At 72.5% G+C, this 57671-nt stretch carries 47 protein-coding genes and 3 tRNA genes (2 of these 50 only partly in view); 26 read left to right on the top strand and 24 right to left on the bottom strand.

What is annotated here, in order from left to right; genetic code table 11:
- The 5 genes from ABT296_RS16605 to ABT296_RS16585 all read right to left on the bottom strand — a co-directional run.
- On the bottom strand, nucleotides 1-1343 hold the 5' end (the start) of the coding sequence (locus tag ABT296_RS16605) for a non-ribosomal peptide synthetase/type I polyketide synthase (protein ID WP_351927757.1). It extends 9151 nt beyond the left edge of the window; 1343 of the gene's 10494 nt are visible here — the first part of the coding sequence; its start codon is at nucleotides 1341-1343; the stop codon falls past the left edge of the window.
- A complete protein-coding gene (locus tag ABT296_RS16600) occupies nucleotides 1303-2634 on the bottom strand; it encodes an MFS transporter (RefSeq protein WP_351927755.1) in 1332 nt (443 codons plus the stop codon). The genes ABT296_RS16605 and ABT296_RS16600 overlap by 41 nt, the downstream gene beginning before the upstream one ends.
- Nucleotides 2635-2748: 114 nt before the next feature.
- Nucleotides 2749-2822, bottom strand: a tRNA-Ile gene (locus tag ABT296_RS16595).
- Nucleotides 2823-3003: 181 nt separating this feature from the next.
- Nucleotides 3004-3076: transfer RNA gene (locus ABT296_RS16590), tRNA-Asn, on the bottom strand.
- 6 nt (nucleotides 3077-3082) lie between these two features.
- Nucleotides 3083-3155: transfer RNA gene (locus ABT296_RS16585), tRNA-Asn, on the bottom strand.
- Nucleotides 3156-3285: 130 nt separating this feature from the next.
- Between ABT296_RS16585 and ABT296_RS16580 the strand changes: the two genes are divergently transcribed.
- The 4 genes from ABT296_RS16580 to ABT296_RS16565 all read left to right on the top strand — a co-directional run bounded on the left by ABT296_RS16580 (nucleotide 3286) and on the right by ABT296_RS16565 (nucleotide 8948).
- On the top strand, nucleotides 3286-3591 hold the full coding sequence (locus ABT296_RS16580) for a YtxH domain-containing protein (protein ID WP_351927753.1): 306 nt from the start codon (nucleotides 3286-3288) through the stop codon (nucleotides 3589-3591).
- Nucleotides 3592-3652: 61 nt separating this feature from the next.
- On the top strand, nucleotides 3653-5092 hold the full coding sequence (locus tag ABT296_RS16575; protein WP_351927752.1) for a xylulokinase: 1440 nt from the start codon (nucleotides 3653-3655) through the stop codon (nucleotides 5090-5092).
- Between the two features lie 194 nt (nucleotides 5093-5286).
- Nucleotides 5287-7020, top strand: coding sequence for an ABC transporter ATP-binding protein (locus ABT296_RS16570; RefSeq protein WP_351927750.1), 1734 nt, complete (start codon nucleotides 5287-5289; stop codon nucleotides 7018-7020).
- Nucleotides 7020-8948, top strand: a complete 1929-nt coding sequence (locus ABT296_RS16565) for an ABC transporter ATP-binding protein (RefSeq protein WP_351927748.1) — start codon at nucleotides 7020-7022, stop codon at nucleotides 8946-8948. The genes ABT296_RS16570 and ABT296_RS16565 overlap by 1 nt, the downstream gene beginning before the upstream one ends.
- 327 nt (nucleotides 8949-9275) lie before the next feature.
- On the opposite strand, the gene ABT296_RS16560 is transcribed toward ABT296_RS16565, so the two are convergent.
- The 5 genes from ABT296_RS16560 to ABT296_RS16540 all read right to left on the bottom strand — a co-directional run bounded on the left by ABT296_RS16560 (nucleotide 9276) and on the right by ABT296_RS16540 (nucleotide 16539).
- Nucleotides 9276-10535, bottom strand: a complete 1260-nt coding sequence (locus ABT296_RS16560) for an RNA polymerase sigma factor (protein WP_351927746.1) — start codon at nucleotides 10533-10535, stop codon at nucleotides 9276-9278.
- A gap of 104 nt (nucleotides 10536-10639) precedes the next feature.
- On the bottom strand, nucleotides 10640-12541 hold the full coding sequence (dnaG, locus tag ABT296_RS16555; protein ID WP_351927744.1) for a DNA primase: 1902 nt from the start codon (nucleotides 12539-12541) through the stop codon (nucleotides 10640-10642).
- A gap of 70 nt (nucleotides 12542-12611) precedes the next feature.
- Nucleotides 12612-13877 carry an NAD(P)/FAD-dependent oxidoreductase gene (locus ABT296_RS16550; RefSeq protein ID WP_351927742.1) on the bottom strand — a complete coding sequence of 422 codons (1266 nt, stop codon included), beginning with the start codon at nucleotides 13875-13877 and terminating at the stop codon, nucleotides 12612-12614.
- Between the two features lie 146 nt (nucleotides 13878-14023).
- Nucleotides 14024-15304 carry a deoxyguanosinetriphosphate triphosphohydrolase gene (locus ABT296_RS16545; protein ID WP_351927740.1) on the bottom strand — a complete coding sequence of 427 codons (1281 nt, stop codon included), beginning with the start codon at nucleotides 15302-15304 and terminating at the stop codon, nucleotides 14024-14026.
- Nucleotides 15305-15705: 401 nt separating this feature from the next.
- The gene (locus tag ABT296_RS16540) at nucleotides 15706-16539 is read right to left on the bottom strand and encodes a sirohydrochlorin chelatase (RefSeq protein ID WP_351927738.1); all 834 of its coding nucleotides are present in this window, start codon (nucleotides 16537-16539) and stop codon (nucleotides 15706-15708) included.
- Nucleotides 16540-16680: 141 nt separating this feature from the next.
- On the opposite strand from ABT296_RS16540, the gene ABT296_RS16535 reads away from it, so the two are divergent.
- Entirely contained in the window at nucleotides 16681-17358 is a 678-nt protein-coding gene (locus ABT296_RS16535) for a SanA/YdcF family protein (RefSeq protein WP_502977261.1), read from the top strand.
- Nucleotides 17359-17474: 116 nt separating this feature from the next.
- Entirely contained in the window at nucleotides 17475-19613 is a 2139-nt protein-coding gene (locus ABT296_RS16530; protein WP_351927736.1) for a molybdopterin oxidoreductase family protein, read from the top strand.
- Here ABT296_RS16530 and ABT296_RS16525 read toward each other — a convergent pair.
- On the bottom strand, nucleotides 19602-20009 hold the full coding sequence (locus ABT296_RS16525) for a gamma-glutamylcyclotransferase family protein (RefSeq protein ID WP_351927734.1): 408 nt from the start codon (nucleotides 20007-20009) through the stop codon (nucleotides 19602-19604). The genes ABT296_RS16530 and ABT296_RS16525 overlap by 12 nt on opposite strands.
- Before the next feature lie 134 nt (nucleotides 20010-20143).
- Between ABT296_RS16525 and ABT296_RS16520 the strand changes: the two genes are divergently transcribed.
- On the top strand, nucleotides 20144-21766 hold the full coding sequence (locus tag ABT296_RS16520) for a M4 family metallopeptidase (protein ID WP_351927732.1): 1623 nt from the start codon (nucleotides 20144-20146) through the stop codon (nucleotides 21764-21766).
- Nucleotides 21767-21803: 37 nt separating this feature from the next.
- Here the strand turns inward: ABT296_RS16520 and ABT296_RS16515 are convergent, their stop codons facing one another.
- Nucleotides 21804-22679, bottom strand: a complete 876-nt coding sequence (locus tag ABT296_RS16515; protein WP_351927730.1) for a Rossmann-fold NAD(P)-binding domain-containing protein — start codon at nucleotides 22677-22679, stop codon at nucleotides 21804-21806.
- Between the two features lie 82 nt (nucleotides 22680-22761).
- Here ABT296_RS16515 and ABT296_RS16510 point away from each other — a divergent pair, with 82 nt between their 5' ends.
- Nucleotides 22762-23169, top strand: coding sequence for a winged helix-turn-helix transcriptional regulator (locus tag ABT296_RS16510; RefSeq protein WP_351927728.1), 408 nt, complete (start codon nucleotides 22762-22764; stop codon nucleotides 23167-23169).
- A gap of 82 nt (nucleotides 23170-23251) precedes the next feature.
- Here the strand turns inward: ABT296_RS16510 and ABT296_RS16505 are convergent, their stop codons facing one another.
- Nucleotides 23252-23842 (bottom strand): NADPH-dependent FMN reductase, encoded by a 591-nt coding sequence (locus ABT296_RS16505; protein ID WP_351927726.1) that lies wholly within the window; start codon nucleotides 23840-23842, stop codon nucleotides 23252-23254.
- Between the two features lie 281 nt (nucleotides 23843-24123).
- Here ABT296_RS16505 and ABT296_RS16500 point away from each other — a divergent pair, with 281 nt between their 5' ends.
- Together ABT296_RS16500 and ABT296_RS16495 are read left to right on the top strand one after the other, a co-directional pair.
- Nucleotides 24124-24645 carry a GVDTG sorting domain-containing protein gene (locus tag ABT296_RS16500; protein WP_351927724.1) on the top strand — a complete coding sequence of 174 codons (522 nt, stop codon included), beginning with the start codon at nucleotides 24124-24126 and terminating at the stop codon, nucleotides 24643-24645.
- A 108-nt stretch (nucleotides 24646-24753) separates the two neighbouring features.
- Nucleotides 24754-25377 (top strand): class F sortase, encoded by a 624-nt coding sequence (locus ABT296_RS16495; RefSeq protein ID WP_351927722.1) that lies wholly within the window; start codon nucleotides 24754-24756, stop codon nucleotides 25375-25377.
- A gap of 411 nt (nucleotides 25378-25788) precedes the next feature.
- Here ABT296_RS16495 and ABT296_RS16490 read toward each other — a convergent pair whose 3' ends face one another.
- The gene (locus ABT296_RS16490; RefSeq protein WP_351927720.1) at nucleotides 25789-26571 is read right to left on the bottom strand and encodes a sulfite exporter TauE/SafE family protein; all 783 of its coding nucleotides are present in this window, start codon (nucleotides 26569-26571) and stop codon (nucleotides 25789-25791) included.
- 210 nt (nucleotides 26572-26781) lie between these two features.
- Between ABT296_RS16490 and ABT296_RS16485 the strand changes: the two genes are divergently transcribed.
- The 6 genes from ABT296_RS16485 to ABT296_RS16460 all read left to right on the top strand — a co-directional run bounded on the left by ABT296_RS16485 (nucleotide 26782) and on the right by ABT296_RS16460 (nucleotide 33844).
- Nucleotides 26782-28056, top strand: a complete 1275-nt coding sequence (locus ABT296_RS16485) for an NAD(P)/FAD-dependent oxidoreductase (protein WP_351927718.1) — start codon at nucleotides 26782-26784, stop codon at nucleotides 28054-28056.
- Nucleotides 28056-30677, top strand: coding sequence for a nitrite reductase large subunit NirB (gene nirB / locus ABT296_RS16480; protein ID WP_351927716.1), 2622 nt, complete (start codon nucleotides 28056-28058; stop codon nucleotides 30675-30677). Before ABT296_RS16485 ends, nirB begins: the two co-directional genes overlap by 1 nt.
- Entirely contained in the window at nucleotides 30674-31024 is a 351-nt protein-coding gene (nirD, locus tag ABT296_RS16475; protein ID WP_351927714.1) for a nitrite reductase small subunit NirD, read from the top strand. Before nirB ends, nirD begins: the two co-directional genes overlap by 4 nt.
- 120 nt (nucleotides 31025-31144) lie before the next feature.
- Nucleotides 31145-31789, top strand: a complete 645-nt coding sequence (locus tag ABT296_RS16470) for a LysE family translocator (RefSeq protein WP_351927712.1) — start codon at nucleotides 31145-31147, stop codon at nucleotides 31787-31789.
- 261 nt (nucleotides 31790-32050) lie between these two features.
- The gene (locus tag ABT296_RS16465; RefSeq protein WP_351927711.1) at nucleotides 32051-33208 is read left to right on the top strand and encodes an alkaline phosphatase PhoX; all 1158 of its coding nucleotides are present in this window, start codon (nucleotides 32051-32053) and stop codon (nucleotides 33206-33208) included.
- Nucleotides 33209-33430: 222 nt separating this feature from the next.
- Entirely contained in the window at nucleotides 33431-33844 is a 414-nt protein-coding gene (locus ABT296_RS16460; RefSeq protein WP_351927709.1) for an LAETG motif-containing sortase-dependent surface protein, read from the top strand.
- Between the two features lie 162 nt (nucleotides 33845-34006).
- Here ABT296_RS16460 and ppdK read toward each other — a convergent pair whose 3' ends face one another.
- Both ppdK and ABT296_RS16450 read right to left on the bottom strand, forming a co-directional pair.
- Complete coding sequence (gene ppdK / locus ABT296_RS16455) at nucleotides 34007-36712, bottom strand: pyruvate, phosphate dikinase (protein WP_351927707.1); 2706 nt, start codon at nucleotides 36710-36712, stop codon at nucleotides 34007-34009.
- 406 nt (nucleotides 36713-37118) lie between these two features.
- Nucleotides 37119-38315, bottom strand: coding sequence for an ROK family protein (locus ABT296_RS16450; protein WP_351927705.1), 1197 nt, complete (start codon nucleotides 38313-38315; stop codon nucleotides 37119-37121).
- Between the two features lie 120 nt (nucleotides 38316-38435).
- On the opposite strand from ABT296_RS16450, the gene ABT296_RS16445 reads away from it, so the two are divergent.
- The 3 genes from ABT296_RS16445 (at nucleotide 38436) to ABT296_RS16435 (ending at nucleotide 44333) form a co-directional block, all read left to right on the top strand.
- A complete protein-coding gene (locus ABT296_RS16445) occupies nucleotides 38436-39869 on the top strand; it encodes an MGH1-like glycoside hydrolase domain-containing protein (RefSeq protein WP_351927703.1) in 1434 nt (477 codons plus the stop codon).
- Nucleotides 39866-41806, top strand: coding sequence for an amylo-alpha-1,6-glucosidase (locus ABT296_RS16440; RefSeq protein WP_351927701.1), 1941 nt, complete (start codon nucleotides 39866-39868; stop codon nucleotides 41804-41806). The genes ABT296_RS16445 and ABT296_RS16440 overlap by 4 nt, the downstream gene beginning before the upstream one ends.
- 787 nt (nucleotides 41807-42593) lie before the next feature.
- Nucleotides 42594-44333, top strand: coding sequence for an alkaline phosphatase family protein (locus tag ABT296_RS16435; RefSeq protein ID WP_502977265.1), 1740 nt, complete (start codon nucleotides 42594-42596; stop codon nucleotides 44331-44333).
- A gap of 177 nt (nucleotides 44334-44510) precedes the next feature.
- Here the strand turns inward: ABT296_RS16435 and dusB are convergent, their stop codons facing one another.
- On the bottom strand, nucleotides 44511-45650 hold the full coding sequence (gene dusB / locus ABT296_RS16430; RefSeq protein WP_351927699.1) for a tRNA dihydrouridine synthase DusB: 1140 nt from the start codon (nucleotides 45648-45650) through the stop codon (nucleotides 44511-44513).
- 100 nt (nucleotides 45651-45750) lie between these two features.
- On the opposite strand from dusB, the gene ABT296_RS16425 reads away from it, so the two are divergent.
- From ABT296_RS16425 to ABT296_RS16415, 3 genes are all read left to right on the top strand, one after another.
- On the top strand, nucleotides 45751-47199 hold the full coding sequence (locus ABT296_RS16425) for an MFS transporter (protein ID WP_351927697.1): 1449 nt from the start codon (nucleotides 45751-45753) through the stop codon (nucleotides 47197-47199).
- 100 nt (nucleotides 47200-47299) lie between these two features.
- Nucleotides 47300-47506 carry a hypothetical protein gene (locus ABT296_RS16420; protein ID WP_351927695.1) on the top strand — a complete coding sequence of 69 codons (207 nt, stop codon included), beginning with the start codon at nucleotides 47300-47302 and terminating at the stop codon, nucleotides 47504-47506.
- A gap of 73 nt (nucleotides 47507-47579) precedes the next feature.
- On the top strand, nucleotides 47580-48203 hold the full coding sequence (locus tag ABT296_RS16415; protein WP_351927693.1) for a GNAT family N-acetyltransferase: 624 nt from the start codon (nucleotides 47580-47582) through the stop codon (nucleotides 48201-48203).
- Between the two features lie 17 nt (nucleotides 48204-48220).
- Here ABT296_RS16415 and ABT296_RS16410 read toward each other — a convergent pair whose 3' ends face one another.
- From ABT296_RS16410 to ABT296_RS16395, 4 genes are all read right to left on the bottom strand, one after another.
- Nucleotides 48221-48811, bottom strand: a complete 591-nt coding sequence (locus tag ABT296_RS16410) for a TetR/AcrR family transcriptional regulator (RefSeq protein WP_351927691.1) — start codon at nucleotides 48809-48811, stop codon at nucleotides 48221-48223.
- 32 nt (nucleotides 48812-48843) lie between these two features.
- On the bottom strand, nucleotides 48844-49851 hold the full coding sequence (locus tag ABT296_RS16405) for an aldo/keto reductase (RefSeq protein ID WP_351927689.1): 1008 nt from the start codon (nucleotides 49849-49851) through the stop codon (nucleotides 48844-48846).
- Nucleotides 49852-49960: 109 nt separating this feature from the next.
- A complete protein-coding gene (locus ABT296_RS16400; RefSeq protein WP_351927687.1) occupies nucleotides 49961-50575 on the bottom strand; it encodes a LysE family translocator in 615 nt (204 codons plus the stop codon).
- Nucleotides 50576-50766: 191 nt separating this feature from the next.
- Entirely contained in the window at nucleotides 50767-52149 is a 1383-nt protein-coding gene (locus ABT296_RS16395; protein ID WP_351927685.1) for a glycine--tRNA ligase, read from the bottom strand.
- Nucleotides 52150-52280: 131 nt separating this feature from the next.
- Between ABT296_RS16395 and ABT296_RS16390 the strand changes: the two genes are divergently transcribed.
- Genes ABT296_RS16390 through ABT296_RS16375 form a run of 4 tightly spaced genes read left to right on the top strand, consistent with a single transcriptional unit; the run spans nucleotide 52281 to nucleotide 55405 of the window.
- Nucleotides 52281-53249, top strand: coding sequence for a metal ABC transporter substrate-binding protein (locus ABT296_RS16390; RefSeq protein ID WP_351927682.1), 969 nt, complete (start codon nucleotides 52281-52283; stop codon nucleotides 53247-53249).
- A 17-nt stretch (nucleotides 53250-53266) separates the two neighbouring features.
- A complete protein-coding gene (locus tag ABT296_RS16385) occupies nucleotides 53267-54034 on the top strand; it encodes a metal ABC transporter ATP-binding protein (RefSeq protein WP_351927680.1) in 768 nt (255 codons plus the stop codon).
- Entirely contained in the window at nucleotides 54034-54936 is a 903-nt protein-coding gene (locus ABT296_RS16380) for a metal ABC transporter permease (RefSeq protein WP_351927678.1), read from the top strand. The genes ABT296_RS16385 and ABT296_RS16380 overlap by 1 nt, the downstream gene beginning before the upstream one ends.
- 58 nt (nucleotides 54937-54994) lie before the next feature.
- Nucleotides 54995-55405: a Fur family transcriptional regulator gene (locus tag ABT296_RS16375; protein ID WP_351927676.1), complete on the top strand. Its 411-nt coding sequence runs from the start codon at nucleotides 54995-54997 to the stop codon at nucleotides 55403-55405.
- A 186-nt stretch (nucleotides 55406-55591) separates the two neighbouring features.
- Here ABT296_RS16375 and ABT296_RS16370 read toward each other — a convergent pair whose 3' ends face one another.
- The 3 genes from ABT296_RS16370 to ABT296_RS16360 form a co-directional block, all read right to left on the bottom strand.
- Nucleotides 55592-56428, bottom strand: a complete 837-nt coding sequence (locus ABT296_RS16370) for an isoprenyl transferase (protein ID WP_351927674.1) — start codon at nucleotides 56426-56428, stop codon at nucleotides 55592-55594.
- Between the two features lie 16 nt (nucleotides 56429-56444).
- Nucleotides 56445-57191: a DNA repair protein RecO gene (gene recO, locus ABT296_RS16365; protein ID WP_351927672.1), complete on the bottom strand. Its 747-nt coding sequence runs from the start codon at nucleotides 57189-57191 to the stop codon at nucleotides 56445-56447.
- A 348-nt stretch (nucleotides 57192-57539) separates the two neighbouring features.
- Nucleotides 57540-57671, bottom strand: the 3' portion of a protein-coding gene (locus tag ABT296_RS16360) for a DUF1266 domain-containing protein (protein ID WP_351927670.1). 489 nt of this gene lie beyond the right edge of the window; the window shows 132 of its 621 coding nt (coding positions 490-621); its start codon lies off the right edge, out of view — the gene reads right to left on this strand; the stop codon is at nucleotides 57540-57542.

Raw genomic sequence — 57671 nt, 5'->3', positions numbered from 1 at the left:
TCGAGGAAGGCGAGGTCGCCGGTGTCCAGCCAGTCCCGTCCGGCGGGGAAGGCCGCCGCGTCGGCCCCGGGGTCGTCGACGTAGCCGGGGGTCAGCCGGGCGGGCGAATGGACCTGGAGGCGGCCGATCCGGCCGTCGGGGGCGAGGTCGCCGTGGTCGTCGACGACGCGCAGGGTCACCCCGTGCGCGGGCGCGCCGGCCGCGACGAAGGTGACGGTCTCGTCCTCGGGGGTCGAGGCGTCGGCGCGCAGGAGATCGCCGCCGAGGCTGCTCTTGAGCAGCCGGTGCACGGTCCCGGGCCGGTCGAGGCGGCCGTGGGTGACGGCGGTGACGGTCTCGGCCATGCCCCAGGCAGGGACGATGTGCCCCTCGTGGACACCGTGCGCGGACGTCGCGTCGAGGAAGTCGCGCAGGACGGGCAGCGCGATCTGCTCACCGCCGCAGAGCAGGGACTTCAGACAGCTCAGCTCCCAATCACCCTCCCCCTTACCGGCCTTGAGCGCGTCGGCGACCAGTCGGTACGCGAAGGTCGGCGCCCAGGTGTGCGCGGCCCGGTGCTCGTGGATCAGGTCGAGCCAGCGCAGGGGTGCGGCGAGCACCCGCTCGGTCGGCGCGTGGACGTTGGTGCAGCCGCTGAAGACGGCCAGCAGGTGGTAGAGGAGGAACGCTCCGCTGTGGTCGACCGGCAGCCAGTTGACCATGGTGTCCTCGGGCCGCACGTCGAGGATCCGCCGGGTGCTCGCGGCGAACTCCGCCAGGCCCTCGTGGGTCAGCCGGGCCGCCTTGGGCGCGCCGGTGCTGCCGGAGGAGAGCATCAGCAGGGCGGTGTCGGAGCCGGCCGGCCCGGCGTACTCGTGCGCGGGCTCGGCCTCCCGGCACCGGGCCACGTCCGCCGTCCGCAGGTCCCCTCCGTCGAGGTCCCGCGCGCCGGGCGCGTCGGTGAGGACGAGCGGGTCGTGGAGCAACGCGCAGGCGTGCCGGAGGCGTTCGCGGGCGGGTGAGCCGGGGGTGGGCGGCTCGGCGATGGCGACGGGCCGGAAGCCGCCCAGGACGCAGGCCCAGAAGGCGGGGAAGAAGTCGGCGAGGGGCAGACCGCAGAGCACGACGGCGTCCCCGGGGCGCACCCCGCGCGCCCGCAGCCCGCCGAGCAGCCGGCGTGCCCGGGTGAGGAGTTCGGGGTAGCCGAGGCGTTCGGCGGCCCCGTCGGGGCCGACCGCGACGACTCCGGCGCCGGGTGCCTGCTCGGCGGCCCGGAGCAGCGCCACGACGGCGTCCGGTGGATCGGCGGCGTCCCGCTCCGGCTCAGGTCCCCGGCAGACGGCCGTCCCCCGTACGCGTTCCATGCGTGCCCTCTTCCTCTGTCGGCGCCTCGGACATGGGTCGGTCTCTCATGTACCGCACGCCGGTTGGTTTCCGGTTGGCGCGCCCCGCGCGGGTGGCCGCGAGCAGGGCCAGCGCCCCGCAGACGGCGGTTCCGTGGAAGAGGGCGACGACGGTCAGCGGGGACAGGGCCTCCAGGGCCGCCGCCGCGGCCACGGTCCCGACGGCGAATCCGGCCTGTTCGGCGGTGGCGGACAGGCCGAAGAGGCGCCCGCGTTCGTGGTCGGCGGCGGCCTGGAGGCGCGAGGTGTAGACGATCTCGGTCCAGCCGTCGGCGAACCCGGCGGCAGCGGCGGCCAGGGTCAGGGCCACGGCGGGCAGTCCGGTGAAGGCCAGTACGAAGGAGCAGGACATGGCGCAGGTGCCGAGCGCGAAGGCCCGCTCGCCGTGCGCCCTGCCGCCCCGCTTGAGCACCTGGTGGGCGAGGAGGGTGCCGACCGCCCAGGCGGCCCAGAACCGGCTCATGTACAGGGCGGGTTGTGAGGCCTCGGCGAGTTCGGCGACGACGGGAAGGGCGACGTTGTGCGAGGAGGAGGCCAGCGCGTCCGTCCCGCGCAGCGCGACGAGCCCGACGACCAGCGCGGGCACCCCGGCCCAGGCCCGCCACCAGGGCGGCCCCGGTGTGCCGCCGCCCTCCGGTGCCGCCTCCCCGGCGGCCTCCTCGGTACGCGGCCGCAGCACCAGCAGGGCGATGCCGGACACCACGAAACTGACGGCGTTGACGGCGAAGGCCGTGCCGTAGCCGCCGTGGGCGATGACGGGGGCGGCGGAGGCGAAGCCGAGGACGGTGGCGAGGGAACGGGCGGTGACCAGCAGCCCGTTGGCCCGCGCGCGGCGCTCCTGCCCGACCATGACCGGAACGGCGCTGCGCAAGGCGACCCCGAAGAAGGTGTTCCCGGCGCCCAGCACCACGACGGCGCACCCGAGCAGCCACAACGGCGTCCGCGCCCCGCACACCGCGAGCACGCCCATGGCGGTGGCCTGCGCGGCGTCGGCCCCGACCATCAGGTCCCGCCGCCGGACCCGCCCGGCGAGCGCCCCGGCGACCGGCCCGGCCACGACCCCGGCGAGCAGCCGCAGCGCCATCACGGCCCCGATCCCGAAGGCGGTGCCGGTGACCTCGTAGGAGAAGAGGCTCAGCGCGATGAGATTGAGGTAGTTGCCGTAGGCGGACACGGCGTACGACGTCACGAGCAGCCGTAACCCGAATACCGACACCAGACCCCCGCCCACGCCGTCCACCGCGGCCCCCATGGAAGCATCAACAGTGCCGTTGGAGCACCGGTGCGACCGGGAGATACACGGGACGAGGACTCGGCCTGAGACGCGAACCGCAGGTCGCATCGTTTCTGCACGAGGAGTGCACGGTGGGGCGGGTGGGACTCGAACCCACGGCCGACGGATTATGAGTCCGCTGCTCTAACCGGCTGAGCTACCGCCCCATAGCGGCGTGTCGCGCACATTTGTACGCGCCGTCTGCCGCAGCATAGCCGCTCATACGATCTCCTGCTTCGGATGGTCGACTACGCATGCCCGGAAGGACTTCGGCGCGGTCCGCGCGGTTCCCGGGCAGGTGGATCAGGGCATGAAAAAGGACCCCGGAGGGGGTCCTCGTCCAACCTGCTCCCCCGACTGGACTCGAACCAGTAACCTGCCGGTTAACAGCCGGCTGCTCTGCCAATTGAGCTACAGGGGATCGAAGCTCCCCCGACTGGACTCGAACCAGTAACCTGCCGGTTAACAGCCGGCTGCTCTGCCAATTGAGCTACAGGGGAATGCCTCGTTGCATCGAACGTACCTACCTGGGTATTCGCCAGGGGGCGGGCGCTCGCTGCGACACATACATTAGCGCAAGCAGGGGGGTGCTCCGCCAATCGGTTCTCCCACGAGGGAAGGCATGCCGCCATGCGCTACAAGCTCACGTTCGTCACCGGGGTGGCTCTGGGGTACCTGCTGGGGACCCGCGCCGGACGCGAACGTTACGAACAGCTGAAGAAATCAGCGCGCCAGGTGGCGCAGAACCCGGCCGTACGGAACACCGCGGAGACCGCCGCCCAGCAGAGCCGCGTGTACGCCGGCAAGGCCTACCACGCGGTCAGCGACAAGGTGGGCGACCACGTCCCCGCCTCCGTCGCCCAGCGCGTGCGCAGCCTGCGCGACCGCCACCCCAACGGCGAGGTGGAGGACGACTGGGGCACCAGCAACACCTAGGACGGGTTGCGCGCGTAGATCGCGCACACTCCTGCCGCCCCCGACCCATAGAATTTTCGCCATGGGGATAGTCGCCGGGTTGGACAGCTCGCCCGAGTTCACTCGTATCGTCGTGTGCGACGCGGACAGCGGAGCCGTGCTCCGGCAGGGGTACGCGCCCCATCCGGTGGAGGGGCGGCCCTCCGACGTCGATCCCCAGGCCTGGCTGCTCTCCCTCGGTGAGGCGGCCGGCGGCGGCCTGCTGGAGGGCGTGCAGGCGATCGGGGTCTCCGCGCAGCAGAACGCCGTCGTCCCGCTGGACCCCCAGGGCAACACCGCCCGCCCCGCGATGGTCGGCGGCGACAAGCGGGCCCAGGTGGCCGCGGCGGACCTGATCGACGCGCTCGGCGGGCGGGAGGCGTGGGCGCAGGCCGTGGGCTGCGTGCCGCAGGCCCCGCAGCCCGTGACCAAGCTCCGCTGGCTCGCCAAGAGCGAACCCGACGCCGCGGCCCGCACCGCCGTCCTCCTCCAGGCCCACGACTGGCTCGTGTGGCAGCTGCTCGGCCGGCCGGTGCGCCGCACCACCGACCGCGGCGGCGCCTCCGGCACCGGCTACTGGTCCGCCGCCACCGGGACCTACCGCACCGACCTGGTCGAACTGGCCCTCGGTCACCAGGCGATGCTGCCCGAGGTGATCGGCCCCGCCGACGCCGCCGGTACGACGCCGGAGGGGCTGCTGATCTCCGCCGGGACCGGCGAGACGATGGCCGCCGCGTTCGGCCTCGGGATCGGGCTCGGGGACGCCGTGGTCTCGCTCGGGGCCTCCGGTTCCGTCATGGCCGTGCACCCCGAGGCGCTCCACGACCCGTCGGGCATGATCACCGCGCTGGCCGACGCGACCGGCATGCACCTGCCCGTGGTGACCACCCTGAACGCCGTACGGACCCTGCGGGGCACCGCCGAGCTGCTCGGGCTGCCGGATCTGGAGAGCCTGTCGGAGCTGGCGATGAAGTCCACCCCGGGGGCGCACGGGCTGGTGATGCTGCCGTATCTGGAGGGCGAGCGGACGCCGAACCTGCCGCACACCGCGGGCACCCTGGCGGGGCTGCGCCGGGAGGCGATGCGGGCGGAGCATCTGGCGCGGGCCGCGTTCGAGGGCATGCTGTGCGGTCTCGCGGACGCCCTCGACGTCCTGCGCGGCCGGGGGGTCGAGGTGCGGCGGGTCTTCCTGCTGGGCGCGGCCGCCGAGCTGCCCGCGGTGCAGGCCGCGGCGCCCGCCCTGTTCGGCGCGCAGGTCATCGTGCCGCAGCCCGCGGACTACGCGGCGATCGGCGCCGCCCGGCAGGCGGCCTGGGCGCTCGGCGCGTCGCAGGGCGTGCTCGACGCGCGGACCCCGCCCGCCTGGCAGGGCCCGGCCGCCCAGGTCCTGGATCCCGGGGACGACCTGGCGGTGGGCCAGGCCGTGCGGCAGCAGTTCGTGTCGGTGCGGGAGCAGACCCATCCCGGGGCGTTCCGGGGGTGACGGGGCCACAGAGGGCTATGGGGTCACTGGGGTCACGGGGGCGTCGGAAGGTAAGAGGACGGTGGGAGCCGGGCGCTCGGGGCCGTAAAGCGCACTGCTCTCGGCTTAATCGGTTGAGGTAACACCGGTGGGGTGTCCGACGATAGGGGCCAGGGGCAACCAGTCGCCCCGACGCCGACCCCGAGAGACACAGCGTGCTCATACGACTCCTGCGGACCTACCTCAGGCCCTACCGAAAACCCATCACCCTGCTGGTGCTGCTGCAGTTCCTGCAGACCTGCGCCACGCTCTACCTGCCCACCCTCAACGCGGACATCATCGACAACGGTGTCGTCCACGGGGACACCGGCTACATCCTCGGCTACGGCGCCCTGATGGTCGGCATCTCGCTGGCGCAGGTCGTCTGCAACATCGGTGCCGTGTACTACGGCGCCCGCACCGCCGCGGCGCTCGGCCGGGACGTGCGCGGTGCCGTCTTCGACCGGGTGCAGTCCTTCTCCGCCCGTGAGGTGGGTCACTTCGGCGCGCCGTCGCTGATCACCCGGACCACCAATGACGTCCAGCAGATCCAGATGCTGGCCCTGATGACGTTCACCCTGATGGTCTCGGCGCCGATCATGTGCGTCGGCGGGATCGTGCTGGCCCTCGGCCTGGACGTGCCGCTGTCGGCCGTGCTGGTCGCCGTGGTGCCGGTGCTGGGCATCTGCGTGACGCTGATCGTGCGGCGGCTGCGGCCGCTGTTCCGGGCCATGCAGGAGCGGCTGGACACGGTGAACCGGGTGCTGCGCGAGCAGATCACCGGCAACCGGGTGATCCGCGCGTTCATCCGCGACGACTACGAGCAGCAGCGCTTCCGCAAGGCCAACGTCGAGCTCACCGAGATGTCGCTGGGCTCGGGCAATCTGCTCGCACTGATGTTCCCGATCGTGATGACGGTGGTGAACCTGTCGTCCATCGCGGTCGTGTGGTTCGGCGCCCACCGCATCGACAGCGGCGGGATGCAGATCGGTGACCTGACGGCGTTCCTCGCCTATCTGATGCAGATCGTGATGTCCGTGATGATGGCCACCTTCATGTTCATGATGGTGCCGCGCGCGGAGGTGTGCGCCGAGCGGATCCAGGAGGTGCTCGGCACCGAGTCCAGCGTGGTGCCGCCGGTGGCGCCGGTGCGGGAGCTGCGCCGGCACGGACAACTGGAGATCCGGGGTGCGGGCTTCCGCTACCCGGGTGCCGAGGAACCGGTGCTCAGGGGCATCGACCTGGTGGCGCTGCCCGGTGAGACGACCGCGGTGATCGGCTCGACCGGAAGCGGCAAGTCCACCCTGCTGGGGCTGGTCCCCCGCCTCTTCGACGCGACCGACGGACAGGTCCTCGTGGACGGCGAGGACGTCGCGGCCATCGACCCGCAGGTGCTGGCCAGGACGGTCGGCCTGGTGCCGCAGAAGCCGTACCTGTTCGCCGGGACCGTGGCGACCAACCTGCGCTACGGCAATCCGGACGCCACCGACGAGGAGCTGTGGCACGCGCTGGAGGTGGCGCAGGCCAAGGAGTTCGTGGAACGCCTGGAGGGCGGGCTGAACGCGCCGGTCGCCCAGGGCGGCACCAACGTCTCCGGCGGCCAGCGGCAGCGGCTCGCCATCGCGCGGACCCTCGTGCAGCGCCCGGAGATCTACCTCTTCGACGACTCCTTCTCCGCCCTCGACTACGCCACCGACGCGGCCCTGCGTGCCGCGCTCGCCCAGGAGACCTCCGAGGCGACGGTCGTGATCGTGGCCCAGCGGGTGGCGACCATCCGGGACGCCGACCGGATCGTCGTCCTCGACGAGGGACGGGTGGTCGGCACCGGCCGGCACCAGGAGCTGATGGCCGACAACGAGACCTACCGGGAGATCGTGCTCTCCCAGCTGACGGAAGCGGAGGCCGCCTGATGGCCGGGCCGATGGGGCGGATGATGGCCGGCACCGGGCCCGACCACCGCTCGCTGGACTTCAAGGTGTCGGGCCGGCGGCTGGTCGGCCGGTTCAGGCCCGAACGGGCCACGATCGGGGTGCTGCTGCTCTGTGTCGTGGTCAGCGTGGCGCTGTCGGTCGCCGGGCCGAAGATCCTCGGCCGGGCCACCGACCTGGTCTTCGCGGGCATCGTCGGCCGGGACATGGAGCCCGGCGCGACCAAGGAACAGGCCCTCGACGCCATGCGCGAGCGCGGCGACGGGGACACCGCCGACATGCTGCGCGGCACCGACTTCACCCCCGGCGAGGGCATCGACTTCACCGCCGTGGGCCATGTGCTGCTGCTCGCGCTCGCCGTGTTCACGGTGGCCGGACTGCTGATGGCGGTGGCGACGCGGCTGGTGAACCGGTCCGTGAACCGGACGATGTTCCGGATGCGGGAGGACGTGCAGGGGAAGCTGTCGCGGCTGCCGCTGTCGTACTTCGACAGGCGTCAGCGCGGTGAGGTGCTCTCCCGTGCCACCAACGACATCGACAACATCGGGCAGACGCTCCAGCAGTCGATGGGCCAGCTCATCAACTCCGTGCTCACCATCATCGGCGTGCTGGCGATGATGTTCTGGGTGTCCTGGCTGCTGGCGCTGGTCGCGCTGGTGACGGTGCCGGTGTCGTTCGTGGTGGCGACCCGGATCGGCAAGCGGTCGCAACCGCACTTCGTGCAGCAGTGGTCCTCCACGGGCAAGCTCAACGCCCATGTGGAGGAGATGTACACCGGGCACACCCTGGTGAAGGTGTTCGGGCGTCAGGAGGAGTCGGCGCAGCAGTTCGCCGAGCAGAACGACGCGCTGTACGAGGCCGGGTTCAAGGCGCAGTTCAACAGCGGTGTCATGCAGCCGGTGATGATGTTCGTGTCGAACATCAACTATGTGCTGGTGGCGGTCGTCGGCGGGCTGCGGGTCGCCTCGGGCTCGCTGTCCATCGGTGACGTCCAGGCGTTCATCCAGTACTCGCGGCAGTTCTCCATGCCGCTGACCCAGGTCGCGTCCATGGCGAACCTGGTGCAGTCCGGGGTCGCCTCCGCCGAGCGGATCTTCGAACTCCTCGACGCCGAGGAGCAGTCCGCGGACCCCGTGCCCGGGGTGCGGCCCGAGGAGCTGCGGGGGCGGGTGGCGCTGGAGGAGGTGTCCTTCCGCTACGACCCGGAGAAGCCGCTCATCGAGGAGCTCTCGCTGAAGGTGGAGCCCGGGCAGACGGTCGCGATCGTCGGCCCGACCGGCGCCGGGAAGACCACGCTGGTCAATCTCCTCATGCGGTTCTACGAGGTGTCCGGCGGGCGGATCACCCTGGACGGGGTCGACATCGCGGCCATGTCCCGGGACGAACTGCGGTCCGGGATCGGCATGGTGCTCCAGGACACCTGGCTGTTCGGCGGGACGATCGCGGAGAACATCGCCTACGGGGCGGCCCGGGAGGTCACCCGGGGGGAGATCGAGGAGGCGGCCCGGGCCGCGCACGCGGACCGGTTCGTGCGGACGCTTCCCGACGGGTACGACACCGTCATCGACGACGACGGGGCGGGGGTCAGTGCGGGTGAGAAGCAGCTGATCACCATCGCCCGGGCGTTCCTGTCGGACCCGGTGATCCTGGTGCTGGACGAGGCGACGTCCTCGGTCGACACCCGGACCGAGGTGCTGATCCAGAAGGCGATGGCGAAGCTGGCGCACGGGCGTACGTCGTTCGTCATCGCGCATCGGCTGTCGACGATCCGGGACGCGGACACGATCCTCGTGATGGAGAACGGGGCGATCGTGGAGCAGGGGGCGCATGGCGCGCTGCTGGAGGCGGGCGGGGCGTATGCCCGGTTGTACCGGGCGCAGTTCGCGGAGGCGGTGGCCGAGGTGGACTAGGCGCGGCGATGAGGGTGCCGCAGTCGGTTGTGGGGCGGCTGCGGCGGCGTCGTGGTGTGTCGCGCAGTTCCCCGCGCCCCTATAGGGCGGAGCAGGTGGCCCCGGGCCGGTGGGTGGGCGGGGTCGCGGGTGCGGCGGCGTCGTGGTTTGTCGCGCAGTTCCCCGCGCCCCATTTCCGTCGGAGCAGGCGCCCCCAGCCGGCGAGCAGCCGCAGTCGGTTGTCGGACGGCTGCGGCGCCGTCGTGGCCGGTCGCGCAGTTCCCCGCGCCCCTTCCCGTCGGAGCAGGCGCCCCCGGTCGGCGACTTTCCCGCCGCTTTGGGGTGTGGTCAGTCCAGGTAGCCCCTCAGTTGGTCTGCGAAGGCGTGGTCCCTCAGTTTGTTGAGGGTTTTGGATTCGATCTGGCGTATGCGTTCCCTGGTGACGCCGAAGATGCGGCCTATCTCCTCCAGGGTGCGGGGGCGGCCGTCGGCGAGGCCGTAGCGGAGCTGGACGACCTTGCGCTCGCGTTCACCGAGGGTGGAGAGGACCGCCTCCAGGTGTTCCCTGAGCAGCAGGAACGCCGCCGATTCGACGGGGCTCGCCGCGTCGCCGTCCTCGATGAGGTCGCCGAGGGCCACGTCGTCCTCCTCGCCCACCGGGGCGTGCAGGGAGACGGGTTCCTGGGCCAGGCGCAGGACCTCGCCGACCCGTTCCGGAGCCAGGTCCAGGTGGTCGGCCACCTCCTCCGCCGTCGGCTCGTAGCCGCGTTCCTGGAGCATGCGGCGCTGCACCCGGACGACCCGGTTGATCAGCTCGACGACATGCACGGGGACGCGGATCGTGCGGGCCTGGTCGGCCAGCGCCCGGGACATGGCCTGGCGGATCCACCAGGTGGCGTACGTGGAGAACTTGTAGCCGCGGGCGTAGTCGAACTTCTCCACCGCCCGGATCAGGCCCAGGTTGCCCTCCTGGACCAGGTCCAGCATGGTCAGGCCGCGGCCGACGTAGCGTTTGGCGACGGAGACCACGAGCCGCAGGTTCGCCTCGATCAGGCGGCGCTTGGCCATCCGGCCCATGACCACCAGGCGGTCCAGGTCCAGCGCCAGCTCGATGTCCAGGTCGGGGGTGCTGGAGAGCTTCTCCTCGGCGAACAGGCCGGCCTCGACACGGCGGGCCAGTTCGACCTCCTCCGCCGCCGTGAGCAGGGGGATCCGGCCGATCTCCCGCAGGTACTGGCGGAACAGGTCCGAGGACGGGCCGCCGGTGTCGGCGCGGGGAGCCCTGACGGGCTCGGGGGGCGGCTCCTCGAGGACGGCGGGCTCGCCCTCGGGGTGGAGCGCGGCACGGTTCTGCGGGGGCACCGCGACGAGGACGTCGGCCTCTCCGTCCGGTTCCGTGCCGTCCGTACCGGTGGCGGTCTGGGTGAGGGTCTGGGTCTGCACGGGGGCGACCTCCAGGATGATCGCTGCTGAGGTGTGCGGCAGCGCGGTTTCGAGGGCGGAGTCGGCGGCCTCGCCGTCGCTGTCCGTCCTGTACGCGATGAGCGGAACCGCGGGGGTGTCGGACCCGTGGGGGACGGGTCGGCCGCGCTCCGAGGACTCAGGCACCGGAACCCAGTGTGGGGTACGACACATCGCCGCCACGAGGGGCGTGCGGTGACTTTTTGCGTCCGGCCCGTGACGGCGTGCTGCCTTGGGGCGGCCCGGTGGGGCTAGAGGGCGCCGGCTCCGTGGGCGCGGAGGGCCTGGTCGTACTGCTGGAGGACCCACAGTTCGTTCTGGACGGCGGCCAGTTCGGCCGGGTCCCCGCCGGCCGAGAGCCGGGTCATCTGGGACTGGATGTCGCGGATACGGCGCTCGACGGCCCGGCGGCGGACCGTGACGAGCTGTTCGCCCGCGTAGTTCTCGTCGACCGTGCGCCGCATGATCGCCTCGACGGCCAGCTCGGTCACCATCGCGCGGACCGCGTCGTCGGGGGCGGCGTCCCGCACCCGGACCAGGTAGTCCTGCGCGTCCTGGACGCCGTACTCGGCGCCGCCCGCCTCCATGACCGCCTGGCGCACGGCGGCGTAGGGGGCGGCGGTGAACTCGTCGACGCCGTACGCGTCGAAGGCCGGGGAGACCAACTCCGGACGCTGGAGGGCCAGTTTGAGCAGTTCGCGCTCGGTGGCGTAGACGGGGTTGCGGAGGTTGAGCGCGGGGCCCCCGGCAGCGGTCCGCGGGGCGGCGTCATACTGCTGCTGGGGTCCGCGTGCCGGGGCCGGGCCCTTGCCGCCGCGGTCGCGGGCCCAACGGGCCAGCTGCGCAACCCGCTTGACGACGAACTGGGTGTCGAGGATGCCGAGCATCCCGGCGAGCTGGACGGCGACCTCGTGCTGGGCGCCGCTGTTCTTGATGCGGGCGACGATCGGGGCGGCCTCGTCCAGGGCGGCGGCGCGGCCCGCCGGGGTGTCGAGGTCGTAGCGGACGACGATCTGGCGGAGCGCGAACTCGAAGAGGGGGGTGCGGGGTTCGGCGAGTTCGGCGACGGCCTCGTCGCCCTTGGCCAGGCGCAGTTCGCAGGGGTCCATGCCGTCGGGGGCGATGGCGATGTAGGTCTCGGCGGCGAACTTCTGGTCGTCCTCGAAGGCGCGCAGGGCCGCCTTCTGGCCGGCCGCGTCGCCGTCGAAGGTGAAGATCACGCGGGCCGAGCCGTTGTCCATCAGCAGCCGGCGCAGGATCTTGATGTGGTCGGCGCCGAACGCGGTGCCGCAGGTGGCGATGGCGGTGGTGACGCCGGCGAGGTGGCAGGCCATGACGTCGGTGTAGCCCTCGACGACGACCGCGCGGGACGCCTTGGCGATGTCCTTCTTGGCGAGGTCGATGCCGTACAGGACGTGGCTCTTCCTGTAGATCGCCGTGTCGGGGGTGTTCAGGTACTTGGGGCCGTTGTCGGCCTCGTAGAGCTTGCGGGCGCCGAAGCCGACGACCTCGCCGCCGATGTCGCGGATCGGCCACATCAGCCGGCCCCGGAAGCGGTCGATGGGGCCGCGGCGGCCTTCCTGGGAGAGGCCGGAGAGGATCAGTTCCTTGTCGGTGAAGCCCTTGCCGCGCAGGAAGCGGGTGAGGTGGTCCCAGCCCTGCGGGCTGTAGCCGACGCCGAAGTGGACGGCGGCGGCCTGGTCGAAGCCGCGCTCGGCGAGGAAGATCCGGCCGGTCTCGGCCTCGGGACCGACGGCGAGCTGCTCGGCGTACCAGTCGGCGGCGATCTTGTGGGCCTCGACCAGGCGGATCCGTTCGCCGCGCTGGTGGGAGGGGTTGTAGCCGCCCTCCTCGTAGCGCAGCGTGATGCCGGCCTGGGCGGCGAGCCGCTCGACGGCCTCGGAGAAGGAGAGGTGGTCGACCTTCATCACGAAGGTGATGGTGTCGCCGCCCTCCTGGCAGCCGAAGCAGTGGAAGAGCCCCTTGGCGGGGCTGACCTGGAAGGAGGGCGACTTCTCGTCGTGGAACGGGCACAGCCCCTTGAGGTTGCCGCCGCCCGCGTTGCGCAGCTGGAGGTACTCGGACACCACGGCGTCGATCGGGACCGCGTCCCGAACCGCCTTCACGTCCTCGTCGTTGATCCGTCCTGCCACGAGGTGATTCTACGGGGCAGGACGGACACTCCCGTCGGCCGACCGGCGACCGTCGCGGACCTCTCGCCCGCTACGGCGCGAGGCCGTCCAGCGCGGTGTGCGGGTCGGCCAGGGCCTCCGCGGTCACCCGGACGCCGGTCCGGATCAGCCGCTGGACGGGCTCTGTGACGTCCCACACGTTCACGTTCATCCCGGCGAGCACCCGGCCCTCCTTCAGCCAGAAGGCGATGAACTCGCGCTTGCCGGCGTCCCCGCGGATCACGACCTCGTCGTAGGAACCGGGGGGCGCCCAGCCCGAGTACTCCATGCCGAGGTCGTACTGGTCGGAGAAGAAGTAGGGGACCCGGTCGTAGGCGCCGTCCCGGCCGAGCATGGCGCGGGCCGCGGCCGGGCCGCCGTTGAGGGCGTTGGCCCAGTGCTCGACCCGCAGGGCGGTGCCGAACAGGGCGTGCGGGAAGGACGCGACGTCGCCGGCGGCGTGGATGTCGGGGTCGGAGGTGCGCAGCCGCTCGTCGACGGCGATGCCGCCGCCGTGCTCGCGGGCGGCCAGCTCCAGCCCGGCGGCCTCGGCGAGCCCGGTGCGGGGCGCGGCGCCGATCGCGGCGAGCACGGCGTGCGCCAGGTGCTCCTCGCCGTCGTCGGTGCGGGCGGCCAGGACCACCCCGTCCTGTCCGGCGATCTCGGTGAGCCGCGCCCCGAAGTGGAAGCGCACCCCGTGCTCGCGGTGGAGTTCGGCGAAGAGCTGGCCCAGCTCCGGGCCGAGCACGCCGTGCAGCGGGGTCGGCTCCGCCTCGACGACGGTGACCTCGGCGCCGTACTCCCGGGCGGCCGCGGCGACCTCCAGGCCGATCCAGCCGGCCCCGGCGATCACGATGTGGCCGTTGTCCCGGCCGAGGGCGGCCAGCACGCCCTTGAGCCGCTCGGCGTGCGCGAGCCGGCGCAGATGGTGGACGCCGGCCAGGTCGGTGCCGGGGATGTCCAGCCTGCGGGGCTCGGCGCCGGTCGTGATCAGCAGTTTGTCGTAGTGGACGACGGTGCCGTCCTCGCCGAAGCGGACGGTCTTCGCCGTGCGGTCGATGGCGTCGACGGTCTGGCCGAGGTGCAGTTCGATGTCGTTGCGCGCGTACCAGGCGGGCTCGTGCACGAAGACGCTCTCGCGCTCCTCCTTGCCGAGGAGGTAGCCCTTGGACAGCGGTGGGCGCTCGTAGGGGTGGTCGCGTTCGTCGCTGATCAGTATCACCCGGCCCGTGAAGCCCTCCGCCCGCAGCGTCTCGGCCGCCTTCGCGCCGGCGAGTCCGCCTCCGACGATGACGAATGTCTGATCCGCGTCGACCACTTGATGCCTCCTCGTAAGGGTGCCGCCACATGGGAGCGTCCCGCACGGAGTGTGATGGGGGAAGAGGGAGTGGCCCGATCAGGCCACGGAGGGTCACATTCGAGTTTGTTTCGCTTCGCTCGTGCCCAGTCGTGTCCCCCCGTTGTTCACGGGTGCCCCGTCAGGCGCATGTGAAGCGAACGGGCCGAGGCGTCGGTGAGGGACGCGATCTGGTCCACGATCACCCGCTTGCGCGCCCGGTCGTCGGGGCCCGCGTCGAACAGCGCCCGGAACTGCGGGTCCAGTCCCTCCGGTGCGCGCGCGGTGAGCGCCTCGGCGAGTTCGGCCACCACGATCCGCTGGTCGGCGCGGAGCCGCTCCTGCTCGGCGCGCTGCATGACGTACCGGTCGGCGACGGCCTTCAGTACGGCGCACTCCAGCCGGGTCTCGCGCGGTACGACGAGTTCGGCGCCGTAGCGGGTGAGCCGGCCGCCGCCGTACGCGGCGCGGGTGGCGCGCTCGGCGGCCAGGCAGAACCGGCCGATGAGCTGGCTGGTGGCGTCCTTCAGCCTGGCCTGCGCGGCCGCGGTGCCGTCGTAGCCGTGCGGCCACCAGGGCTGGTCCTGGAGCCGGTCGAGGGCCTCGGCGAGTTCGGCGGGGTCGGTGTCCTCGGGTACGTACCGGCCGACGGCCACCTCGAACACGGCCCGGCGCTCCGGCTCGGCGTGCAGGCAGTTGGGGTCGACATGGCCCGCGTGCAGGCCGTCCTCGACGTCGTGCACGGAGTACGCCACGTCGTCGGACCAGTCCATGACCTGTGCCTCGAAGGTGGCGCGGGTGCCGGGTGCGGCCTCGCGGACCCAGTCGAAGACCGGCCGGTCGTCGTCGTAGACGCCGAACTTCGGGGAGGCCGGGTCGGTGGGGTGGGCGCCGCGGGGCCAGGGGTACTTGGTGGCGGCGTCGAGGGTGGCGCGGGTGAGGTTGAGCCCGACGGAGCCCTCCGGGGTGAAGCGCTTGGGTTCGATGCGGGTGAGCAGGCGCAGTGACTGGGCGTTGCCCTCGAAACCGCCGATGTCCTCGGCGAACTCGTTGAGCGCGTGTTCTCCGTTGTGGCCGAAGGGGGGGTGGCCCAGGTCGTGGGAGAGGCAGGCGGCCTCCACGAGGTCGGGGTCGCAGCCGAGGGCTTCGCCGAGTTCTCGGCCTACCTGGGCGCACTCCAGGGAGTGGGTGAGGCGGGTCCGTGGGCTGGCGTCCCATGCCTGGCTCCGGGTGCCGGGGGTGACGACCTGCGTCTTTCCGGCGAGTCTGCGGAGCGCCGAGGAGTGCAGCACCCTTGCCCGGTCGCGCTGGAACGCGGTGCGTCCTGGGCGCTTGTCGGGCTCCTGCGCCCAGCGGGCGACTGACGTCGGGTCGTAACCAACGGGTGGGGTGTGGTTCTCGTGCGCCATGCGTCGACCCTAAGCGGCGGCGCCCCTGCCCGTCGTTCGCCCGCGGGCACGCGGCGGCCGATCGCGCAGTTCCCCGCGCCCCTAAAAACAACGCCCCTCGCCCCCGGACCCCAGGCGCACCGGGAGTTCCTCGTTCACCTGCGGGCGCGTTGTGGCTGGTCGCGCAGTTCCCCGCGCCCCTCAGAAGCCACACCTCGCGCCCTCGGCCCCCACCGACCGCCCACCGACCAACCCACACCCGCCCCCACCCACCCAGGGGCGCGGGGAACTGCGCGAACAACCACGACGGCGCCGCGGCCGACCTTCCAGGGGCGCGGGGAACTGCGCGAACAACCACGACGGCGCCGCGGCCGACCTTCCAGGGGCGCGGGGAACTGCGTGGCTGGTGGGCCGCGGCGCGGTCATGCTGCGGCGTTCATTCGGTCCGGCAGGCAGCGGTCGTAGCGGTGCAGGAGGAGGCGGGCCATCGCCGGGTGGGTGCCCAGGGGGGCCGAGACGATCCAGGGGGCCTGCGCCGCGCACTCCGTCGCGAAGCGGCCGGGCGCGGTGAAGTACGAGGCCACGGCGATCCGCCGGTGCCCGAGGGAGCGGAGCCGCTCGACGGCCTCCGGCACCGTGGGCCCGGCCGTGCTGGCGTACGCCGTGAGAACCGGCACACCCAGCCGCTCCGAGAGCAGGGAGGCCGTACGTCCGGTGTCCGTGCGGGACTCCGGGTCCCGGGACCCGGCCGCGGCCAGCACCACCGCCGTGCCCGGCGTCCGCCCCCAGCCGGCCTCGTCGAGCCGGTCGCGGAGGGCTTCGACCAGGTAGGGGTGGGGCCCCAGCGCGTCGGCCACCCGGGCCCGTACCCCGGACCCGGCGGCCATCTCCGGGATGTCCCGCTTGACGTGGTAGCCGCGGCTGAGCAGCAACGGCACCAGCACGGCCTCGTCGGAGTCGAGTTCCGCGAGCGTGTCCGGCAGGAGCGGCGCGTTCAGTTCGATGTGGCCGAGCCGCACGTCCAGCCCCGGCCGGGCCTCGCGGACCCGCTGAAGGAGTCCGCGGACGGTGCTGAGGGCCCGGGGGTCGCGGCTGCCGTGGGCCACGACCACGAGCGGGGGCTGGGTGGCGCGGCGCCGGCCGTCGAGCGAGACGAGGCTGAGCTGGCTGGCGAGCTGGCTGCTGATCCGGTTCATGAGGGTCGCCGTACTGTCGAGGGACGTGGACTCGTCGTGAAGGTGTTTCGACGCCGTCATGAACCGATGGTGGAGGGCCGAGGTTGCCGCTCCGTTGCACGGGCGTCACGGGTGTTTTCCACGGGTTCACCGCACCGGGTACCCCGATGTGAGCAGCCCCCACCACGCAACCGGGGCCCCGCCCGGGGCGTCCTGCACCGTATGAGGATCCGCCGCCCCCGCCTGCCCCGCACCCGGACCGGACGGCGCCGGCTGGCGCAGGCGCTGATGGCGGCGTGCGTGCTGGCACTGCTCCCGGCGACCTGGATGCGCCTGTCCACGGGCGACCGTCTGCGCACGCTCGCCGACGCGCCGCGCACCGACGTCGCCGTGGTCTTCGGCGCGGGCCTGTGGCAGGGCGAGCCGTCCCCGTACCTCGCGCACCGCCTGGACGCGGCGGCGGAGCTGTACCGGGCGGGGCGGGTGAAGGTCGTCCTGGTCACCGGCGACAACAGCCGTACGGACTACGACGAGCCGGACGCGATGCGCGGCTACCTGACCCGGCACGGCGTGCCGGACGCCAGGATCGTCAGCGACTACGCGGGCTTCGACACCTGGGACTCCTGCATCCGCGCGAAGAAGATCTTCGGGGTGGACGAGGCCGTGCTGATCAGCCAGGGCTTCCACATCCGGCGGGCGGTGGCCCTGTGCGAGGCGGCGGGGGTCACCTCGTACGGCGTCGGCGTGGACGAGCGGCACGACTCCACCTGGTACTACGGCGGCACCCGGGAGGTCCTCGCGGCGGGCAAGGCGGCGCTGGACGTGGTGCTGCGGCCCGATCCCCGCTTCCTCGGGCCGCGCGAGCCGGGCGTGGGGGACGCCCTGGCCGCCGGGCGGTGAAGGGCGGGACGGGCGGGCGCCTCACCGCGGACGGGGGCGGGCGGGGAGATCGCCGTCGACTCGGCGTAACAAACCGCGGACACGGCACGTAACACGGCCGAAGCACGCTGGACGGTATGCAGAACACCGTCACGCCCACGCACTGTCCCTACTGCGCCCTGCAGTGCGGGATGAATCTGACGCCCGTACCGGACGGCACGGTCGAGGTCGGCGAGCGTGCGGACTTCCCGGTGAACCGGGGCGCGCTGTGCGGCAAGGGCCGTACGGCGCCCGAGGTGCTGTCGTCGAGCGTCCGTCTCACCTCGCCCTTGGTGCGCCGCGAGGGGACTCTGGTGCCGGCCTCCTGGGAGGAGGCCCTGGACCGGATCGCCGCGGAGCTGGGCCGGACGCGGGCGGAGCACGGCCCGGACGCGTGCGGGGTCTTCGGCGGCGGCGGTCTGACCAACGAGAAGGCGTACACGCTTGGCAAGTTCGCCCGGGTGGTGCTCGGCACCTCGCAGATCGACTACAACGGCCGCTTCTGCATGTCGTCCGCCGCGGCCGCCGGGATGAAGGCGTTCGGTGTGGACCGCGGGCTGCCGTTCCCGCTGGAGGACATCCCGAGGACGGGCTGTGTGATCCTCGTCGGCTCCAACCCGGCCGAGACGATGCCGCCGTCGATGCGGTACTTCCACGAGCTGCGGGAGAACGGCGGCACCCTGATCGTCGTCGACCCGCGCCGCACTCGGACCGCCGAGCAGGCCGATCTGCACCTGGCGCCGCGGCCCGGCACGGACCTGGCGCTGGCGCTGGGGCTGCTGCACCTGGTCGTCGCCGAGGGGCGCACGGACGAGGAGTACATCCGCGAGCGGACCACCGGCTGGGAGGAGGCCCGCGCGGAGGCGCTGGCCCACTGGCCCGAGTACGTGGAGCGGATCACCGGGGTGTCCGTGCCCGAACTGCGGGAAGCGGTAAGGATGTTCTGCGAGCCGGAGGCGGCGATGGTGCTCACCGCGCGCGGCCCGGAGCAGCAGTCCAAGGGCACCGACACGGTGGGCGCCTGGATCAACCTCTGCCTGGCGACCGGCCGGGCGGGCCGCCCGCTGTCCGGCTACGGCTGCCTCACCGGCCAGGGCAACGGGCAGGGCGGGCGCGAACACGGCCAGAAGGCCGACCAGTTGCCCGGGTACCGCAAGCTGGACGACCCCGAGGCGCGGCGCCATGTCGCCGGGGTGTGGGGCGTCGACCCCGACTCGCTGCCGGGTCCGGGGCGCAGTGCGTACGAGCTGCTGGACGCGCTCGGCACGGACATCCGCGCGCTGCTGCTGATGGGGTCCAACCCGGTGGTGTCGGCGCCGCGTGCCGCGCACATCGAGGAGCGGATCAAGTCGCTCGACTTCCTCGCCGTCTGTGACGTGGTGCTCTCGGAGACGGCGGCGCTGGCGGACGTCGTGCTGCCGGTGACGCAGTGGGCGGAGGAGACGGGCACGACGACCAACCTGGAGGGGCGGGTGCTGCTGCGCCGCCGGGCGATCACCGCGCCCGAGGGCATCCGCAGCGACCTGGAGGTCATGCACGAACTGGCCGGCCGGCTCGGGGTGGAGAAGGGCTTCCCGACGGACGCGGAGGAGGTCTTCGAGGAGTTGCGCCGGGCCAGCGCGGGCGGCCTCGCCGACTACTCGGGGATCACCTACCGCAGGCTCGCCGAGGAGAACGGGGTGTTCTGGCCGTGCCCGGCACAGGAGGCGGTCCACCCCGGGACTCCGCGGCTCTTCCTCGACCGGTTCGCCACGCCGGACGGGCGGGCCCGGTTCGCGCCCGTGGCACACCGGGCGACGGCCGAGGAGCCGGACGACGAGTACCCGGTGCTGCTGACGACCGGGCGGGTGGTGTCGCAGTACCAGTCCGGGGCGCAGACCCGCCGGGTGGACGAGCTGAACGCGGCGGCTCCGGGCCCGTTCGTGGAGCTGCACCCGCGGCTGGCGGCGCGGCTCGGGGCGGCCGAGGGCGACCCGGTGGCGGTGGTCTCCCGCCGCGGGCGGGCGGTGGCGCCGGCCCGCATCACGACCGCGATCCGGCCCGACACGGTCTTCATGCCGTTCCACTGGGCGGGCGAGGGCCGCGCGAACACCCTGACCAACCCGGCGCTGGACCCGACGTCGCGGATGCCGGAGTTCAAGTCGTGCGCGGTGCGCGTGGAGGCGGTCGCGAACTCCGGTTACGCCGGGGCCGATTCGGCCGAGCCCGTCGGCGTCGGCGCAGGTTCAGCGTCGTAGGGACCAGTCGCCGCTCTCGATGACCGTGCCGTGCGCCCGTAGGCGGGCGGCGATCGCGGGGGCGGCCAGGTACACCCAGGCGCGGGTGCGGCCCGTGCCGGTGGTCACCTCCCGTTCGACCCGTTCGTAGAGGTTGCGCGGGTCTCCCGGGGTGAACTCCTCCAGCCGGTCCAGCGATATGAGCAGCGCCGGGTACTCCTCGGGGCGGGCCGTGACCAGGTCGCCGTGGACCCGGGCGCCGGGTTCCTCCACGAGGTAGGGGTAGCCGGGGCCGTCGTAGAGCAGGGCGCCGGGCAGGGTGGCCGGTTCCTCCGTGAGCGTGCGGCCGCGGAGGAAGGCGTGGTGGTTGGGCTCTCCGGGGCGGAGGGTGCCGTAGACGAAGAACGAGAGGGTCACAGAAACGATTCTGTCCTCTCACACATCTCCACGGGACGGCCCTGGCCACCGATATGTCATGGCCCCTTGAATCGCAGGACAAGATCGCCCCCCACACCCCGCGCCCCTGTCCTGGCGTGTCCCCGAGGAGTTCCATGAGCCGGATACGGCCGCACGTCCGAGGTTCCCGTCCCGCCGTCGCCGCGGCGGCCGTCACCGCCGCCGGCCTGCTCGCCGCGACGCTCGTCCCGGCCGCCGGCGCCGCCGAAACCCCCACCCGCGCCGCCGCCGTCGAGAACGCGGCCCGCGCCCTCACCGACCACGCGGCCGCCCTCGGACTGACCGCCGGGCAGGACACCGAGGTCCGGGACGTCGTCGTCGACAGCGACGGCAGCCAGCATGTGCGCTACGACCGGACCTACCGCCGACTCCCGGTGCTGGGCGGCGACTTCGTCGTCCACCTCGACCCGGACGGGAACTACCGGGCCGCCTCGCGGGCGGTGCGGGGGTCCGTCGTCCCGGCCGCCGGGGTGAGTCCCGCGCTCTCCGCGACCCGCGCCGCCCACCTCGGCGAGGCCCTGCGTCAACTCACCGCGAAAACAAGGCTGGTGGTCGACGCCCTGCACGGCGCGCCGAAGCTAGCCTGGCGGACCGAGGCCGTCGCCCGGGACGGGCGGGGCAACCCGGTCGGACGGACCGTACTGACCGACGCCCGCTCCGGCGCGCAGCTCGACGCCTGGGACACCCTGGAGACGGCGTCCGGCGACGGCAAGTCCCTGTACGGCGGCACGGTGTCCCTGGACACGACCCTCTCGGGATCGGCGTACCAGCTCAAGGACGCCTCCCGGGGCGGCACTTGGACGGGTGACGCGGCCGGCCGGTCCGACCTCTGCCTGCTCGGCACGGTCTGCCTCACCCGGGCCCCCGCGACGGTCTTCACGGACGCCGACAACCACTGGGGCACCGGCACGGCGGCGAACCGCGCGACGGTCGCCGTGGACGCGCAGTACGGCACCGACACCACCTGGGACTACTTCGCGTCCGTGCACGGACGCGAAGGCATCGCGGGCGACGGCAAGGGCTCCTACAACCGGGTGCACTACGGCAACCGCTACAACAACGCCTTCTGGGACGACGGTTGCTTCTGCATGACCTACGGCGACGGCGACGGGACGACCCTCGGACCGCTGGTCTCCCTGGACGTGGCGGGCCACGAGATGACGCACGGCGTGACCTCGAAGACGGCGGCGCTGACGTACTCGGGTGAGTCCGGGGGCCTCAACGAGGCGACGTCGGATGTCTTCGGCACGCTGGTGGAGTTCCACGCGGCGAACGCCTCGGACCCCGGGGACTATCTGATCGGCGAGAAGACCGTCCGGGACGGGCTGGGGCGCGAGGCGCTGCGCCGGATGGACCGGCCGAGCGCGGACGGCAGTTCGCAGGACTGCTGGACCACGAAGACCGCCTCGCTCGACGTCCACCACTCCTCGGGCATCGGCAACCACTTCGCCTATCTGCTGGCGGAGGGCAGCGGTGCGCGGACGATCGGCGGGGTCGCGCACAACTCGCCGACCTGCGACGGCTCCACGGTGACGGGGATCGGCCGGGACAGGTTGGGCGCGATCTGGTACCGGGCTCTGACCGTCTACATGACGTCGTCGACGAACTACGCGGGCGCGCGCACGGCGACCCTGAGCGCCGCGAAGGACCTCTACGGCGCGGGCGGCACGGAGTACGCGGCGGTGGGGGCGGCCTGGAGCGCGGTCGGGGTGAACTGACCACGCTTCCCTGGAACTTGGGGGCCGCCGTCCACGGTCAGGCTCCTCGGGCGGCCTCCGCCACCAGGTCGCCCACCGGACGGGGCGCCGCGCCCAGCAGCCCCGGCAGGTCGGAGTCCCGCGCCCGGAGGAAGCCGGCGCCCGTGTTGGAGAGCAGGGACAGGGTGTGGGTGACCTGGTAGTCCTCCAGCCCCTGCCCCGCGAGCCCCGAGCGCGCCTCGGTGAGGGAGAGCGGACGGTACGCGACCGGACCGCCGTACCGCCCGCCCAGCAGGCCGGCCACGTCCTCGCCGCCCAGCGCGGTGACCCCCTCCAGTTCGTACGTCCGCCCCGCGTGCCGGCCGGGTCCGCCGGCGGCCAGGGCGCCGTCCGCCTCGGCGGCGACCCGTACGGCGACGTCGGCGAGGTCCTGCCGGGCCACGACCGACATGCGCCCCTGGCCGAACGCGGCGGCGAACACCCCCGTCCCGGCCGCCTCGGCCGCGGCCCCCGCCGACAGGGCGCCGAGCAGTTCGGCGTAGAGGCCGTTGCGCAGGACGGTGGTGTCGAAGGGGCCGGCCGCCAGCCGGGCCTCCGTCCACCGGTGCGCGAGGGCGAGCGTGGTGCGCTCGCCGGACCCCGCCAGGCTGGTGTAGATCACCTGGCGCACCCCCGCGGCCGCCGCCGCGTCGGCGACCGCGCCGTGCCGGGCCATGACGACGTCGTCCTCCGCGTATCCGGCCGAGATCATCACCAGTACGTCGACCCCGGCGAAGCCCGTGGCCAGGCTCGCCGGGTCGTCGAAGTCGACGCGGCGGGCGGTGGTGCCGTCGCCGTGGCGGGTGCCGGCCACCACGTCGGTTCCGTCGAGCGCCGTGAGTCCCTGGAGCACGAGCCTGCCGAGGGCGCCGGAAACACCGGTGACGAGAATCATCCGAGCCGTCCTTGTGTTGACCCCGTGTACGAACAACCCCGAGCATCCGCCGAGTCGGGCGGTCGCATAAGGAGGCACTTTCGTGTCAGCCCCGAACACCGCCGTAAGTTCCCAGGTAGGCGAGGTACCGCCGCCGGGGCCGTGCGGCGACGACGACTGCGGCATCCGCGAGGTGCTGGACCGGCTGGGCGACCGGTGGACGGTGCTGGTGGTCGTGGAGCTGGCCAAGGGCAGCCGCCGGTACGGCGAGTTGGAGCGGGCGGTGCCGGGGATCTCGCAGCGGATGCTGTCGCTGACCACCAAACGGCTGTGCCGGGACGGGCTCGTGGAGCGGATCGTCCACCCGACCCTGCCGCCGCAGGTGGAGTACCGGCTGTCCCCGATGGGGAGCAGCCTCTCGGGGATGATCTCCGCGCTCGCGGACTGGTCCCGGGACCACAAGCCGGCGATCACGGCGGCGCGGACGGCGTGGGACACCGAGCATCCGTAGGGCTCTGGCGTGCGTGCCGGGCGACTCGCCGCCGCGGAGATCCGTCGGACGCGGAGATCCGTCAGAAGGGCCTGGCGGCGGGTCAGGCCGCGTAGGGCCGGCGCTCCTTGGCCTCGCGCAACGCGCTTCCCCACCAGACGAGTTGGTCGAGCATCGCCTTGGCCGCGGCGTCCGGTCCCGAGGGGTCCCTGAGCCGGCCGGAGTCGTCGAAGGAGCCGCCGGCGTTGTGGAAGGAGACGGTGTCCCGGACGGTGACGGCGTGCAGCTCGGCGAAGACCTGCCGCAGGTGTTCGGTGGCGCGCAGGCCGCCCGCGAGGCCGCCGTAGGAGACCACGGCGACGGGTTTGGCGCGCCACTCGCCGTAGTGCCAGTCGATGAGGTTCTTCAGGCCCGCCGGGAAGGAGTGGTTGTACTCGGGGGTCAGGACGACGAACGCGTCGGCGCGGGCCAGCTTCGGGGTGACGCCGGTGAGGGCCTCGGCCGCCTCGGGGGTGCGGGCGAAGGACGTGGGCAGGTCGATCCCGGCGACGTCGACGACCTCGGGCACGAGGTCCTCGCGGGCGCGGACGTGGTCCAGGATCCAGTCGGCGACGACCGGGCCGAAGCGGCCGTGGCGGTTGCTGCCGATGACGACGGCGACGTTCAGGGGCGCGTGCGCGCTGTTGGTCTGCATGCGCCACAGCCTCGTACCTCAAGCTTTCTTGAGGTCAAGCCCCGGCCCGGACGAGTCCCGGGTCACCCGTTCACACGCGCGCCCCGCTCCCTTCGGGTTCTTTTCCCCGGCACTCCGGCACGCCGCCCTTGACCTGCTGAAACGGCATCGGCGACGGTGCGCGGTCCGGTCCGTCCGACACCCGTTCACCCCAATTCTGACGGCGTCTCAGGAAGCGTGCGGGGGCCGCTGCCACTTACCTCGGAAGGGCAGCCGCCACCGCTGAGCCCGAAGGAGCGCCGATGCGCCGTACCGCCCGCCTGCTGTCCGGGAGCGCACTCGCCGTCGCCGCCACGGGGCTGCTCACCGCGCCCGCCCACAGCGCCGGGACCGGCGGCCTGGAGGTGTACCCGTCCTCGGTGGTGCCGGGCGACCGGGTCACCGTGAACACGTCGGCCTGCGCGGACGGCGGTACGGCGCAGGGCGACGCCGGCGCGGTCGGCGCGGGGGCGTTCACGCTGGCGCCGAGCGCCCACGAGCGGGACGCGATCGGACAGTTCCGGGTGCCGCCGAGCGCGCAGCCGGGGACGTACGAGATCACCGCGGCCTGTGCCGGGGGCGGGCGGAAGGTGACGGGTGACCTGGTGGTGACGCTGACCTCGCAGCGGCAGCCGGTGCATCCGCGAGGAAGTGTGAAGACGGGGGTCGGTGGTGCCTTGGGCCCCGATCCCGTGCAGACCGCGGCCGGTGTGGCGGCTCTCGCCGTCGCCGCCGCGGGCGGTACCTGGCTCCTGCATCGCCGGGCGAGAGGCGATGGGATCTGACGGACACCCTCCGCTGTCCGTCCCGCCGGTACCGCATGTCCCCTCCCCCTCCGGGTCCGATGCCCCTCGCGGCCCGGAGGGGGACCGGGGTCCGTGAAGGAGGCTCGCGTGCGCCGATGCAGCAACACCGCGATAGCGGCCGTCACCGTGGCCGCCCTGTGCTCCGGGGCCTGGCTGCTCGGCAGCGGCGCCGCCGGGCACGCCCCGCCGCAGCCGTCCGCCGCCCAGGCGCAGGCCGAGCCCGCCGACCGCGAGCCGGCCGCCGCGCCCGCGCTGCCGCCGTCCCCGCCACGCCGGATCCGCGTCCCCTCGATCCGGGTGGACGCCCCCCTGACGGGCCTCGGCCTCACCGCCTCCGGCAGTCTCGACGTCCCGCCCGCCGAGCGGCCCGGCCTGGCCGGCTGGTACGAGGCCGGCACCACGCCCGGCGAGACGGGCACCGCGATCGTCGCGGGGCACGTCGACAACGCCGACGGGCCCGCCGTCTTCTACCGCCTCGGCGCCCTGCGCAAGGGCGCCACGGTGGAGGTGGACCGCGGCGACGGCGGCACGGCCGTCTTCACGGTCGACTCCGTGGAGGTGTACGACGCGCGGGACTTCCCCGACGAGAAGGTCTACGGCGCGGCGCGGCGGCCCGAGCTGCGGGTGATCACCTGCGGCGGCGGCTACTCGCGCGCCACCGGCTACCGGGGCAACGTGGTCGTCTTCGCCCACCTGACGGGCAGCCGCTGACGCCGGGACCCGGCCCGGGGCACGACCCGGGCGCGGCGAAGGCTCCGGCCCGACCCGGCCCGGCTCGGCTTGGCTCAGCCCGGCCCTGCCCGGCTTGGCCCGGCTCACCTCTGCCCTGCCCGGCTTGGCCCGGCCCGGCCCAGCTCGGCTCGGCCCGGCTCGGCTCGGCTCAGCTCGGCCCGGCTCGGCTCGGCTCAGCTCGGCCCGCCCGGCTCGGCTCGGCTCGGCTCGGCTCGGCCCGGCTCAGCTCGGCCCGGCCCGGCTCGGCTCGGCTCGGCCCGGCCCGGCCCGGCCCGGCTCAGCTCGGCTCGGCTCGGCTCGGCTCGGCTCGGCTCGGCTCGGCTCGGCTCGGCTCGGCTCGGCTCGGCTCGGCTCGGCTCGGCTCGGCTCGGCTCGGCTCGGCGGCTGGGCCTACGCCACCCACTGCCCGTACGCCAGGTTCGCGACCAGGGCGAACACCACCGTCAGCAGGACGATGCGGACGAACCCGCTGCCCTTCTTCAGGGCCGTGCGGGCGCCGAGGGTGCCGCCCGCGAGGTTGAACAGGGCCATCACGCCGGCCAGCTGCCACAGCACCGCGCCCTGCCAGGCGAAGGTGGCGAGGGCGCCCGCGTTGGTACAGCAGTTGACGATCTTGGCGGTGGCGGAGGCGGAGACCAGGTCGAGATGGAGGACCGCGGTGAGGGTCAGCACGAGGAAGGTGCCGGTGCCGGGGCCGATCAGTCCGTCGTAGAAGCCGATGCCGAGGCCGGCGAGGCCGATCGCGGCGAGGATCCGGCGCCGGGAGGCGGGGCCGGCCGCCGGGGCGGTGCCGAAGGCGGGGCGCAGGATGACGAAGGCGCCGACCGCGAGCAGCACCACCATGATCACCGGCTTGAGGACCTCGGTGCTCATCCCGGCGGCCAGGAACGCCCCGCCCGAGGACCCGGCCAGCGCGGCCACGCCGATGCGTACGGCGGTGCGGACGTCGACGGGGGCCCTGCGGGCGTAGGTCACGGCGGCGGCCGAGGTGCCGACGATGGCGACGGCCTTGTTGGTGCCGAGCGCGTGGGCGGCGGGCGTGCCGGAGGGCAGGCCCAGCAGCAGCGCGGGGAGCAGCAGCAGTCCGCCGCCGCCGACCACGGCGTCGATCCAGCCGGCCGCGAACGCCGCGAGGCAGAGGACGACGAGCACGGTCAGCGATATGTCTGGCATGGTCCGGACCTTAAGGACGGGATACATGCCGTGTCCAACTACCTGAGGGCTTTCTGAGGTCGGCCGGCCCCGGCACCCCCTCCTCACAGCCCGCCCCGGCCCCGCGCCGGGAACCCTCACACCCGCTCCGGGGCCTCGCTGAGGGCAGAGTTCCCCGCGTGAAACAGACGTGATGCGGTCGGGTAACACCCGCACCGCACGCTCATTGGCATGACCTCGAATACGCGTGTGGTGGTGATCGGCGCCGGCCTCGCGGGCGTACGGCTCGCCCGGCGGCTCGGCGAGCTCGGCACGCCCGCGCTGCTGATCGGCGAGGAGGAGCACCGGCCCTACAACCGGGTCCTGCTCGCCGAGGTGCTGGCCGGGCGGTACGCCCCCGAGGTGATCGCGCTGCCCACCCCGGACGGACTGCTCCGCACCCGGGTCACCGGCATCGACCGGGACGGGCGGGTCGTCGAGTGCGCGGACGGCTCGAAGATCGCATACGACACGCTGGTCCTGGCGACCGGCTCCAACCCGGTGCTGCCGCCGCTGCGCGGACTGTTCACGGCCGACCACGAGCTGCCCGAGGGCGTGCACGCGTTCCGCACCATGGACGACTGCCTGGGCCTGTCCAAGGCGGTCCGGCCGGGTGTGCGGGCCGTCGTCATCGGCGGCGGACTGCTCGGTGTCTCCGCGGCCCGGGCGCTCGCCGTGCGCGGCGCCCAGGTCGTGCTCGCCCAGCAGTCCGAGCGGCTCATGGAGCGCCAGCTCGACCCGGGCGCCTCCAAGCTGGTCCTGCGGCACCTGAAGGACCTGGGCGTCGAGGTGCACACCGAGTGCCGGGTGCGTGACGTGCGCTGCGTCGGCGGCGCGGTCCGCTCGGTGGAGATGGCCGACGGCTACGCCCTCGGCGCCGACCTGGTGGTGCTGGCCTGCGGGGTGCACCCGAAGGTGGGCCTCGCCAAGGAGGCCGGTCTCGCCGTGCACAAGGGCGTCCTGGTCGACGACGAACTGCGCACCTCCGACCCGCACATCCGGGCGATCGGCGACTGCGCCCAGCACGACGGCACCCTCTACGGGCTCGCCACCCCGGCCCTGGAACAGGCCGACGCGCTGGCCGAGCTGCTCGCCGGCGACGCCCGCGCCCGCTACACCGGCACCCGGGCGCTGACCCGGCTGACGCTGCACGGGACCGGCGCGTCCGACCCCGGCGCGTCCGACCCCGGCGCGTCCGACCCCGGCGCCTTCGGCCTCAACGCCTTCGACCTCGCCGCGTTCGGCGAGACCGAGGCGCTCCCCGGCGACGACGTCGTCCAGCTCACCGACGCCACCCGGGGCACCTACCGCAAGGTCGTGGTCCGCGAGGACCGCGTCGTCGGCGGGGTCCTCGTCGGCGAACTCGGCACGGTCGGCGCGCTCGCCCGCGCCTGGGAGGGAGCAGAGCCGCTCCCTTCCGACGGCGCACCCCTGCTCCACCTGCTCACCAACGACGGAGGCTCCTGATGACCGCCACCCCGGGGGCCACCCCCACGATCGTGCTCGTCGGCCACGGCATGGTCGGCCAGCGCTTCCTCGAAGCGCTCGCCGAGCGCGGTCTGACCGCCACGCACCGCGTGGTCGTGCTGTGCGAGGAGCCGCGTCCCGCCTACGACCGCGTCGCCCTCACCTCGTACTTCTCCGGCAAGACGCCCGAGGACCTGTCCATGACGGACATGGAGTTCATCGAGCGGCACGGCATCGAGCTGCGCATCGGCGACCCGGCGCTGACCGTCGACCGCGAGGCCCGCAAGGTCACCGCCGAGTCGGGCGAGGTCTTCGAGTACGACGTCCTGGTCCTGGCCACCGGCTCCTTCCCGTTCGTGCCGCCGGTCCCGAACAAGGACGCCACCGGCTGCTTCGTCTACCGCACCATCGAGGACCTGCTCGCGATCGAGGAGTACGCGAAGAGCGCCACGACGGGCGCGGTGGTCGGCGGCGGACTGCTCGGCCTGGAGGCGGCCGGCGCACTCAAGGGCCTCGGACTGACCTCCCACATCGTGGAGTTCGCGCCCCGGCTGATGCCGGTGCAGGTCGACGAGGGCGGCGGCGCCGCGCTGCTGCGCACCATCGAGGACATGGGCCTGAGCGTGCACACGGGTGTGGGCACGCAGGAGATCGTCGTCGACGACCGGGGCGTCGTCACCGGCATGAAGCTCTCCGACGGTTCCGAACTCGCCACCGACCTGGTGGTGTTCAGCGCCGGTGTGCGCCCCCGCGACCAGCTGGCCCGCGACTGCGGCCTGACGGTCGGCGAGCGCGGCGGCATCGCGGTGGACGAGCGGTGCCGGTCACTGAACGACCCGCACGTCTTCGCGATCGGCGAGTGCGCGCTGGCCTCCGACGGCCGGGTGTACGGCCTGGTCGCCCCCGGCTACGAGCAGGCCCTGACGGCCGCCGCCGCGATCGCCGACGACGAGGCCGAGGACCTGGCGTTCACCGGCGCCGACCTGTCGACCAAGCTGAAGCTGCTCGGCGTGGACGTCGCCTCCTTCGGCGACGCGCACGGCGCCACCGAGGACTGCCTGGACGTCGTCTACTCCGACTCCCGCTCGGGCCTGTACAAGAAGCTGGTCATCGGCCGCGACGGCACCCTCCTCGGCGGCATCCTGGTCGGCGACGCGGAGGCGTACGGCACGCTGCGCGCCTTCACCGGCTCGGTCCCGCCGGTCTCCCCCGAGTCGCTGGTGCTGCCCGCCGGGGCCGGCGCCCCCGCCCAGCTCGGCCCGTCCGCGCTGCCGGACGAGGCGATCATCTGCTCCTGCCACAACGTCTCCAAGGGCGCCATCCGCGGCGCGGTCACCGACCACCAGTGCACGACCGTGCCCGAGGTGAAGAAGTGCACCAAGGCCGGCACCGGCTGCGGTTCCTGCGTCAAGGTCCTCGGCCAGCTGGTCACCGCCGAGCTGGAGGCCAGCGGCGTCGAGGTCGACAAGGGCCTGTGCGGCTGCTTCGCGCAGACCCGCGAGGAGCTGTACGAGATCGTCCTCGCCCTGCGCATCAACACCTACCAGGACCTCCTCGACCGCTACGGCCGCGACGACGCCCGGGGCGGTGACGGCTGCGACGTCTGCAAGCCGGCCGTCGGCTCGATCATCGCCTCCCTCGCCCCGACCATCGGCGCCAGCGGCTACGTCCTGGACGGCGAGCAGGCGTCCCTGCAGGAGACCAACGACCACTTCCTCGCCAACCTCCAGAAGAACGGCTCGTACTCGGTCGTGCCGCGCATCCCCGGCGGTGAGATCACCCCCGAGGGCCTCATCGTGATCGGCGAGATCGCCCGGGACTTCGGCCTCTACACCAAGATCACCGGAGGTCAGCGGATCGATATGTTCGGCGCCCGCGTCGAGCAGCTCCCGCTGATCTGGACCCGCCTGGTCGACGCCGGCTTCGAGTCCGGCCACGCCTACGGCAAGTCGCTGCGCACGGTGAAGTCCTGCGTCGGCCAGACCTGGTGCCGCTACGGCGTCCAGGACTCCGTCCGCATGGCGATCGACCTGGAGCTGCGCTACCGGGGCCTGCGCTCCCCGCACAAGCTGAAGTCGGCGGTGTCGGGCTGCGCCCGCGAGTGCGCCGAGGCCCAGTCGAAGGACTTCGGCATCATCGCCACCTCCAACGGCTGGAACCTCTACGTAGGCGGCAACGGCGGCGCCACCCCGCGCCACGCGGACCTGCTCGCCCAGGACCTCGACGACGCCGGGCTGATCCGGCTGATCGACCGCTTCCTGATGTTCTACATCCGCACCGCCGACCGGCTGGAACGCACCTCGACCTGGCTGGAGCGGATCCCCGGCGGCCTGGACCACGTGCGCGACGTGGTCGTGGAGGACTCCCTCGGCATCTGCGAGGAGCTGGAGTCCCTGATGACGGACCACGTCTCCCACTACGCCGACGAGTGGGCGACCACCATCAACGACCCGGAGAAGCTCGCCCGGTTCGTGTCCTTCGTGAACGCTCCGGACACCCCCGACCCGGTCGTCGGCTTCGTCCCCGAGCGTGACCAGATCAAGCCCGACCTGCCGCTGCTCTCCATCGGCATGCGCACCACCGACACGGCAGACGTCCTGGAAGGAAGCGCCCAGCGATGACCCTGGCACCCGAGACGACCGACCTCAAGATCCAGCTCCAGCTGGCGGACGGCTGGTTCACGGTCTGCGACCTCGACCAACTGCTCCCCGGGCGCGGTGTGGCGGCCCTGCTGCCGGACGGCGGCCAGGTGGCCCTCTTCCGGGACCGCGGCGGCGCCCTCTACGCGATCGACAACCGCGACCCGTTCAGCGGCGCGGGAGTGCTCTCCCGCGGGCTGACCGGCTCGCTCCAGGGCCGTCCGTTCGTGGCGTCCCCGCTGCTGAAGCAGCGGTTCGACCTCGCCTCCGGGCAGTGCCTGGACGACGAGACGGTACGGGTGACGACGTACGAGGTCCGCGCGGCCTGACCGGACCTCACGCCGAGGCCCGTCCGGAGGAGGACTCCGGGCGGGCCTCGGGCCTGTCGCGCCGGAGGTCACGGGAAAACGGCTGGCCCGGGGGCGGCACCCGCTGCTTCCATGGCGGGCATGGTGTCCTCCGACCGTCTTCTCGCCTTCGCGGCCATGTCGTTCCTGCTGATCGTGGTGCCCGGCCCCAGCGTGCTGTTCGTCGTCGGGCGGGCGCTCGCCCAGGGCCGCCGGGCCGCCCTGACGACGGTGGCCGGCAACACCGCCGGCGCCTATGTGCTGGTGCTGGCCGTGGCGCTCGGCGTCGGCTCCGTCGTGGAGCGTTCGGTGCTGCTGTTCACGCTGCTCAAGCTCGCCGGGGCGGCCTACCTCGTGTACCTCGGCGTCAGGGCGTGGCGGGACCGCGGGTCGCTGCGGTCCGTGTTCGCCGACGACGCGGCGACGGTGGCGCAGGGCGGTCTGCGGACGTTCTGGGAGGGGTTCGCGGTCGGCGTGACCAACCCCAAGACCATCGTGTTCTTCGCCGCGGTGCTGCCGCAGTTCGTCGACCGGGGCGCCGGGCACGTCACGGCGCAGATGCTGCTGCTCGGCCTGGTCTTCAACGCCATCGCGCTCGCCTCGGACAGCGTCTGGGGCCTGGCGGCGGCGACCGCCCGCGGCTGGTTCGCCCGCTCCCCGCGCCGGCTGTCCATGGTGGGCGGCATCGGCGGCATGACCATGATCGGCCTCGGCGTCACGGTGGCGGCGACGGGCCGCAAGGACTGACCACCGGGCGCCTGCGCGGCAGGCGCGGCACAGCGAGGCGGAGCGGGACGGCACCCCGCGCCGTCGCCCGCCCGCCGGAGCCCGCCCGCCGCGGGCCCGCACGGCGAGCCTTGGCCAAAGGGCGGTGCGGTGCCGTCACGACCTGTCCACGGTCCGTCAACCCAAGGCCCCCGGGCGCGGTAACCCCGCCCTTCTAGCGTCCCTCTCCGCACGACCCCGCCGCCGGCCGGCGGCGGGGCGGTCTCCACCCCTGGAGCGAGAGTGGAACGTCGTACAGTCCTGCGTGCGGTCGTCCTCGGCGGGTCCTCCGCCGTCCTCGGCGGAACCCTGTGGCGCGGCGCCGCGTACGCCGCGCCGGCCCAGCCCGGCACCGGCCCGTACGGAGCGCTCGGTTCGCCGGACGCCAACGGCATCAGGCTGCCGAGCGGCTTCACCAGCCGGGTGATCGCCCGGTCCGGCCAGACCGTCCCGGGAACGTCGTACACCTGGCACAACGCCCCCGACGGCGGCGCCTGTTACGCGGACGGCTCCGGCTGGATCTACGTCTCGAACTCGGAGATCAACCCGGGCGGCGGGGTGAGCGCGGTGAAGTTCTCCGCCGCCGGCGCGATCACCGGCGCGTACCGCATCCTCGCCAACACCCGCACCAACTGCGCGGGCGGCAGGACCCCGTGGAACACCTGGCTGTCCTGCGAGGAGGTCTCGCTCGGCTACGTCTACGAGACGGACCCCTGGGGTGTGAACGCGGCCGTCCGCCGGGACGCGATGGGCCGCTTCAAGCACGAGGCGGCGGCGGCCGACCCGGTCCGCCAGGTCGTCTACCTCACCGAGGACGAGACCAACGGCCGCTTCTACCGCTTCGTCCCCACCACCTGGGGCGACCTCTCCTCCGGCACCCTCCAGGTGATGGTCGCCGGCTCCGCCACCTCGGGCTCGTTCAGCTGGGCGAACGTCCCCGACCCGGACGGCTCCCCGACCTCCACCCGCACCCAGGTCTCCGGCTCGAAGTCCTTCAACGGCGGCGAGGGCTGCCACTACGCCGACGACACGGTGTGGTTCACCACCAAGGGCGACAACCGGGTCTGGCAGCTCAACCTCGCCAACAGCACCTACGAGCTGGCCTACGACGACTCCCTGGTCTCGGGGACGCCTCCCCTCACCGGCGTCGACAACATCACCGGCTCCTCCTCCGGCGACCTGTTCGTGGCCGAGGACGGCGGCACCATGGAGATCTGCGTCATCACCCCGGACGACGTGATCGCCCCCTTCCTCCGCATCGACGGCCAGTCGAGCTCGGAGATCACCGGCCCGGCCTTCTCCCCCGACGGAACCCGCCTGTACTTCTCCAGCCAGCGCGGCACGTCGGGCAGCTCCTCGGGCGGCATCACGTACGAGGTGACCGGGCCCTTCCGCAGCTGACGGACGAACACCCGCTCCCGCATGGAACACCCGTGCGGGAGCGCGCCCCAAGGGCCCCCGCCTCGCGGAGAGTTACCGCCTGGTCACGTCACGCTTGCATCACAGGTCCACGGAACCGCCACACCCCCACACACCCCTCAATAGCGTCGGCACCTCGAATCCGGCCGATCGCCTCCGATGTGATCAGGTGCGCGGATATCTGTACGAACCGAGGGGGGTTCCATGAACCTGTTCCGCATGTCCACCGTCCTGGCCGCAGCCGGACTCGCGCTGGCCGTCGTGCCGGGCACCGCCCGGGCCCACGAGGGCGACCACCCGTTCGCGAACTGCTCCGAGGCGTACGCCAACGGGTACGCCAACATCGCCGAGGGCGACGAGCACTACGGGACCCATCTGGACCGCGACGGCGACGGCGTCGGCTGCGACCAGCCACCCGCGGACTTCGAGCCGGCCGAGGACGCGGCGGCGGACACCGGCGAGGACACGGCGGCCGGGGACGCGTCCGAGGGCGCCGACCTCGCCGAGACCGGCGGCAACGGCGCCACCCCCTACCTCGCGGGCGGCAGCGTGGTGGTCATGCTCGCCGGGGCGGGCGTGCTGATGGCGGTGCGGCGACGCCGTGCGCCGCAGGAGTAGGGCCTGTCGCGCGTCGCGGGGCCGCTCCCCGCGGCAGGCCCCGGGCAGCCCGAAGGGGCGGCACCCCCGCACGGGTTGCCGCCCCTTCTCTGGGCGATCCGGAGCCGGCGTGGATCGGTGTTGAGGGTCGGGGACCCACGACGGCTCCGGAGCGGGTGAGGGTCAGCGGTGGTCGCTGCCCTCGGACTGGGTGGCCGCACGCCCCGCTTCGAGACGGGCGACCGGGATGCGGAACGGGGAGCAGGAGACGTAGTCCAGACCCACCTCGTGGAAGAAGTGGACCGACTCCGGGTCACCGCCGTGCTCGCCGCAGACGCCGAGCTTGAGGTCGGGACGGGTCTCGCGGCCCGCCTGCACCGCGGACTTCACCAGCGAGCCCACGCCGTCCTTGTCGATGGTCTCGAAGGGGCTGACGCCGAAGATGCCCTTCTCCAGGTAGGCGGTGAAGAAGCTGGCCTCCACGTCGTCCCGGCTGAAGCCCCACACCGTCTGGGTGAGGTCGTTGGTGCCGAAGGAGAAGAACTCCGCCGCTTCCGCGATCTGACCGGCGGTCAGCGCGGCCCGCGGCAGCTCGATCATGGTGCCGATGGCCAGCTTCAGCTGGACGCCGGTGGCGGCCTCGACCTCCGCGATGACCTGGTCGGCCTCCTCGCGGACGATCTCCAGCTCCTGGACCGTGCCGACCAGCGGGATCATGATCTCCGCGCGCGGGTCGCCCTTGGCGTTCTTGCGCTCGGCGGCCGCCTCGGCGATGGCCCGTACCTGCATGGTGAACAGGCCGGGGATGACCAGGCCCAGGCGTACGCCGCGCAGACCCAGCATCGGGTTCTGCTCGTGCAGCCGGTGCACGGCCTGGAGCAGGCGCAGGTCGTTCTCGTGCGGGTCCTTGCGGGACTCGGCGAGGGCCACCCGGACCGACAGCTCGGTGATGTCGGGCAGGAACTCGTGCAGCGGCGGGTCCAGCAGCCGGACGGTGACGGGCAGGCCGTCCATCGCGGAGAACAGCTCGACGAAGTCCTTCTTCTGCAGCGGCAGCAGCTGCTTGAGGGAGTCCTCGCGCTCCTCGTCGGTGTCGGCGAGGATCAGCCGCTCGACCAGCTCGCGTCGGTCGCCGAGGAACATGTGCTCGGTGCGGCACAGGCCGATGCCCTGGGCGCCGAAGCGGCGGGCGCGCAGCGCGTCCTCGGCGTTGTCGGCGTTGGCGCGCACCCGCAGCCGGCGCTTGCGGTCGGCGAACGCCATGATCCGGTGCACGGCCTCGACCAGCTCGTCGGCGTCCTGGGCGCCGGCGTGCATCCGGCCCTCGAAGTACTCCACGACCGGGGACGGCACGACCGGGACCTCGCCCAGGTAGACCTTGCCGGAGGAGCCGTCGATCGAGATGAGGTCGCCCTCCTCGACGACGTGCCCGCCAGGCACGGTCATCCGGCGCCGCTTGGTGTCGACCTCCAGCTCCTCGGCGCCGCAGACACAGGTCTTGCCCATGCCGCGGGCGACCACGGCCGCGTGCGAGGTCTTGCCGCCGCGGGAGGTCAGGATGCCCTCGGCCGCGATCATGCCGTCGAGGTCGTCGGGGTTGGTCTCCCGGCGGACCAGGATGACCTTCTCGCCCGAGCGGGACCACTTCACCGCGGTGTACGAGTCGAAGACGGCCTTGCCGACGGCCGCGCCCGGCGAGGCGGCGATGCCCCGGCCGACCTGCGCGACCTTGGCCTCCTCGTCGAACTTCGGGAACATCAGCTGGGCGAGCTGGGCGCCGTTGACGCGCTGGAGCGCCTCGGCCTCGTCGATCAGGCCCTGGTCCACCAGCTGGGTGGCGATGCGGAAGGCGGCGCCCGCCGTGCGCTTGCCGACGCGGGTCTGGAGCATCCACAGCTGGCCGCGCTCGATGGTGAACTCGATGTCGCAGAGATCCTTGTAGTGGTTCTCCAGGGTCTCCATGATCTGCATCAGCTGGTCGTACGACTTCTTGTCGATCGACTCCAGCTCCGCGAGCGGGACGGTGTTGCGGATGCCCGCGACCACGTCCTCGCCCTGCGCGTTCTGCAGGTAGTCGCCGTAGACGCCCTGGTGGCCGGAGGCGGGGTCGCGGGTGAAGGCGACGCCGGTGCCGGAGTCCGGGCCCAGGTTGCCGAAGACCATGGAGCAGATGTTGACGGCGGTGCCCAGGTCGCCCGGGATGCGCTCCTGACGGCGGTAGAGCTTGGCCCGGTCGCCGTTCCAGGACTCGAAGACCGCCTTGATGGCGAGGTCCATCTGCTCGCGCGGGTCCTGCGGGAAGTCCCGGCCGGCCTCGGTCTTGACGATCCGCTTGAACTTGGTGACCAGCTTCTTGAGGTCGGCCGCCTCCAGCTCGGTGTCGACGGTGACCTTCTTGGCCGCCTTCGCCGCCTCCAGGGCCTCCTCGAAGAGCTCGCCGTCGACGCCGAGGACGGTCTTGCCGAACATCTGGATGAGGCGCCGGTAGGAGTCCCACGCGAAGCGCTCGTCGCCGGCCTGCTCGGTGAGGCCCTTCACCGACTTGTCGGAGAGGCCGATGTTCAGGACCGTGTCCATCATGCCGGGCATGGAGAACTTGGCACCGGAGCGGACCGACACGAGGAGGGGGTTGTCGGCCTGGCCGAGCTTCTTGCCCATCTTCGTCTCGAGGGCGTCGAGGTGCGCACTCACCTCGTCACGCAGTGCCGCCGGCTCCTCGCCGCTGTCGAGGTAGACCTTGCAGGCCTCGGTGGTGATGGTGAAGCCGGGGGGTACCGGAAGGCCCAGGTTGGTCATCTCGGCGAGGTTCGCACCTTTACCGCCCAGAAGGTCCTTGAGCTCCTTGTTGCCCTCGGTGAAGTCGTAAACGAACTTATTGTTTTCCGACACGGGTCCCAACTCCTCGAGGACTCGGTGGCTGCCCTGACGGCGAGGAACATACCCAGATCGAAGGCACCTGGGTACGTCCACTTGTGCGTCATGCGCCTGTAACCAGCCGCCGGCCAGGGGATCGAAAGTCAAGGCTTGGCAAGGAAGCGCACCGTCATGCGTTCACCTCTTGAACGAATGAACTCTCATGGACCCCCATTTTCGCTCATCTGAGCGTCGATTCTCACGTCTGATTTCGATCGATGAACGATCAAGGGGTGGCACGGAGTGCCACCCCTTGGAGAAGTGCAGCGGGTCAAGATTCGCTCATCTGAGCGCAACCCTTATCAAGGGTGGCGAGAATCACGCCGCCGCGAGGGCCCCGATGTCACCATCCGGACCGCTTCCCGAACACGAAACACCGTGGTCACACGCCGAGTGCGGAGAGCCGCTCCTCGGCCCGCTCCGGCGCGTACAGATGCTCCACGACCAGCGCACCCGCCCCCACCAGGCCCGCCCGCTCGCCGAGGCGGGAGGTGACGACCTCCAGATGAGCGGTGGAGCGCGGCAGCGCCCGCTGGTAGAGCAGCTCGCGCACACCGGTGAGGAAGGCGGTTCCGGCCAGATCCCCGGCGATCATCAGGACCCCGGGGTTGAGCAGGGTGACCACCGTCGCCAGGACGTCCCCGACCTGCCGTCCCGCCTCCCGGGCCAGTCCCACGGCCTCCGGATGCCCGGAGGCCAGCAGATCCCGTACGTCCGAGCCGGAGGCCGCCCGCACCCCCGCCTCGGCGAGCCTGCGGGCCACGGCCCCGCCGCTGGCGACGGCGGCCAGACAGCCGTAGGAGCCGCAGCGGCACAGGGCGTCCGCGCCGACCCGGATGTGGCCGATGTCCCCGGCGCCGCCGTCCACGCCCCGGAAGAGCGAGCCGTCCACCACGACGCCCGCGCCGATACCGGTGGAGACCTTGACCAGGACGAACGCCGAACAGTCCGGGTATCCGGTGCGCTGCTCGCCGTACGCCATCAGGTTGGCGTCGTTGTCCACCAGGACGGGGACCCGGGGCGCTCCGGTGTGCTCGGTGAAGGCGCGGGCGAGCCGGCCGCGGATGTCGTAGCCGTCCCAGCCCGGCATGATCGGCGGCTGGACGACCCGGCCGGTCTCGCTGTCGACCGGCCCCGGCACCGCGACCCCGATGCCGCAGACCTCCGACGCCCGGTGTCCGGCCTTCTCCAGCAGTTCGGCGAACCAGCGGCCCAGCTCGCCGAGGACCGTCTCGGGCCCGTCCTCCACGACCAGCGTGCCGCCGTGCTCGGCGAGGATCTCGCCGGTCAGCGACAGGACGGCCGCGCGGGCGTGCCGGGTGTCGAGGTCGGCGGCGAGGACGACGGCGTGCTCGTCGTCGAACTCCAGAGTGATGGAAGGGCGCCCGCCCTGCGGGGAGTCGACCGGGCCGCCGGCCCCCTCGCGCAGCCAGCCGGCCCTGAAGAGCCGGTCCAGGCGCTGGCCGACGGTGGCCCGGGAGAGTCCGGTGACCTGTTGCAGGGCGCCGCGTGTCGTGGCCCGGCCGCTGCGGACCAGTTCGAGCAGATCGCCGGCGCTGACCTGACCTCGACCCGTCATGCGCACCCCCTTGTGTTTCTCAAGTCTGCATTACATATTGAGTTTTGCGTGTTAAATAGACGTAACCCTACGGTGGCCATCGCCGAACCGGCCGGCCGAGTCGTCTCCCGGGAGTCCCGAGTGGATCGCACCGCCGAGCTCGTCGCCCGTCCCGCGGCGCCCGCTATTGCATACGATCCGGCCGACCGGCCGCGATCGCTGCATGTCAGGGCCGCCCGGGTGCTGGAGGACAACTGGACGGGCAGCTCCACGGTCCCCTCGCGCGGGCTGTATCCGCACCAGTGGTCCTGGGACTCGGCGTTCATCGCGATCGGCCTGCGGCACCTGTCGCCGCTGCGGGCCCAGCGGGAGCTGGAGACGCTGCTGGACGCCCAGTGGGGCGACGGCCGGATCCCGCACATCGTCTTCAACCCCTCCGTCCCGCTCGACGCGTACTTCCCGAGCCCCGACTTCTGGCGCTCCTCGACCGCGGGGCGCGCTGCGGGCGCCCCGCGCACCGTACAGACGTCCGGCATCGTGCAGCCACCGGTGCACGCGCTGGCCGCCTGGCTGGTGCACCGCGCCGACCCGGGGCTCTCCCGTCAGCGGGGCTTCCTGGCCCGGGTGTACCCGGGGCTGGCCGCCTGGCACCGCTACCTGCTGCACCGGCGGGACCTGGGCGGCGGGGGCCTCGCGTCCGTGGTCCACCCATGGGAACAGGGTATGGACAACAGCCCCTGCTGGGACGCCCCGCTGGCCCGGGTCCTGCCCGCCCCGGCCCGCTCCTTCCGCCGGGCCGACCTCGACCACGGCGCACCCGAGGACCGGCCCACGGACCTGGACTACGGGCGGTACGTGCGCCTGGCGACGGACTACCGGGACAGCGGGTACGCGGACGGCGAGGCGGGCGGCCGGGCGGGCGCCTTCGCGGTGGAGGACCCGGCGTTCAACGCCCTGCTCATCGCCTCCGAGCACGCCCTGGCGGGCATCGCCCACGAACTGGGGGCGGCCGGCACCGCCCGGCACGCGCGCGCCGAGCGGCTGACCGGCGTCCTGGTGGACCGGCTGTGGGACCCCGAGCGCGGGATGTTCCTCTGCCGGGACGTGCGCGGCGGCGGACTGATCCCGGAGCGGAGCGTCTCCGGTCTGATCCCGCTGCTGCTGCCGACGCTCCCTCGGGAGATCACCGCCGCCCTGGTCCGCACCGCGCGCGGACCGCACTTCTCGCTCGGCGCCGCCACCCGCCTGGTGCCGAGCTACGACCTGCTCGGCGAGGCCTTCGACCCGCACCGCTACTGGCGCGGCCCGGCCTGGTTCAACACCGGCTGGCTGCTGGAGCGGGGCCTGCGCACGCACGGCGAACGGCACCTGGCCGACGGCCTGCGCCGGTCGGTGCTGGAACTGGCGGACAGCTCGGGGTTCGCGGAGTACGTGGACCCGTACACCGGTGCGGCCTGCGGCACCGCCGACTTCGGCTGGACGGCGGCGCTCGCGCTGGACCTGCTGCACGGCGAGCCCTCGTGGGACACCCACGGCACCGGCACCACGGAGATCAAGGGAGGGGACCGGGGATGACGGACCGACATCATCTGCTCGTGCACGGGGAGACGTTCGCCGCCGTGGGCGACGGCGGGGACATCAGCGGCGTCCGGGGCGCCGGCAGCTCCCCGGACGGATTATTCGTACGGGACGCCCGCCATCTGAGCCGCTGGCAGCTGACCCTGGACGGCGCGGTGCCGGAGTCCCTGACCCCGGTCGCCGACGGCGACACCGCGCGCTGCGTCCTGGTCCCCCGGGGCGGGCGCCGGGAGCCCCCCGCGTACACGCTCTTCCGCGAACAGGCCGTGGGGGACGGCGCGTTCGTCGAGTCGATCCGGGTGACCAGCAACCTTCCGGCGCCGGCCACGGTCCGGCTGGCGATCACCGCGGACGCCGACTTCACCGACCAGTTCGAACTCCGCTCCGACCACCGCACCTACAGCAAGTCCGGGGCCGTCCGCTCCCGGCAGGTCCTGGAACACGGCCTGGAGTTCACCTACCAGCGCGGCGAATGGCGCTCCTGTACGACGGTGACGGCCGAGCCGTCGCCGGACGCGGTGGAGGAGACGGGCACCGGCGCCCGGCGCCTGGTGTGGACCTTCGACCTCGAACCGCACGGCACGACCGAACTGGCGCTGCGGGTGATGGCCCGCCCGCACGGCGACCGGCGCGCCCTGCGGGTACCCCGCTCCCCCGCCGCCCTCAACGAGCAACTGATCGCGCTGGAGGGCGAGTTCGTCGAGGGCGTCGCCTTCCCCACGGGCTGGCCGGAGCTGGCGGCCGCCTGCGCCCGCGGGCTCGCGGACCTGGCCTCCCTGCAGATCCCGGCGACCGGCCCGGACGGCGAGGAGCTGCGGGTCCCGGCGGCGGGTGCGCCCTGGTTCCTGACCCTGCTGGGCCGGGACGCCCTGCTCACCTCGCTGTTCGCCCTGCCCTACCGGCCCGGTCTGGCGGCGGCCACGCTTCCGGCGCTGGCCGCGACGCAGGCCACGGAGACCGGCGTGGACACGGTGGCGCAGCCCGGCAAGATCGTGCACGAGGTCCGCCACGGCGAGCTGGCCCACTTCGGCCAGGTCCCCTTCGGGCGCTACTACGGCTCGGTGGACGCGACGCCCCTGTTCCTGGTGCTGCTGGGCGCGTACACGGAACAGACCGGGGACCTCGGTCCGGCCCGCCGGCTGGAACGGCACGCCCGGGCCGCCGTCGCCTGGATGCTGGACCACGGCGGCCTCACCTCGCGGGGCTACCTGCTCTACCGGGCCGACCGGGGCGGACTGGCCAACCAGAACTGGAAGGACTCCCCCGGCGCGATCTGCTGGTCCGACGGCACGAAGGCGAGCGGACCGGTGATGGCGGCGGGCGCGCAGGGCTACGCGTACGACGCGCTGCGGCGCACGGCGGGGCTGTCCCGGACGGTGTGGGGGGACGAGACGTACGCGGCACTGCTGGAGCAGGCGGCCGGTGATCTGCGCGACCGCTTCCAGCGGGACTTCTGGATGCCGGAGCGGTCCTTCCCCGCGCTGGCCCTGGACGGCGAGGGCCGCCAGGTGGACGCGCTGGCCTCGGACGCCGGGCACCTGCTCTGGTCGGGCCTGCTGGACAAGGAGTACGGCGAGCTGGTGGGGCGCCGCCTGCTGGAACCGGACTTCTTCTCCGGCTGGGGGGTGCGTACGCTCGCCGCGGGCCAGCCCGCGTACCACCCGCTGTCGTACCACCGCGGCTCGGTCTGGCCGCACGACAACGCCCTGATCACCCTGGGCCTGGCCCGCTACGGCCTGCACGACGAGGCCCGGACGGTGGCGCACGCCCTGGTCGAGGCGGCCACCGCCACCGGCCACCGGCTCCCGGAGGTCCTGGCGGGATACGGCCGCGACACCCACCCGGAGCCGGTGCCCTACCCGCACGCGTGCGTACGGGAGTCCCGCTCGGCCACGGCACCGCTGGCGCTGCTCACCGCGGTGGGCGGGGCGTAGCACCTGCCGGACCCCTTGGCCCGCCGTTTGCCCGGTGTTTGCCGAGCCCTTGGCCGACCTGGCTGAACACGGGCGGGCGCGGCACCGTACGGGAGGACGGCGGGCTCCGGGCGCGCCGCACGACGCCGTCAGGGCCGCACGGAAGGACCACCGGGTGCCTGTCTTCACGCGCCTACGCCAACTCCCACGGCCTCCGGCCAAGACCGACGACCACCGGGACCCGCCCCCGGACGCCGGCCCCGACCCCGCGAGCGAGGCCGAGGGCACCGGCCCCCGGCCCGCCGACGGGGCCGCCCCCGCCGCCGTCGGCACCCCCGGGCGGACGGCACCCACCGCCCACCCCGCTGTCGCCGTCGGCGCCTCCGGGCATACGGCACCCGCCGGGAACCCCGAAGCTCCGACGACCGCCACCTCCGCAGACCCGGACGCCACCACCGGCACCGAGCCTGCGGCCGGCGGCGGCTCTCCTGAGCGCGAGAGCGCCACCGAGGACGGCGAGCGCTCACTCTCCGCCGAGGAACCCGAGCGGGCGGCCGCAGCCGACTCCGGCGCCCCCGCGCCCACGGCCCCCGCCGCCAACCGCGGCCCCGATCCCAAGGCCCCCGACGCCCACCACAACCCCGAACCCGCGGCCCCGGCCGACCAACGCGACCCCGAGCCTGCGGTGCCCGCCGACACCAGCACCCCCGACCGACCTGCCGGCCCACCCTCCGGTCTCCAGCGCGGCACCGCCACCTCCGCCGAAGGCCCCGAGCCCGCGGCCCTCGCCGAGCATCCCGAGTCCTCGGTGCCCACCGAGCATCCCGAGTCCACGGCCCCCGCCGCGAAGCCCGAGCCCGCGGCACCCTGCGAAGAACCCGACACCGCACCCCCCGCCGAAGCCCCGCACGGGAACCGGGTGCGCGCCGCCGTCCGCTGGACCGTCACCGGGCTCTGTGCCGTGCTCGTGCTCGGTTCGCTGCTGCTGCCGAACAGTCTGGCCGCCCTGCGCCCCGACCGGTTCACCCGGATTCCGGCGGAGGCGATCGTCGGCGCCGCCGTCCTGCTCACCCTGCCCCGCCGCGCGCGGACCGTCACCGCGGCCGTCGGAGGCACCGCGCTGGGCGCCCTGACCGTCCTCAACCTCCTCGACATGGGCTTCCGCGAGTACCTGGGCCGGGGCTTCAACCTGATCCTCGACTGGTCCCTCCTCGACGACGCACGCGCGTACATGGAGGACTCGATGGGCGACGCCACCACCGTGGCCGCCGCCATCGGCGCCGTGACGCTCGCCGTACTCCTCCTCGTCCTCACCGCCCTGGCCGCCGTCCGGCTCGCCGGTCTGCTGGCCGAGCACCGGCAGCGGGCGGCGCAGGCCACGCTCGTCGCCGCCACCGTCTGGATCACCTGCGCCACGCTCGGCCTGCAGTTCGCCGGGCTGCCCGTCGCCTCCGACCGGGCCGCGTCGGCGCTGGCGATCCAGGCGCGCCGGGTCCAGGACACCCTGCGGGACGAGGCGGCGTTCGCGAAGGAGGCCAAGGCGGACACGTTCGGCGCGACCCCCGCCGACCAGCTCCTGCCCGACCTGCGCGGCAAGGACGTCGTCATCGCCTTCATCGAGAGCTACGGGCGCAGCGCGATCGAGGACCCGGTCATGGCCCCCGGGGTCACCGGCACCCTGGACGCCCGTACGGAGGCGTTGGAGGCGGCCGGGTACCGGGCGAAGAGCGGGTGGCTGACGTCGGCGACGTACGGCGGGAGCAGCTGGCTCGGGCACTCGACCTTCCTGTCCGGGCTGTGGGTCGACAACCAGCAGCGCTATCGCACGGTCACCTCCGGCGACCACCTCACCCTGACCAAGGCGTTCCAGAAGAGCGGCGCCTGGGACACCGTGGGCGTCATGCCGGGCGTCCAGAAGGCGTGGCCGGAGGCGAGCTTCTACGGCCTGGACAAGGTCTACAACGCCTTCCAACTCGGCTACCAGGGGCCGAAGTTCAGCTGGTCGACGATGCCGGACCAGTATGCGCTGGAGGCGTTCCAGCGCCAGGTGCACGGCAAGAAGCGCGACAGGCCGCTGATGTCGGAGATCATCCTGACCTCGAGTCACCAGCCCTGGGCGCCGATCCCGGAGCTGGTCGACTGGGAGGACCTGGGCGACGGTTCGCTCTTCGAGGGCATCGAGAAGGCGGGCAACCGCCCGCAGGACGTCGTCACGGACACCACCAAGTCCCGCGAGGAGTACGGCAAGTCGGTCCAGTACTCGGTGACGGCCCTGACCCAGTGGCTGGAGCGCTACGGCACCGACGACACCGTCCTGGTGTTCCTGGGCGACCACCAGCCGATCGCCCGGGTCAGCGGCACCCGCGCCAGCCGGGACGTCCCGGTGTCCGTGGTGTCCAAGGACCCCGAGGTACTGAAGAAGATCTCCGACTGGAACTGGACGGACGGCCTACAGCCCGCCCCCAACGCCCCGGTCTGGAAAATGAACGCTTTCCGAGACCGCTTCCTGACGGCCTACGGCTCCGTACCCCACCCGACCAAGGGCTGAGCCAACCCACCCAGGGGCGCGGGGAACTGCGCGACCAGCCCCCACCGGCCCGCACCCGAACGCCCCACAACTCCGCACCCCACCCAACCAACGGCCAGCCAACCCACCCAGGGGCGCGAGGAACTGCGCGACCAGCCACAACGGCGCCGCACCCAACAACGGACCAGGGCGACCGGCCTAACCCCCGGACGTGTCCAGCTCCGCGTCCTCGCTCACACCCGCACAGTCATAGGGATCCTTCAACCAGCCGTCCGGCAGCACCACCCGGTTGTTGCCGGACGTCCGCCCCCGCGGCCCGTCCGCCCCGACCGGCCACGCCTGGTCGAGGTCGAGTTCGTCGAGCCCCGCACGCAGCGCGTCCAGGGACGAGGTGACCGCGAGCCGCTTGCGCATCTCGGAGCCGACCGCGAAGCCCTTGAGGTACCAGGCGACATGCTTGCGGAAGTCGATGACCCCGCGGGCCTCGTCGCCGATCCACTCCCCGAGCAGGGTGGCGTGCCGCACCATGATGTCGGCGACCTCCCGCAGCACGGGCGCCCGGAAGTCGTCCCGCCCCTCGAACGCGGCGACGAGATCCGCGAACAGCCACGGCCGGCCCAGGCACCCGCGCCCGACGACGACGCCGTCGCACCCGGTCTCCCGGACCATCCGCAGCGCGTCCTCGGCGGACCAGATGTCGCCGTTGCCGAGCACCGGGATCTCCGGGACGTGTTCCTTGAGCCGGGCGATGGCCTCCCAGTCGGCGGTGCCGCCGTAGTGCTGGGCGGTGGTGCGGCCGTGCAGCGCGATGGCGGTCACGCCCTCCTCGACGGCGATGCGGCCGGCGTCGAGGTAGGTGAGGTGGTCGTCGTCGATGCCCTTGCGCATCTTCATCGTCACGGGGAGGTCCCCGGCGCCGGAGACCGCCTCGCGCAGGATCGCCCGCAGCAGGTTCCGCTTGTACGGCAGCGCTGAGCCGCCGCCCTTGCGGGTGACCTTGGGCACCGGGCAGCCGAAGTTCAGGTCGATGTGGTCGGCGAGGTCCTCTTCCACGATCATGCGGACGGCCTTGCCGACGGTGACCGGGTCCACGCCGTACAGCTGGATCGAGCGCGGCGTCTCCGTCGCGTCGAAGTGGATCAGCTGCATCGTCTTGTCGTTGCGCTCGACCAGCGCCCGGGTCGTGATCATCTCGCTGACGAACAGGCCCTTGCCCGCGCTGAACTCCCGGCACAGGGTGCGGAAGGGCGCGTTGGTGATCCCGGCCATGGGGGCCAGGACGACGGGCGGCTGAACGGTGTGCGGCCCGATCTGCAGGGGCGAGGCGGTCGTGGGCATTCCTCCATTGTGCCGTGTACGGGCGGCGACCCGACCACGTTCATTAGTTAGGCGAACCATTAGTTAGGCGCACTATCGAACTAGGTGTACGGTGAAAGTCATGTCCGAGCCCGGCCCCCGCCGCCCCCAGCTGGTGCTCGCGATCTGCTGTATGAGCCTGCTGATCGTGAGCCTCGACAACACGGTGCTCAATGTGGCGCTGCCCGCCCTCCAGCGGGATCTGCACGCGAGCACGGCGGGCCTGCAGTGGACGATCGACGCCTACACCCTGGTCCTCGCCTCGCTGCTGATGCTCGCCGGCTCCACGGCCGACCGGATCGGCCGCAAGCGGGTCTTCATGGCCGGCCTGGTGATCTTCACGATCGGCTCGGCGCTGTGCTCCGTCGCGCCGAACCTCCAGGCGCTGGTGGCCTTCCGCATGGTGCAGGCGGTGGGCGGTTCGATGCTCAACCCGGTCGCCATGTCGATCATCACCAACACCTTCACGGACGCGCGCGAGCGGGCCCGCGCCATCGGGGTGTGGGGCGCGGTGGTCGGCCTCTCCATGGCCGCCGGGCCGCTGGTGGGCGGGCTGCTGGTGGACTCGGTCGGCTGGCGGTCGATCTTCTGGGTCAACCTGCCCGTGGGAGCGGCCGCGCTGCTGCTGACCCTGCGCTACGTGCCGGAGTCCCGGGCCCCGAGGGCCCGCCGCCCCGACCCGGTCGGACAGGCGCTGGTGATCACCCTGTTCGGCTCGCTGACGTACGCGATCATCGAGGCGCCGCACTCCCCGGCCGCGGTGGCACCCTTCGCCGTGCTGGCCCTGCTGGCCCTCGCGGGCCTGCTCCGCTACGAGCCGCGCCGCGAGGAACCCCTCATCGACCTGCGCTTCTTCCGTTCGGCGCCGTTCAGTGGGGCCACGGTCATCGCGATCAGCGCGTTCGCCGCGCTCGGCGGGTTCCTGTTCCTGTCGACGCTGTACCTGCAGAACGTGCGGGGCCTCAGCGCCCTGGAGGCGGGCCTGTGGATGCTGCCGATGGCGGTGCCGACGTTCCTGTGCGCCCCGCTGTCCGGACGGCTGGTCGGCACCCGGGGGCCACGGCTCCCGCTGCTGGTCGCGGGGCTCGCGATGACGGCGAGCGCCCTGCTCTTCGCGCTCCTCGACGCGGAGACCTCCGACACCACCCTGTTCCTGGGGTTCCTGCTCTTCGGCGTCGGCTTCGGGTTCGTCAACGCGCCCATCACCAACACCGCGGTCTCCGGGATGCCCCGCTCGCAGGCCGGGGTCGCGGCGGCCGTCGCCTCCACCAGCCGCCAACTGGGCCAGACCCTCGGCGTCGCGGTGGTCGGGGCGGTCCTGGCAGCCGGCGTCGGCTCCTCGTCGTACCGGGACGCCTTCACCGCGGCGGCCGGACCGGGGTGGTGGGTCCTCACCGGCTGCGGGCTCGCCGTCCTGGTGCTGGGCCTGCTCACCAGCGGCCCGTGGGCCCGCGGCACAGCCGAACGCACCGCCCGGCGCCTGGAGTCGGAGCGCCCGCCGGCGCGCGAGCCACGACGGGTCCCCGCGTAGCGGCCGGGCACAGCTTGGCCAACTCGCCGCGAAGGAGCCCCTGTCGATGTTGGTCTTGCTGCACACTCCTCCTTGGCTTTCCCGGGACCCTGGAGGCGTCGTGCCGCAGATCAACACGAGCAAGGTCACCCGCTGGGACCAGCACGGACGCGAACACGTCGTCCAGGTGCGGCGGAACGGAGTGCAGCGCACGGTCAGATGCGACACCTGCGGCTGGCGCATCTCGGCGCAGTTCCTGCCGTGGCTGAAGGCCGAGGAGCACCTCGCCGAGGAGCACCAGGCGACGGTGGACCCCAGCATGGCGTGATCCGGGGAACCGCCCGGCCCCACCGGCCGCCGCCCTCTTGTGGGAGCGCTCCCAAGCGCGGCACGATGCAGGGGTGACCCGCACACCGGCGATACGCCCCTACCGACCCGACGACCTTCCCGCCGTCGAGGACATCTGCGTCCGCACCGCGCACAACGGCGACGACAGCCGCCCCCACTACACGGACCCCGCCGTCTTCCCGGCCGCCTTCGCCACCCCGTACGTCGAACTGGAGCCGGAGCTGGCCTTCGTGCTCGACGACGGAGCGGGCCGGGCCGTCGGCTACATCGTCGGCACCGCCGACACCCCGCGCTTCGCCGCCGACTTCCGGGAGCGCTGGCTGCCGACGGTCGCGGACCGCCACCCCGCGCCGAAGGGCCCGCCCACCACCCCGGACGAGGTAATCGCCGACCTGCTGCACCGCCCCGAGCGGATGGTCGTGCCCGAGGTCGCCGACTACCCGGCCCATCTGCACATCGACCTGCTGCCCCCGTGGCAGGGCCGGGGCCACGGCCGGGCCCTGATGCGCACGCTCCGCCAGGCCCTGTACGACGCCGGGGTCCCGGCCGTGCACCTGGTCATGGCGACCTCCAACACCCGGGCCCGGGCCTTCTACGACCGCGTCGGCTTCCACGAGATCGAGGTGCGGGACCCCGGCGACGCCACCTTCCTGGGGCGGCCGACCAAGGGCGACTGAACCCGGGCCACCGGCCCTCAGGCCCGCAGCCCGCGCGTCAGCAGCTCCAGCACCGCCTCGAACTCGCCCTGCGCGCCGGGCCGTTCCCACTCGCGGTGGTAGCCGGGGTCGTGGAAGCGGGCCGTGGCCTGGAAGAGGGCCTGGGCGGTGACGAGCGGGTCGGCGGAGGCGAAGTCCCCCGACTCGACTCCGGCACGGACGATCCCGGCGAGCTGGCCGGTGAGGTCGGCGATGTGCTCGTCGACCGCCTCGCTGTTCTCGGTGGTCAGCACGGTGTACGTGGCGAACAGCTCGGGGTCGTCGCCGGCCTTGTGCCGCTTGGCGTCGAACAGGGTGAGCAGCCAGGAGCGCAGCCGGTCCTCCGGGGTGCGGCCGGCGTCGGTGGCGATCCCGGCGAGGGCGGCGGAGGTACGGTCCAGCCAGCGCTTGGTCACCGCCTCGCGCAGCGCCGCCTTGGTGCGGAAGTGGCGGTAGACGCTGCCGTGGCTGACGCCGAGCGCGCGGGCCACGTCCACCACGGTCGCCTTGGCCGGGCCGTGGCGGCGCAGCACCTCCTCGGTGGCTTCGAGGATGCGCTCGGCGGTCAGGGTTTCGGAACTCGGTGCCATGGAGCAGACCGTACCCGGCTCACGGGTCCCGGCTACCTGGTGGCGAGGTGGGCCATCTGGGCCGCCGGGTAGCGGTCGCCCGCGGCGGAGCCGGCCGGCACCGCCCGCTCGATCGCGGCGAGGTCGTCGGCGTCGAGCGTGACGTCGAGGGCACCGAGGGCCTCGTCCAGCCGCTGCCGGGTGCGGGCGCCGACGAGCGGCACGATGTCCTCGCCGCGGGAGAGCACCCAGGCGATGGCGATCTGGGCGACGCTCACGCCCTTCTGCTCGGCGATCTTCCGCAGGGCCTCCACGAGTTCCAGGTTGTGGCGGAGGTTGTCGCCCTGGAAGCGGGGCGACATGGCCCGGAAGTCGTTGGCGGCCAACTGCCGGTCGCTGGTGAAGTGGCCGGAGATCAGGCCGCGGGAGAGGACGCCGTAGGCGGTGACGGCGATGCCCAGTTCGCGGGTGGTGGGCAGGACCTCGTCCTCGATGCCGCGGGAGATCAGCGAGTACTCGATCTGGAGGTCGGCGATCGGCGCGGTGGCGGCGGCCCGGCGCACGGTGTCGGCGCCGACCTCGCTCAGGCCGATGTGGCGGACGTAGCCCTGCTCGACGAGTTCGGCGACGGCGCCGACGGTCTCCTCGATCGGCACGTCCGGGTCGAGCCGGGCGAGCCGGTAGACGTCGATGTGGTCGACGCCGAGGCGCTGGAGGGAGTACGCCGCGAAGTTCCGCACCGCGGCGGGCCGTCCGTCGTAGCCGCTCCAGGCGCCGTCCGGGGAGCGCAGCGCGCCGAACTTCACGCTGACCAGGGCCTGTTCGCGCCGGGCCGCGGGGGCGGTGCGCAGGGCTTCGCCGACCAGCAGCTCGTTGTGGCCCATGGCGTAGAAGTCGCCGGTGTCGAGGAGGGTGACGCCGGCCTCCAGGGCGGCGTGGACGGTGGCGATGGACTCGGCGCGATCGGCGTCGCCGTACAGCGCGGACATGCCCATGCAGCCGAGACCGAGGGGGAAGACCTTGGGGCCGGTGGTTCCGAGGGTGCGTGTCTGTGCGGTCATGGAACCAGCATGGCATGACAGCTGACAGATTTCAATATCTGTCAGCTGTCATGTGTCAGTCCGGTCACCTGACGGGCCCTGACCCACATGTCGGGCCCTGACCCACGGGTCAGCCCCTGGCGGTGAACGCCAGCTTCGCGCCGAGGGCGACGAACGAACCCGCGAAGCTCCGCCGCAGCCAGGCCATCACCCCGGGCCGGGAGGTGACATGGGTGCGGACGGAGGCGGCGAGGACGCCGTACGCGGCGAAGACGACGAAGGTCGCCAGCATGAAGAACCCGCCGAGCGCCAGCATCCGGGGCACCGCGCCCGGGCCCTGCGGGTCCACGAACTGGGGCAGGAAGGCGAAGAAGAACATGGTCAGCTTGGGGTTGAGGAGGTTGATCAGGACGCCCCGCACGATCGTGCGGCCCGTGGAGAGGGGCTCGGCCGTCCGGTCGACGGTGATCGCCTCCTTGTCCCGCAGGGTGGCCCAGGCCATGTAGAGGAGGTAGGCGACACCGGCGTACTTGAGGAGCTGGAAGGCCGTGGCGCTGGTGTGCAGCAGCGCGGCGGCCCCGGTGATCGTGGCCAGCAGGTGGGGCAGGATGCCGAGGGCGCAGGCGAAGGCGGCGACGACGCTCGCCCGCCGGCCGTGCGACAGCCCGGCCGCGAGGGTGTAGACGACTCCGGTACCGGGGGTGGCGACCACGACGAGGGTGGTCAGCAGGAACGCGATGCTCATGCGGACGAGCCTGGCGGCAGGGCGGTCCCGGTGACAGGACCACTCCGGTACCCGCATCGGGGACCAATGACGAACGCCGCCGCGGCCGACCGCGGTTCCACCGCGCCCCTTTGGGGCGCGGGGAACTGCGCGATCAGCCACGACGGCGCTGTATCCGGCCGGCGGCCGGTGCGGCACTCCTGGTGGAGCGCTCAGCAGCCGATCAGACGCGTGGCCAGGTAGCCCTCGATCTGGTCCAGGGAGACGCGCTCCTGCTTCATCGAGTCGCGCTCGCGGACGGTGACCGCGTTGTCGTCCAGGGTGTCGAAGTCGACGGTCACGCAGAACGGCGTGCCGATCTCGTCCTGGCGGCGGTAGCGGCGGCCGATGGCGCCGGCGTCGTCGAACTCGATGTTCCAGTTCTGCCGCAGCGCCTGGGCGAGGCCCTTGGCCTTCGGGGAGAGCTCGGGGTTGCGGGAGAGCGGGAGCACCGCGACCTTCACCGGGGCGAGGCGGTGGTCCAGGCGCAGCACCGTGCGCTTCTCCAGCTTGCCCTTGGCGTTGGGCGCCTCGTCCTCGACGTAGGCGTCCAGCAGGAACGCCAGCATCGCGCGGCCGACACCGGCCGCCGGCTCGATGACGTACGGCGTCCAGCGCTCGCCGGCCTCCTGGTCGAAGTAGGAGAGGTCCTGGCCGGAGGCCTTGGAGTGGGCGCCGAGGTCGTAGTCGGTGCGGTTGGCGACACCCTCCAGCTCGCCCCACTCGTTGCCGCCGAACTGGAAGCGGTACTCGATGTCGGCGGTGCGCTTGGAGTAGTGGGAGAGCTTCTCCGCCGGGTGCTCGTACCAGCGCATGTTCTCCTCACGGAGACCCAGGCCCGTGTACCAGTTCCAGCGCTGCTCCATCCAGTACTCCTGCCACTTCTCGTCCTCGCCCGGCTTGACGAAGAACTCCATCTCCATCTGCTCGAACTCGCGGGTGCGGAAGATGAAGTTGCCGGGCGTGATCTCGTTGCGGAAGGACTTGCCCATCTGCGCGATGCCGAACGGCGGCTTGCGGCGCGAAGTGGTCTGCACCTGGGCGAAGTTGGTGAAGATGCCCTGGGCGGTCTCGGGGCGCAGGTAGGCGACCGAGCCGGTGTCCTGGGTCGGGCCGAGGTGCGTGGAGAGCAGACCGGAGAACTGCTTGGGCTCGGTGAACTGGCCCTTGTTGCCGCAGTGCGGGCAGTTGATGTCCGCGAGGCCGTTCTCCGGCAGGCGGCCCTTCTTCGCCTCGTACTCCTCCTCCAGGTGGTCCGCGCGGAACCGCTTGTGACAGGAGGTGCACTCGGTCAGCGGGTCGGAGAAGGTGGCGACGTGACCGGAGGCGACCCAGACCTCGGGGGCCAGGATCACGGACGAGTCGATACCGACGACGTCCTCGCGGGAGGTCACCATGTAGCGCCACCACTGGCGCTTGAGGTTCTCCTTGAGCTCGACACCCAGCGGCCCGTAGTCCCAGGCGGCGCGCTGACCGCCGTAGATCTCACTGCAGGGGAATACGAAGCCACGGCGCTTGCTCAGGCTGACGATGGTGTCGATCTTGTCGGCGGCCACGGTGCTCTCTTCATTACGAATGGACGGCAGCGAATGGCTCAGGGTACCGGCGGTGCCCACCCCTGTATCAAATCGGTTCCCCGATGGCAGCTTGTTGACAACGGTTTCCAGATTTGTTGAAAATGACTGTCATGAACGTACGACGACAGCACATATCCACGGCGGCCGTGACGGCCGCCGCCGCCCTCGCCCTGGGCACCCTCTCCGCCTGCTCCGGCAGCGCCGCCGCCGGCAACACGGAGAAGTTCGACGTCGTCGCCTCGTTCTACCCGATGGCCTTCCTCGCCGAGCGGATCGGCGGGGACCATGTGAACGTCACCAGTCTCACCGAGCCCGGCCAGGAGCCGCACGACCTGGAGATCAGCGCCAAGCAGACCGCGCAGCTCCAGGAGGCCGACGCGGCCCTCTACCTCAAGGGCCTCCAGCCCTCCGTCGACGAGGCGATCTCCCAGTCCGAGGCGAAGACCAAGATCGACGCGGCCACGCTGACCACGCTGGAGGACCACGGCGACGTCGAGCACGACCACGCCGGCGAGGAGGAGCACGCCGAGGAGGAGCACGCGGAGGAGGGGGAGCACGCCCTCGACCCGCACGTCTGGCTCGACCCGGTGAAGTACGCCGAGATCGCCGAGGGCGTCGGCGCCGCCTTCGAGAAGGCCGACCCCGACCACGCGGCCGACTACAAGAAGAACACCGCCGCCCTGGTCGGCGAGTTGAACGACCTCGACGCCCGCTTCGAGGACGGTCTGAAGGACACCGACAGCAAGGTCTTCTTCACCAGCCACTCCGCCTTCGGCTACCTCGCCGAGCGCTACGGCCTGACCCAGGAGGCCATCTCCGGCATCGACCCGGAGAGCGAGCCGAGCGCCGCGCGCATGAAGGAGCTCCAGACCGAGGCCAAGGCGGACGGCGTCACCACCGTCTTCTACGAGACGCTGGTCTCCGACAGCACCGCCAAGACCCTCGCCGCCGACGCGGGCCTGAAGACCGATGTGCTCGACCCGCTGGAAGGCATCACCGACAAGTCCCGGGGCGACGACTACATCGCGGTCATGGACGCCAACCTCAAGGCCCTGCGGACCGCCCTGGGCGCCAAATGACCGCTTCGGAGGACCGTATGAGCGAGCCCGTCATATCCCTGCGCGGCGTCCGCGCCGACCTGGGCTCGCGACCCGTCCTGCGCGGCATCGACCTCACCGTGGACCGCGGTGAGGTCGTCGCGCTGCTCGGCGCCAACGGCTCCGGCAAGTCGACCGCCGTACGCGCCGTGATCGGCCAGGTGCAGCTGACCGCCGGCGAGATCGACCTCTTCGGCACCGCGCGCCGCCGCTTCCGCGACTGGCACCGGGTCGGCTACGTGCCCCAGCGCACCACCGCCGCGAGCGGTGTCCCGGCCACGGTGACCGAGGTCGTCTCCGCCGGCCGGCTCTCCCGCACCCGCTTCGGCCTGCTCCGCAAGGCCGACCGCGCGGCCGTCGGCCGGGCGCTGGAACTGGTGGGCATGGCGGACCGCGCGAAGGACCCCGTCGACGCGCTCTCCGGCGGCCAGCACCAGCGGGTGCTGATCGCCCGCGCGCTCGCCGCCGAACCCGAACTGCTGATCATGGACGAGCCGATGGCGGGCGTCGACCTGGCCAGCCAGGAGGTCCTCGCGGCGACCCTGCGCGAGCAGGTCGCGGCCGGTACGACCGTCCTGCTCGTCCTGCACGAACTGGGCCCGCTGGAGCCGCTGATCGACCGCGCGGTGGTGCTGCGCGACGGCTGCGTCCTGCACGACGGACCCCCGCCCAAGGCCGTCGGCCAGCACGCGCTGCCCGGCCACGACCACGTCCACCCGCACGCCCCCGCGGGCGCCGAACCGATCCGCACGGGACTGCTCAGCTGATGGAAATCCTCGACTACGCCTTCATGCAGCGGGCCCTGCTCGCCGCCGTCCTGGTCGGCATCACGGCCCCCGCCGTCGGCATCTACCTGGTCCAGCGCCGCCAAGCCCTGATGGGCGACGGCATCGGCCATGTCGCCATGACCGGCGTCGGCCTCGGCTTCCTGCTCTCCTGGTCCCCGGTGTGGATGGCGACCCTGGTCTCCGTCCTCGGCGCGGTCCTGATGGAACTGATCCGCTGGTACGGCAGGACCCGCGGCGACATCGCCCTGGCCATGCTCTTCTACGGCGGCATGGCCGGCGGCGTGATGTTCATCAACCTCGCGCCGACCGGCTCCAACGCCAACCTCACCTCGTACCTCTTCGGCTCCCTGTCGACGGTGAGCGAGTCGGACGTCACGGCGATCTGCCTGCTGGCCGCCTTCGTGGTGCTGGTCACCGTCGGTCTGCGCCGCCAGCTGTTCGCGGTCAGCCAGGACGAGGAGTTCGCGCGGGTCACCGGTCTGCCGGTGCGCGCCCTGAACCTGCTCACCGCCGTCACCGCGGCCGTCACCGTCACCGTCGCCATGCGCGTGGTCGGTCTGCTGCTGGTGTCGGCGCTGATGGTGGTCCCGGTGGCCGCGGCCCAGCAGCTCAGCCGCAGCTTCGCCGCGACCTTCGCCATCGCGGTCGCCATCGGCGTCACCGTGACGATCAGCGGCACGGTGACCTCGTACTACCAGGACGTACCGCCCGGCGCGACCATCGTGCTGCTGACCATCGGCGCGTTCGTCCTGCTGACCGCGCTGGCCGCGCCGCTCGCCCGGCGCCGCGCGCGGGCCCTGGCCGCGGCACGGGGAACCGGGGACCCCGCCGAGTGCATCATCCCGGCCGGACGGGGCAGCGGCGGGAAGGTCGGCGCCTGACCGCCGACCGCCCGGGCTGGCACAATGGCCCGGGCAGGCAGACCTGAGGAGGCACCCCGTGACGACCGCTGGACCGCCCGTGAAGGGCCGTTCAACCCGGCAGCGGGCCGCCGTCGCGGCGGCCCTGGACGAGGTGGACGAGTTCCGCAGCGCGCAGGAGCTGCACGACATGCTCAAGCACAAGGGCGACTCGGTCGGGCTGACGACGGTCTACCGCACCCTGCAGTCCCTCGCCGACGCCGGCGAGGTCGACGTCCTGCGCACCTCCGACGGCGAGTCCGTCTACCGCCGCTGCTCCACCGGCGAACACCACCACCACCTGGTCTGCCGGGTCTGCGGCAAGGCCGTGGAGGTGGAGGGCCCCGCGGTCGAGAAGTGGGCGGACGCCATCGCCGCCGAACACGGCTACGTGAACGTGGCCCACACCGTAGAAATCTTCGGCACCTGCGCAGACTGCGCGGCCCGCTGAGAACTCAGCCCCTCTGCTTATCAGCCCCTCCGGCGTTTGAGGAGCGGGGTCCGGGGCGGAGCCAATTCAGCCCCTCCGGCGTTTGAGGAGCGGGGTCCGGGGCGGAGCCCCGGGGTCGGGACGGGAAGGGGCGGCGGGGCGAGGAAACCCCAGCCGCACCCGCCACGACAACCCAACGCCCCCCGCTCAGTCCTCCGACCGCCCCTCCATGCCCAGCAGTTCCTCGTTCGGGATCGCCCCACCGAACCGCCGATCCCGAGACGCGAACTCCACACAGGCCCGCCAAAGATCACGCCGATCGAAGTCCGGCCACAGCACGTCCTGGAAGACCATCTCCGCGTAAGCGCTCTGCCACAACAGATAGTTGGACGTGCGCTGCTCCCCACTGGGCCGCAGAAACAGATCGACGTCCGGCATGTCCGGGTAGTACATGTACTTCGCGAACGTCTTCTCGTTCACCTTCGACGGATCCAGCCGCCCCGCCCGCACATCCTCGGCCAGCGCCTGCGCCGCATCCGCGATCTCGGCCCGCCCGCCGTAGTTCATGCAGAAGTACAGCGTCAGCTTGTTGTTGTCCTTGGTCTGCTCCTGCGCGACCTGGAGCTCCTTGGCGACCGACTTCCACAGCTTGGGCATCCGCCCGACCCAGCGCACCCGAATCCCCAGCTCGTCCAGCGTGTCCCTGGTCTTGCGGATGAAGTCGCGGTTGAAGTTCATCAGGAAGCGCACCTCGTCCGGCGAACGCTTCCAGTTCTCGGTGGAGAACGCGTACAGCGAGATCGCGCCGACGCCCATCTCCAGGCCGCCCTGGAGCACGTCCAGCACCTGCTCGGCGCCGACCTTGTGCCCCTCGGTGCGGGGCAGCCCGCGCTCCTTGGCCCAGCGCCCGTTGCCGTCCATGACGATCGCCACGTGCTTGGGGATCAGCTCCCCGGGCAGCTTCGGCGCACGGGCCCCGGACGGATGCGGCTGCGGCGCCCGGTACTCCCAACGGTTCCGCCCCAGGATCCCGCGTACCACCATGTGCCCCTCGTCTCCCTTACTTTTCCACGTACCGAAGCGAACGCAGCCCGCGCTCCATGTGCCAGTGCAGGTAGGCGGAGACCAGTCCGCTGCCCTCCCGGACGTACCGCGGCTCGCAGGCGTCCGCAGTCCCCCAGTCTCCCGTAAGCAGCGCACCGAGCAGTTCCAGGGTCTGCGGCGAGGGTACGACGCTACCGGCCACCCGGCAGTCGACGCATACGGAGCCCCCGGAGGCCACCGAGAAGAAACGGTTCGGTCCGGGCATTCCGCACTTCGCACAGTCGCCGAAGCTGGGGGCGTAGCCGTTGACGGCGAGCGACCGCAGCAGGAAGGCGTCGAGGACGAGGTGCGGCGCGTGCTCCCCGCGGGCGAGCGTGCGCAGCGCCCCGACGAGCAGCAGGTACTGCTGGACGGCCGGCTCGCCCTCGTGGTCGGTGAACCGCTCGGCGGTCTCCAGCATGGCCGTCCCGGCGGTGTAGCGGGCGTAGTCGGTGACGATGCCGCCGCCGTAGGGGGCGATGGTCTCGCTCTGCGTGCACAGCGGCAGCCCGCGCCCGATCAGCTCGCTGCCCCGCGCGAAGAACTGCACGTCCACATGGGAGAACGGCTCCAGCCGGGCCCCGAACTTCGACTTGGTCCGCCTGACCCCCCGGGCCACGGCCCGCACCCGTCCGTGCCCGCGCGTGAGCAGCGTGATGATCCGGTCGGCCTCACCCAGCTTCTGGGTACGCAGGACGATGCCGTCGTCACGGAACAGGCTCATCGCGCACCCCGCCGGGACCGCGGCCGGGGGTCCGGGGGTCGCCCCCCGGGTGCGCACAGCATGATCCGGTCGGCCTCACCCAGCTTCTGGGTACGCAGGACGATGCCGTCGTCACGGAACAGGCTCATCTCGCACCCCGCCGGGACCGCGGCCGGGGGTCGCCCCCCGGGTGCGCACAGCATGATCCGGTCGGCCTCACCCAGCTTCTGGGTACGCAGGACGATGCCGTCATCACGGAACAGGCTCATCTCGCACCCCGCCGGGACCGCGGCCGGGGGTCCGGGGGTTGCCCCCCGGGTGCGCACAGGCGGAACAGGCTCATGGGGTCATTCTCCCGTACGCCACGGGTCAGCGGGGACGGTCGGGGAGGCTGATGGCGTTCCAGGGGGCCTGGTTCCAGGGGCTGGTGCGGTTGTCCGGGTCCAGCAGGGCGCGCAGGTGCGCGGCGGCCTCCGCCTGCGGGGCGGGGAAGTCGGCGTC

Source organism: Streptomyces sp. NPDC000983, from assembly GCF_040299205.1.
Taxonomy (GTDB): Bacteria; Actinomycetota; Actinomycetes; order Streptomycetales; family Streptomycetaceae; genus Streptomyces.
This window is presented reverse-complemented; position numbering and strand designations above follow the sequence as displayed.

Coding starts and splice junctions, on each gene's coding strand:
- ABT296_RS16580 (WP_351927753.1), top strand. CDS start 3,286: ATGCGCTACAAGCTCACGTTCGTCACCGGGGTGGCTCTGGGGTACCTG.
- ABT296_RS16520 (WP_351927732.1), top strand. CDS start 20,144: ATGAGCCGGATACGGCCGCACGTCCGAGGTTCCCGTCCCGCCGTCGCC.
- ABT296_RS16490 (WP_351927720.1), bottom strand. CDS start 26,571: ATGCCAGACATATCGCTGACCGTGCTCGTCGTCCTCTGCCTCGCGGCG.
- ABT296_RS16540 (WP_351927738.1), bottom strand. CDS start 16,539: ATGACGGCGTCGAAACACCTTCACGACGAGTCCACGTCCCTCGACAGT.
- ABT296_RS16575 (WP_351927752.1), top strand. CDS start 3,653: ATGGGGATAGTCGCCGGGTTGGACAGCTCGCCCGAGTTCACTCGTATC.
- ABT296_RS16530 (WP_351927736.1), top strand. CDS start 17,475: ATGCAGAACACCGTCACGCCCACGCACTGTCCCTACTGCGCCCTGCAG.
- ABT296_RS16460 (WP_351927709.1), top strand. CDS start 33,431: ATGAACCTGTTCCGCATGTCCACCGTCCTGGCCGCAGCCGGACTCGCG.
- ABT296_RS16440 (WP_351927701.1), top strand. CDS start 39,866: ATGACGGACCGACATCATCTGCTCGTGCACGGGGAGACGTTCGCCGCC.
- ABT296_RS16485 (WP_351927718.1), top strand. CDS start 26,782: ATGACCTCGAATACGCGTGTGGTGGTGATCGGCGCCGGCCTCGCGGGC.
- ABT296_RS16515 (WP_351927730.1), bottom strand. CDS start 22,679: ATGATTCTCGTCACCGGTGTTTCCGGCGCCCTCGGCAGGCTCGTGCTC.
- ABT296_RS16505 (WP_351927726.1), bottom strand. CDS start 23,842: ATGCAGACCAACAGCGCGCACGCGCCCCTGAACGTCGCCGTCGTCATC.
- ABT296_RS16380 (WP_351927678.1), top strand. CDS start 54,034: ATGGAAATCCTCGACTACGCCTTCATGCAGCGGGCCCTGCTCGCCGCC.
- nirB (WP_351927716.1), top strand. CDS start 28,056: ATGACCGCCACCCCGGGGGCCACCCCCACGATCGTGCTCGTCGGCCAC.
- ABT296_RS16410 (WP_351927691.1), bottom strand. CDS start 48,811: ATGGCACCGAGTTCCGAAACCCTGACCGCCGAGCGCATCCTCGAAGCC.
- ABT296_RS16500 (WP_351927724.1), top strand. CDS start 24,124: ATGCGCCGTACCGCCCGCCTGCTGTCCGGGAGCGCACTCGCCGTCGCC.
- ABT296_RS16370 (WP_351927674.1), bottom strand. CDS start 56,428: ATGGTGGTACGCGGGATCCTGGGGCGGAACCGTTGGGAGTACCGGGCG.
- dusB (WP_351927699.1), bottom strand. CDS start 45,650: ATGCCCACGACCGCCTCGCCCCTGCAGATCGGGCCGCACACCGTTCAG.
- ABT296_RS16390 (WP_351927682.1), top strand. CDS start 52,281: ATGAACGTACGACGACAGCACATATCCACGGCGGCCGTGACGGCCGCC.
- ABT296_RS16535 (WP_502977261.1), top strand. CDS start 16,681: ATGAGGATCCGCCGCCCCCGCCTGCCCCGCACCCGGACCGGACGGCGC.
- ABT296_RS16545 (WP_351927740.1), bottom strand. CDS start 15,304: ATGGCGCACGAGAACCACACCCCACCCGTTGGTTACGACCCGACGTCA.
- ABT296_RS16400 (WP_351927687.1), bottom strand. CDS start 50,575: ATGAGCATCGCGTTCCTGCTGACCACCCTCGTCGTGGTCGCCACCCCC.
- ABT296_RS16425 (WP_351927697.1), top strand. CDS start 45,751: ATGTCCGAGCCCGGCCCCCGCCGCCCCCAGCTGGTGCTCGCGATCTGC.
- ABT296_RS16385 (WP_351927680.1), top strand. CDS start 53,267: ATGAGCGAGCCCGTCATATCCCTGCGCGGCGTCCGCGCCGACCTGGGC.
- ABT296_RS16450 (WP_351927705.1), bottom strand. CDS start 38,315: ATGACGGGTCGAGGTCAGGTCAGCGCCGGCGATCTGCTCGAACTGGTC.
- ABT296_RS16405 (WP_351927689.1), bottom strand. CDS start 49,851: ATGACCGCACAGACACGCACCCTCGGAACCACCGGCCCCAAGGTCTTC.
- ABT296_RS16565 (WP_351927748.1), top strand. CDS start 7,020: ATGGCCGGGCCGATGGGGCGGATGATGGCCGGCACCGGGCCCGACCAC.
- recO (WP_351927672.1), bottom strand. CDS start 57,191: ATGAGCCTGTTCCGTGACGACGGCATCGTCCTGCGTACCCAGAAGCTG.
- ABT296_RS16600 (WP_351927755.1), bottom strand. CDS start 2,634: ATGGGGGCCGCGGTGGACGGCGTGGGCGGGGGTCTGGTGTCGGTATTC.
- ABT296_RS16470 (WP_351927712.1), top strand. CDS start 31,145: ATGGTGTCCTCCGACCGTCTTCTCGCCTTCGCGGCCATGTCGTTCCTG.
- nirD (WP_351927714.1), top strand. CDS start 30,674: ATGACCCTGGCACCCGAGACGACCGACCTCAAGATCCAGCTCCAGCTG.